42 protein-coding genes (1 of these 42 only partly in view) are annotated in these 57671 nt (G+C 43.6%); 1 reads left to right on the forward strand and 41 read right to left on the reverse strand.

Annotation, left to right across the window (positions count from 1 at the left end; genetic code table 11):
- Positions 1 to 85: 85 nt before the first annotated feature.
- Positions 86 to 1135 (reverse strand): N-acetyl-gamma-glutamyl-phosphate reductase, encoded by a 1050-nt coding sequence (gene argC / locus C161_RS00405; RefSeq protein ID WP_036667729.1) that lies wholly within the window; start codon positions 1133 to 1135, stop codon positions 86 to 88.
- A gap of 331 nt (positions 1136 to 1466) precedes the next feature.
- Here argC and cls point away from each other — a divergent pair, with 331 nt between their 5' ends.
- A complete protein-coding gene (gene cls, locus C161_RS00410; protein WP_036667730.1) occupies positions 1467 to 2915 on the forward strand; it encodes a cardiolipin synthase in 1449 nt (482 codons plus the stop codon).
- Positions 2916 to 3047: 132 nt separating this feature from the next.
- Here cls and C161_RS00415 read toward each other — a convergent pair whose 3' ends face one another.
- The 40 genes from C161_RS00415 to C161_RS00605 all read right to left on the reverse strand — a co-directional run.
- Positions 3048 to 3956 (reverse strand): YitT family protein, encoded by a 909-nt coding sequence (locus C161_RS00415; RefSeq protein WP_036667731.1) that lies wholly within the window; start codon positions 3954 to 3956, stop codon positions 3048 to 3050.
- Positions 3957 to 4088: 132 nt separating this feature from the next.
- A protein-coding gene (gene prfB, locus C161_RS00420) for a peptide chain release factor 2 (RefSeq protein ID WP_101313559.1) occupies positions 4089 to 5202 on the reverse strand; the annotation gives its coding sequence in 2 pieces (ribosomal slippage) (positions 4089 to 5129 and positions 5131 to 5202; 1113 coding nt in all).
- A 242-nt stretch (positions 5203 to 5444) separates the two neighbouring features.
- Positions 5445 to 7949 carry a preprotein translocase subunit SecA gene (gene secA / locus C161_RS00425; protein WP_036667733.1) on the reverse strand — a complete coding sequence of 835 codons (2505 nt, stop codon included), beginning with the start codon at positions 7947 to 7949 and terminating at the stop codon, positions 5445 to 5447.
- 788 nt (positions 7950 to 8737) lie between these two features.
- On the reverse strand, positions 8738 to 9301 hold the full coding sequence (gene hpf, locus C161_RS00430) for a ribosome hibernation-promoting factor, HPF/YfiA family (protein WP_036667734.1): 564 nt from the start codon (positions 9299 to 9301) through the stop codon (positions 8738 to 8740).
- A 421-nt stretch (positions 9302 to 9722) separates the two neighbouring features.
- A complete protein-coding gene (locus C161_RS00435; protein ID WP_017691992.1) occupies positions 9723 to 9920 on the reverse strand; it encodes a cold shock domain-containing protein in 198 nt (65 codons plus the stop codon).
- 682 nt (positions 9921 to 10602) lie between these two features.
- Positions 10603 to 10767 carry an IS3 family transposase gene (locus C161_RS32245; protein ID WP_156946069.1) on the reverse strand — a complete coding sequence of 55 codons (165 nt, stop codon included), beginning with the start codon at positions 10765 to 10767 and terminating at the stop codon, positions 10603 to 10605.
- 425 nt (positions 10768 to 11192) lie between these two features.
- The gene (locus tag C161_RS00440) at positions 11193 to 12755 is read right to left on the reverse strand and encodes a DUF2920 family protein (RefSeq protein ID WP_036667735.1); all 1563 of its coding nucleotides are present in this window, start codon (positions 12753 to 12755) and stop codon (positions 11193 to 11195) included.
- An 898-nt stretch (positions 12756 to 13653) separates the two neighbouring features.
- Positions 13654 to 13989 (reverse strand): hypothetical protein, encoded by a 336-nt coding sequence (locus C161_RS00445; protein ID WP_036667736.1) that lies wholly within the window; start codon positions 13987 to 13989, stop codon positions 13654 to 13656.
- Entirely contained in the window at positions 13982 to 14377 is a 396-nt protein-coding gene (gene fliS, locus C161_RS00450; protein ID WP_036667737.1) for a flagellar export chaperone FliS, read from the reverse strand. The genes C161_RS00445 and fliS overlap by 8 nt, the downstream gene beginning before the upstream one ends.
- 33 nt (positions 14378 to 14410) lie before the next feature.
- Positions 14411 to 15967 carry a flagellar filament capping protein FliD gene (gene fliD / locus C161_RS00455; RefSeq protein WP_036667738.1) on the reverse strand — a complete coding sequence of 519 codons (1557 nt, stop codon included), beginning with the start codon at positions 15965 to 15967 and terminating at the stop codon, positions 14411 to 14413.
- Between the two features lie 38 nt (positions 15968 to 16005).
- The gene (locus tag C161_RS00460) at positions 16006 to 16392 is read right to left on the reverse strand and encodes a flagellar protein FlaG (RefSeq protein WP_036667739.1); all 387 of its coding nucleotides are present in this window, start codon (positions 16390 to 16392) and stop codon (positions 16006 to 16008) included.
- A 307-nt stretch (positions 16393 to 16699) separates the two neighbouring features.
- Positions 16700 to 17881, reverse strand: a complete 1182-nt coding sequence (gene pseC / locus C161_RS00465; protein WP_036667741.1) for a UDP-4-amino-4,6-dideoxy-N-acetyl-beta-L-altrosamine transaminase — start codon at positions 17879 to 17881, stop codon at positions 16700 to 16702.
- A gap of 51 nt (positions 17882 to 17932) precedes the next feature.
- Positions 17933 to 18880, reverse strand: coding sequence for a dTDP-glucose 4,6-dehydratase (locus C161_RS00470; protein ID WP_036667742.1), 948 nt, complete (start codon positions 18878 to 18880; stop codon positions 17933 to 17935).
- Between the two features lie 68 nt (positions 18881 to 18948).
- Positions 18949 to 19671 (reverse strand): cytidylyltransferase domain-containing protein, encoded by a 723-nt coding sequence (locus C161_RS00475; RefSeq protein ID WP_036667743.1) that lies wholly within the window; start codon positions 19669 to 19671, stop codon positions 18949 to 18951.
- A 22-nt stretch (positions 19672 to 19693) separates the two neighbouring features.
- Positions 19694 to 20731: a pseudaminic acid synthase gene (gene pseI, locus C161_RS00480; protein WP_036667947.1), complete on the reverse strand. Its 1038-nt coding sequence runs from the start codon at positions 20729 to 20731 to the stop codon at positions 19694 to 19696.
- Positions 20732 to 20801: 70 nt separating this feature from the next.
- On the reverse strand, positions 20802 to 22316 hold the full coding sequence (gene pseG / locus C161_RS00485; RefSeq protein ID WP_051449515.1) for a UDP-2,4-diacetamido-2,4,6-trideoxy-beta-L-altropyranose hydrolase: 1515 nt from the start codon (positions 22314 to 22316) through the stop codon (positions 20802 to 20804).
- 30 nt (positions 22317 to 22346) lie between these two features.
- A complete protein-coding gene (locus C161_RS00490; protein ID WP_036667744.1) occupies positions 22347 to 23360 on the reverse strand; it encodes an SDR family NAD(P)-dependent oxidoreductase in 1014 nt (337 codons plus the stop codon).
- Positions 23361 to 23384: 24 nt separating this feature from the next.
- On the reverse strand, positions 23385 to 25193 hold the full coding sequence (locus C161_RS00495) for a motility associated factor glycosyltransferase family protein (RefSeq protein ID WP_036667745.1): 1809 nt from the start codon (positions 25191 to 25193) through the stop codon (positions 23385 to 23387).
- Positions 25194 to 25333: 140 nt separating this feature from the next.
- On the reverse strand, positions 25334 to 27010 hold the full coding sequence (locus C161_RS00500) for a flagellin N-terminal helical domain-containing protein (RefSeq protein ID WP_036667746.1): 1677 nt from the start codon (positions 27008 to 27010) through the stop codon (positions 25334 to 25336).
- A 144-nt stretch (positions 27011 to 27154) separates the two neighbouring features.
- On the reverse strand, positions 27155 to 27400 hold the full coding sequence (gene csrA / locus C161_RS00505) for a carbon storage regulator CsrA (protein ID WP_036667747.1): 246 nt from the start codon (positions 27398 to 27400) through the stop codon (positions 27155 to 27157).
- A gap of 1 nt (position 27401) precedes the next feature.
- Positions 27402 to 27884 (reverse strand): flagellar assembly protein FliW, encoded by a 483-nt coding sequence (fliW, locus tag C161_RS00510; RefSeq protein ID WP_235193700.1) that lies wholly within the window; start codon positions 27882 to 27884, stop codon positions 27402 to 27404.
- 51 nt (positions 27885 to 27935) lie between these two features.
- On the reverse strand, positions 27936 to 28505 hold the full coding sequence (locus tag C161_RS00515; protein WP_036667748.1) for a DUF6470 family protein: 570 nt from the start codon (positions 28503 to 28505) through the stop codon (positions 27936 to 27938).
- A 19-nt stretch (positions 28506 to 28524) separates the two neighbouring features.
- Positions 28525 to 29445 carry a flagellar hook-associated protein FlgL gene (gene flgL / locus C161_RS00520; protein WP_036667750.1) on the reverse strand — a complete coding sequence of 307 codons (921 nt, stop codon included), beginning with the start codon at positions 29443 to 29445 and terminating at the stop codon, positions 28525 to 28527.
- A 22-nt stretch (positions 29446 to 29467) separates the two neighbouring features.
- A complete protein-coding gene (flgK, locus tag C161_RS00525; RefSeq protein WP_036667751.1) occupies positions 29468 to 31021 on the reverse strand; it encodes a flagellar hook-associated protein FlgK in 1554 nt (517 codons plus the stop codon).
- A 19-nt stretch (positions 31022 to 31040) separates the two neighbouring features.
- The gene (locus C161_RS00530; RefSeq protein ID WP_036667752.1) at positions 31041 to 31544 is read right to left on the reverse strand and encodes a flagellar protein FlgN; all 504 of its coding nucleotides are present in this window, start codon (positions 31542 to 31544) and stop codon (positions 31041 to 31043) included.
- Positions 31545 to 31555: 11 nt separating this feature from the next.
- Positions 31556 to 31840: a flagellar biosynthesis anti-sigma factor FlgM gene (flgM, locus tag C161_RS00535; RefSeq protein WP_036612484.1), complete on the reverse strand. Its 285-nt coding sequence runs from the start codon at positions 31838 to 31840 to the stop codon at positions 31556 to 31558.
- Between the two features lie 173 nt (positions 31841 to 32013).
- Complete coding sequence (locus C161_RS00540; protein WP_036667753.1) at positions 32014 to 32421, reverse strand: TIGR03826 family flagellar region protein; 408 nt, start codon at positions 32419 to 32421, stop codon at positions 32014 to 32016.
- 149 nt (positions 32422 to 32570) lie between these two features.
- On the reverse strand, positions 32571 to 37988 hold the full coding sequence (locus C161_RS00545; protein WP_235193701.1) for a fibronectin type III domain-containing protein: 5418 nt from the start codon (positions 37986 to 37988) through the stop codon (positions 32571 to 32573).
- A gap of 294 nt (positions 37989 to 38282) precedes the next feature.
- The gene (locus tag C161_RS00550; protein WP_051449516.1) at positions 38283 to 39179 is read right to left on the reverse strand and encodes a ComF family protein; all 897 of its coding nucleotides are present in this window, start codon (positions 39177 to 39179) and stop codon (positions 38283 to 38285) included.
- Between the two features lie 65 nt (positions 39180 to 39244).
- Positions 39245 to 41134: a helicase-related protein gene (locus C161_RS00555; protein ID WP_036667755.1), complete on the reverse strand. Its 1890-nt coding sequence runs from the start codon at positions 41132 to 41134 to the stop codon at positions 39245 to 39247.
- Between the two features lie 454 nt (positions 41135 to 41588).
- Entirely contained in the window at positions 41589 to 41966 is a 378-nt protein-coding gene (locus C161_RS00560; protein ID WP_036612497.1) for a hypothetical protein, read from the reverse strand.
- A gap of 357 nt (positions 41967 to 42323) precedes the next feature.
- The gene (locus C161_RS00565) at positions 42324 to 43046 is read right to left on the reverse strand and encodes a response regulator transcription factor (protein WP_026081439.1); all 723 of its coding nucleotides are present in this window, start codon (positions 43044 to 43046) and stop codon (positions 42324 to 42326) included.
- Positions 43047 to 43053: 7 nt separating this feature from the next.
- Entirely contained in the window at positions 43054 to 44214 is a 1161-nt protein-coding gene (locus tag C161_RS00570) for a sensor histidine kinase (RefSeq protein ID WP_036612500.1), read from the reverse strand.
- A 47-nt stretch (positions 44215 to 44261) separates the two neighbouring features.
- Entirely contained in the window at positions 44262 to 46985 is a 2724-nt protein-coding gene (locus C161_RS00575; RefSeq protein WP_051449517.1) for a stalk domain-containing protein, read from the reverse strand.
- Between the two features lie 231 nt (positions 46986 to 47216).
- Entirely contained in the window at positions 47217 to 48443 is a 1227-nt protein-coding gene (locus C161_RS00580) for a stalk domain-containing protein (protein ID WP_036667756.1), read from the reverse strand.
- 117 nt (positions 48444 to 48560) lie between these two features.
- The gene (locus C161_RS31280) at positions 48561 to 52349 is read right to left on the reverse strand and encodes an S-layer homology domain-containing protein (protein WP_051449518.1); all 3789 of its coding nucleotides are present in this window, start codon (positions 52347 to 52349) and stop codon (positions 48561 to 48563) included.
- Between the two features lie 209 nt (positions 52350 to 52558).
- Positions 52559 to 53761, reverse strand: coding sequence for a methionine adenosyltransferase (gene metK, locus C161_RS00590; protein WP_036612510.1), 1203 nt, complete (start codon positions 53759 to 53761; stop codon positions 52559 to 52561).
- Between the two features lie 255 nt (positions 53762 to 54016).
- Positions 54017 to 54289, reverse strand: a complete 273-nt coding sequence (locus tag C161_RS00595; protein ID WP_017691962.1) for an alpha/beta-type small acid-soluble spore protein — start codon at positions 54287 to 54289, stop codon at positions 54017 to 54019.
- A 148-nt stretch (positions 54290 to 54437) separates the two neighbouring features.
- The gene (locus C161_RS00600) at positions 54438 to 55031 is read right to left on the reverse strand and encodes a hypothetical protein (protein ID WP_036667757.1); all 594 of its coding nucleotides are present in this window, start codon (positions 55029 to 55031) and stop codon (positions 54438 to 54440) included.
- A 135-nt stretch (positions 55032 to 55166) separates the two neighbouring features.
- Positions 55167 to 57671, reverse strand: partial view of a hypothetical protein gene (locus C161_RS00605; RefSeq protein ID WP_036667758.1) — the 3' portion only. Its footprint extends 144 nt past the window's final position; only the last 2505 of its 2649 coding nucleotides appear in the window; its start codon lies beyond the right edge, outside the window; it ends in the stop codon at positions 55167 to 55169.

Genomic DNA, 57671 nt, shown 5'->3' on the forward strand with positions numbered 1-57671 from the left:
CTTAACCTGATCCGTTCTCCCTAGAAGACTCTGAGAGAGCACTCTTACACCGAATGTCCCAGTGCTCCTCCTGAATTCCAATTCCTTATGGATATACCGGTGTCATGTTCAGCCCGAGGTTCTCCTCCCATCCCATCATCAGGTTCATATTTTGAATCGCTTGCCCGGAAGCACCCTTCACCAGGTTGTCGATGACCGAAATAATCGTTAAACGCCCTGTGCGAGAATCCACCGCAAATCCGATATCACAATAGTTGGATCCGTACACTTCTTTGGTAGAAGGCCAGATGCCCGGTTCACGTACACGTACGAAAGGTCGGTTCTCATAATATTTGCGGTACAAATCCACGATCTCCCGGTCGCTGTGTTCCCCAACGAGGTTTGCATACATCGTACTCATAATTCCACGTGTCATTGGCACCAGATGTGTTGTAAAGGTAACCGTTACAGGCGTTCCCGTTATACTGCCAAGCACTTGTTCGATCTCGGGAATATGTTGATGTTTATTCAGTTTGTAGGCTTTGAGATTCTCATTCATCTCTGCATAATGATTTGTCAGACTTGTTCCACGTCCCGCTCCGGATACGCCTGATTTGGCATCAATTATAATAGTAGAAGGATCAATCCAGCCTGCCTCTACAGCAGGGATCAGTCCAAGAAGTGTAGCCGTTGGATAACAACCTGGGTTGGATATAAAATTCTGTCCCTTCACTTCTTCGCCATACACCTCAGCCATGCCGTATACCGCTTGTTCCAGCAAATCAGCTGAAGGCGCCGGATGTTTGTACCACTCTTCGTACACTGTTCCATCCTTGAGTCTGAAATCGCCAGACAGATCAATGACCTTAAGGCCTGCTGCCAGAAGGCTTGGTACGAGCTTTGCACTTACGCCGGACGGGGTCGCTGTGAATACCAGATCCGCACGACTCGCAATTTCAGCCGGATCTACACCGTCGAGTGGCCTGTGAATCACGTCCGTCAAATGCGGAAATCCATCTGCGATGGACTCACCACTGCTCGATGATGAGATCACCGATGTGATTTCAACCTGCGGATGGTTCTGGAAAAAACGAATCAGCTCCACCCCGCCGTAGCCGGTGGAACCGACGATTGCTACTTTTAATTTGTTATTCACTCTCGCTCCCCCAATCTCGATGTATGCGCTACTTGTGCTATGTCCTTGCCTGAAGGATACTTGAACACAGCAATTCCGTCGCTTATATGCATATTTGTGTATTATTATACGACTCTGGTTATATAAATACAACACTCTATCATCAATTTCACATGGATTTCCATCCAATCCGAACATATCTTTTTTTAACATCCGGGACGAACAGGTATACATCTGTTAAAATACGTATTAGTAGGAAACATTACAATCAGGGTCTCATTCATAACTAACCTGCTAATCAAGGACATATGAATAGATTCATGATGGTCATTATGAGACGTGGGGGACTATAGTGCATATCGAAGCCATTTTACTTATTGTGCTCCTGGGCCTGAATATTATTTTTGCAGCAGCAGTCGTTTTCTTCGAACGGAAGGATGCCAGCGCTTCCTGGGCTTGGCTGCTTGTCTTGAACTTTATTCCGGTGTTTGGGTTTGTACTTTATCTTTTAACCGGTCAGAACCTGACCCGATATCGGCTTTTCCAGTGGAAAGAACGTAAGAAACTCGGGCTAGAGGAACGTATTGAAGCCCAGCTCACACAATTGCACGATAACCGCACGCCCTTCCGCAACCAAGCAACCGAGAGTAGCCAGGACATGATCTATATGAACCTGAAGCAGAACGGTGCTCTGGTGACGGAAGATAATGCGGTCGAGATCATTACGGACGGAACAGATAAATTCCAGCGGCTCTTGGACGATATCGAAGCGGCTCAGGATCACGTGCACGTGCAATACTACATTTATAGAAGCGACCGTCTGGGCAAAAGAATTCGGGATGCACTCATCCGCAAAGCGCGGGAAGGCATCAAAGTTCGTTTGCTGTATGACGCGCTCGGATCACGGCGGGTATCAAAACGCTTTTTCAAAGAATTGCGCGAAGCAGGCGGTTTGGTTGAAGTCTTTTTCCCCTCCAAATTCAGTCTGATCAACTTGCGTATGAACTACCGGAACCACCGGAAGATTGTCATCATCGATGGTAACCTTGGGTACACGGGCGGATTTAACGTTGGAGATGAGTATCTTGGCTTGAACTCGAAATTCGGTTACTGGCGTGACACACATCTGCGTATTCAAGGGAACGCCGTTCATGCGCTGCAGACCCGTTTCCTCTTGGATTGGAATGAAGCGTCCAAGCAACACGACACACCTTATGTTCCGGCGCATTTCCCTCATATCGAGGGTACAGGAAAGATTGCCATGCAGATTGTCTCCAGTGGACCGGATGCAGAGACTGAACATATTAAGAACAGTTATCTCAAGATGATTAACGGGGCCAAACAATCGATTCTGATTCAAACGCCTTATTTTATCCCGGATGCCAGTGTATTCGAAGCTATTCGTCTCGCGTGTCTGTCCGGCATTGATGTTCGCATTATGATTCCAAATAAGCCCGACCACGCCTTTGTATATTGGGCTACGCTATCTTATATTGGTGAGTTGCTAAAAGTGGGCGCCAAAGTATTTATATATGATAATGGCTTCATTCATGCCAAAACACTTATCATTGACAGTTTGGTTGCATCCGTGGGAACCGCCAATATTGACTACCGCAGTTTCCGGTTGAACTTTGAGGTTAATGCTTTTATGTACGATGAAACGATTGCGACAGCACTTGTACAAACCTTTGAGCACGACCTGCATGTATCGCGGGAAATGACGCTCGATGAATACCAAAAACGCAGTTTCATTATCCGCTTCAAAGAAGCCATTTCCCGTCTGCTATCTCCGATTTTGTAGCGGTCAATATTTATAGTAGAAAGCAGGCACATCCTCTACCTCTATTTCGGTGAAGGATATGCCTGCTTTTTTCTTGTCTTGAAATTCCAAACTTATGAGCCTACGCGGCTCAATCACTAGTTTTCAACCCGTTCACACATGTTCTCCCCGCTTAAAACCTTCGCCAAGCACTTCGTGCGCATTACTGATAATGACAAAAGCTCCCGGGTCCACAGACCGGATCAATGCCTTGAGTCTTGGCACTTCATTTTGCCCAACCACGACCATCAGTACGGTTCGTTGGTCGTCGGTGTAACCGCCTTTTGCCTCCAGCTTTGTTAATCCACGATCCAAGTCATCCAGAATCACTTTGCTAATCGCTTCGGTCTGGTTGGAGATAATATAAGCCACCTTGGAAAAGCCTAGGCCCATCTCAACGGCATCGATCACTTTACCGGTAACATACAACCCAATTAGTGCATAGAGAGACTGTTCCAATGACAATACAAAAGCAGCCATAATAATAACCGTAGCATCCATAATTACGACACAAAGAGAATAACTCAGTCCGCTGTATTTCTGTACGATTCTGGCAAGAATGCTCATGCCACCTGTTGATCCTCTACCTCGGTATACAATTCCAATCCCTAAACCAACGCCAATCCCACCATACAGTGAACCAAGTAGCGGATTCGTTGTTGGAATGGCCCAATCCTTCGTGAGATAGACTAACAGTGGCAGGACAATACTGCCCAGTACTGAACGAATTCCATACTGCTTACCAATAAGCAGGAAACCCGCAATCAAAAGTGGGATATTAATTGCCCATTGGGTATATGCCGGCTCCCAATTAAGCCACTCCTTGCCCAGGATCGATAACCCGGACACCCCGCCCGAAGCAATCTGATTCGGTAATAAAAATAAATTAAAGGCCACGGCAATTAAAAACGAACCTAAAATGATAGATACCGTATCCACGACGTTTCTCCATGGACCATTGAGTGGAATGAGGCTAGTTATCCTCTTTTTGCGGTTATTATGAAATTGTGATCGTTGTTGCATGTTCTCGTGCTCTCCTTTTATGTGACTGATCAGTTGTTCGCTCATTTTTTCTATCCTATAAAATTATTCAAAAAAAAGCTCCCGTATACACCAGCATACGCCTACACGTATGGGTCCATACAGGAACTTATATTAATCGGTTTCTACTTTAATCTGGCTACGCAAATAACCATCGATGAATGCATCGAGGTCGCCGTCCATTACTGCCCCTGTATTTCCAGTCTCTACGCTTGTACGGTGATCCTTTACCATACTATAGGGATGGAACACATAGGAGCGAATCTGGCTACCCCATGAAATATCCGACTGATCTCCTCGGATTTCATCCAGCTGTTGTTTTTGCTCTTCAATTTTACGCTCATACAATTTCGAACGAAGCATCTTCATCGCCCGCTCACGGTTCTTGATCTGTGAACGTTCATTCTGACATGTTACAACTACACCTGTCGGAAGGTGGGTAATCCGCACGGCTGAGTCGGTGGTATTGATATGCTGTCCACCCGCGCCACTCGCACGGTAGGTATCAATCTTGAGATCCTCTGTTCGAATGTCCAATTCAATCGTATCATCAATCTCAGGAACCACATCACATGATACGAAGGACGTATGTCTACGGCCCGATGAGTCAAAAGGAGAGATCCGCACCAGTCGGTGTACACCCTTCTCGGCTTTCAGATAACCATAAGCATTGTGCCCCTTGATCGATAGCGTGACGCTCTTGATCCCCGCCTCATCTCCTGGCAGATAATCCAGAACCTCAACCTTGAAGCCACGCTTCTCGGACCAACGTGTGTACATCCGGAGTAACATCTGTCCCCAGTCCTGTGACTCGGTACCACCTGCCCCCGGATGAAGCTCTAGAATGGCATCCATCTTATCATACGGCTGGTTCAGGAGCAGCTGAAGTTCGAACTCTGCCACCTTGCTCACGATCGCTGTGACGCTTCTACCGATCTCTGCAGCGAGGTCCTCGTCGCCTTCCTCGTCAGCCAGTTCTACCATCATCACCGCATCATCATAATCCTGTTGGAGTTTGGTGTATTGATCCACAGATCCCTTCACCGCATTTAGCTCAGCGATTACGGATTGCGCCTTGTCACTGTCGTCCCAGAAATCGGGGGCAGACATCTTCACTTCGAAGTTGCCAATCATCTCTTGCTTCAGATCTAAGTCAAAGAGACCCCCTAAGGTTGGTTAGTTTCTTGCCTATTTCACGCAGGTCATGCTTCACGTTTGGATCGATCATGTGCAATTCCTCTTTTCATTAAGATAAGCTCCCCGCATCCAGGGCATTCCTCCAGATCAAGTAAGTGATGCGCCACCCTGGTGTTGAGACTACTGTTATATCAGTATATCTCTTCCCCGTGATCATGGTCATATTATTATAACTATGCACCATTAATCGGTTTTGCATCCTTCACTTCATCCTATGGAATACCCGGCTGCAAGGAGCCATTCATGTCATTCGTGTATAAATGAACCCTTTAACTACTCTTGACCGTGGCAGTGTTTGAACTTCTTACCACTACCGCATGGGCATGGATCGTTACGTCCGATTTGGTCAGAAACCTTCACTGGACGTTTCTCAGCAGGCTCACCGCTTGTCGAGATCTGACTTTCCTCAACAACCGCTTGACGCTCCTGATTGCTCTCGATCTGTGCTCTCATCACATATGTCGCTACTTCTTCCTGAATCGAAGCGATCATCTGATGGAACATCTCAAAGCCTTCGAACTGGTACTCACGCAGTGGATCTGTACCGCCGTAGGCACGAAGGTGGATACCTTGACGCAATTGATCCATTGCATCAATATGATCCATCCACTTGCTGTCTACTGCACGGAGCACAACCACTTTCTCGAACTCACGAACCATCTCTTCGCCAATTCGCTCTTCACGTGCATTGTACTTGTTCTGAACTTTCGTGAACAGGAACTCGATGATCTCTTCTGCTTCCTTACCCCACAGATCATCTTTAGTTATGGAACCATCGTCCAGCAATTTGCTGTTCATGTAATCAGCAACTTCCTGAAGCTCCCAGTTTTCCGGGATATCGTCACTACAATGTGCTTCAACGATACGTTCAATGGAAGGCTTGATCATATCCATAACGATCTGTTTGATATTTTCGGACTCCAGTACCTCGCGGCGCTGTTTATATATAATTTCACGTTGTTGGTTCATTACATCATCATATTGGAGAACGACTTTACGCACGTCAAAGTTGTTACCTTCAACACGCTTCTGCGCTGATTCTACTGCACGGGTAATCATCCGGCTCTCGATCGGTTGGTCTTCTTCAAAACCAAGACGCTCCATCATGTTCAATACATTGTCTGCACCGAAACGTCTCATCAATTCATCACCCAGTGACAGGTAGAATTGTGTTGAACCCGGGTCACCTTGACGTCCCGCACGGCCACGTAGCTGATTATCAATCCGGCGTGATTCGTGACGCTCTGTACCGATGATATGAAGGCCGCCTACTTCAGCTACACCATCACCCAAGATAATATCTGTACCCCGTCCTGCCATGTTGGTTGCAATCGTTACTGCACCCGCTTGACCAGCTCCTGAGATGATCTCTGCTTCTTCCGCGTGGTACTTGGCGTTCAGTACCTGGTGTTTGACACCACGGCGTTTAAGCATGTCAGACAGGCGTTCAGAGTTCTCAATGGACACTGTACCTACCAGAATCGGTTGATTCTTACTGTGGCGTGCCACGATCTCTTCTACAACGGCATTGAACTTGCCATCGATGCTCTTATACACGACATCTGCCATGTCATCGCGTTTATTCGGACGGTTGGTTGGAATTTGCAGTACTTCGAGACCGTAGATTTTTTTGAACTCTTCTTCCTCGGTTTTCGCTGTACCCGTCATACCCGCAAGTTTACGGTACATCCGGAAATAGTTCTGGAAGGTAATCGTAGCAAGCGTCATGCTCTCATTTTGTACTTCAATGCCTTCTTTGGCTTCAATCGCTTGGTGCAATCCATCACTGTAACGACGTCCAGACATCAGACGACCTGTGAATTCATCGACGATCATGACTTCCTCATCACTGACAACATAATCCACGTCACGACGCATGATTGCATTAGCTTTCAAGCCCTGTACAATGTGATGGTTGAGAGTTACATTGGCATGATCATACAAGTTCTCGATACCAAATGCTTTCTCTGCTTTTGCCACGCCCGCCTCAGTCAACGCTACGGATTTCACCTTAATGTCTACCGTAAAGTCTTCTTCCGGCACCAAACGTTTCACAAAACGATCTGCTGCATAGTACATATCCGTCGACTTCTGAGCTTGTCCAGAGATAATGAGTGGCGTACGCGCCTCATCGACCAAGATGGAGTCTACTTCATCAATGATACAGAAGAACAATGGACGTTGTACCATTTGCTCTTTGTAAAGCACCATGTTGTCACGCAGATAGTCAAAACCAAACTCATTGTTCGTTCCGTACGTAATATCACATGCATATGCATGTTGTTTCAACGCATGGTCCATACCGCTGAGGTTAACCCCAACCGTCATGCCCATGAATTCATAGATTTGTCCCATTTCTTGGCTATCCCGCTGTGCCAAATAGTCATTGACTGTGACCACGTGTACACCTTTGGACATCAACGCGTTCAGATATACCGGAAGTGTTCCTACCAGCGTTTTACCTTCACCCGTTTTCATCTCGGAAATACGGCCTTCATGCAGAGCGATACCGCCCAGCATCTGTACATCGTAGTGACGTTTGCCCAGCACACGGCGTGATGCCTCACGTACGGTTGCAAATGCCTCTGGAAGAAGCTCATCTGTTGTTTCTCCCTTTTCAATACGAGCACGGTATTCGTCCGTTTTACCTTTCAGTTGTTCATCAGACAACGCCTGAAATTGTGGTTCCAGTTTATTGATCACATCGACCGTCTTCATCAGACGTTTAACATCACGTTCATTCATGTCGCCGAAGATCTTTTTGACAAGTCCTAGCATGGTATACCCCTTTCGTGCAAAACAGAATAGACCCCCTGTTGCCGCCACGCGACACCATCGGATGGATATTGCATCCACTTGCCCGGGGGTGACAAACAATATAAAAAGTAATATGGATGAATCAACTCCAGGCTTGCCAAGGGTTCTCATGAAGCTGATTCGGTATTCAAACGGATTCGGTTATTAAAAAGTAGCCGAAGCCCGAGCCTTGCGAATCATGTTCATGGTGCTGTGCCTGTCATTGATTATGATTAGCGATCATTCGTTGACAATTCCTCATCAGGACAATGATTCTCTTTGCATAAATTGTAACAGTTTGTAAGAGCCGCCGCAACACGCCACGGCACACTTCTTTGAACTTCTGAGACATATCAAACTGAGTTTAAGTGCAAAAAATCATAGTCGTTAGCGGAAGCGTCCGATTGTCATGTTTCGTTTTGCAGGATAGACAGCTCTGTCAACGAATTTTGATGGTAAATTTGGATGGAAATCTCAATATCCAGTTCTCGAATGTAGGTATACGAATATTTTCGTAAGCATCGGAATCTGGTGATAAACTTTTACAGTTTGTGCTTCTTCTTACTATCTATTAGACGCAGCAGCATAGGGAATAGTTTCACCATTTTATTTCCAAAGATCATTTCCCAGCTTCTCTACGCACAAAAGAGCCCCATCCCCTAAGGGATGGAAGCTCTTGTTAAGTCTAATTCAGGAAAACTACAGTCCCTGTCTTCATTATTATTAGATATTCATACGCAAATCCGATCCGATGATCCTGTACGTTAAGATTAACCTTGTTCGATCAATCCGTACTTACCATCGTTCCGTTTGTAAACAACACTAACTTCTTCACTGTCAATGTTGGAGAATACGAAGAAATTGTGACCAACCATGTTCATTTGGAGGATGGCCTCTTCCACGTCCATTGGTTTCAACATAAAGCGTTTCGTCCGTACGACTTCAAAATCATCGTCATCCGTATCCGTATCCAGTTCAGCAGTAGCTACAGTACCTGTTGGATCTTCAACGAAGAGTGTTTTCAGGCTACCTTCCTGGCGGAACTTACGGTTAATTTTTGTTTTGTGTTTGCGGATCTGACGTTCCAGCTTGTCCACCACGGAGTCAATGGATGCGTACATATCGTCGCTCTCATCCTCGGCGCGGAGCACAATGCCTTTCAAAGGGATCGTCACCTCTACCGTATGCAAACCTCTCGTCGTGCTCAATGTAACAGCACCGTCAGAGTTAAGGGGTGCATCGAAATACTTCTCGAGTCTACTCAACTTTTTGTCGACATAATCCTTCAAAGCATCAGTAACCTCGATTTGTTGACCTCGAATACTTAAATTCATAGGGCACTCCTCCTTTTTCCTTTGCCACTTCATTATAACACGAATGTAAGCGCCATGTAAAAACTCCCGGTGACCGAATAATGACATCTGTTCAAGCCACATCTGCCAACGTAGGCATAACGCCATATTTCGCGATATTTCATCATATTCAGCCATAATCGAATATTTACTTGGTATGAATTATTAGGCGCTTGATGATGTAATTAACCCATTTTGAGCTTGCTCAATCTAATATGTAAAATGAACTTCAATCTATCTCTTGAATCTATTAAATTCAATAGAAAAATGTTCCTCGGATGATTCTCAAATCTCTAATCTATTGAAACAAAAAAAGACCCCGGAAAGTACCGGAGTCTGATGCTAGCGATAATTCAATTTGGTAACCATCTAACCATATATGTAGGTCGGATTGTCCGGATGATTATAATTTGATTACGTTAGCTGCTTGCGGTCCACGTGCGCCTTCGACGATGTCGAATTCTACGGATTGACCTTCTTCCAAAGTCTTGAATCCTTCGGTTTGAATTGCGGAGAAATGTACGAATACGTCGCCGCCATCTTCAGTCTCAATGAAACCGTAACCTTTTTCTGCGTTGAACCATTTTACTTTACCTTGCATGCACTAACATTCCCTTCGTCATCAAATGAAGTGAAGCTTTCGGCCTTAACCTCTGCCCACAATTCAGATAATACCATCCAAAGTTATCCATTGTCAATTGGAAAAGTAAATGTTTTCTTGGAATTTTTTGTAGATTAATTGGGGTTTGTGTTGAAAGGTGATGGAATAGAATTGTTATTTTAGATACTCTCTCGCTTTTACTAAAAATGGTAGTGCACTGATCGAATAATTTCTCTCCAAAATTTTGGTATTCATTTCTCCGACTAGCTCACAGAAAATCTTCCGGCCACTTTTTTTCCAATAAATTCAAGAATGTTCAATAGTTTGTTTTTGGAAAAACTACTGTTTGAATCATGCCTGACTCTCCACAACAGTTCAGGATTACCTGAAAAAACGTTTGACCCAAACCACTATAAAATATAGATAAGTCTGACAACGAACACGACTCTAACATGCACAATGGAATGATTTGAATACCATTTTCATCTAGCCCGAAATGAATCATTATATGCTTTCCATGATGTTGCATAAGTGTGTTGCTCGTTGTTACGTGTATTAGGGCGTGTCATCAAACCCAGGCAAGTCACACCATAATGGAAGCCAGAGTCGAAAAACTTAAATGTACAGCCAATTTATCGTAGCGAGTTGCTCATACCCATGTCAAGTAGACAGATGAAAAAAGCTATGCTGCAAGTGCGCGCTGTTTGAGTTTGGCTTGAAAGTGTCGGCAGTTGTAATTGTACATGTATTCTTCCACGGCTTGTCGAATCTCTGCTTCTGAATTACACTGGTGAAGGTACAGCTTCTCTCTCTTGAGAAGCGAATCGTAGTTCTCCCACTGGCTCAACGATTCTCCTTTACTAGATTTGGATACCGCTTTTTTTAAAAATAATCCACCTGTGCTTGAAGATAAACTCGTTCTTCCTCTACGCTGCCAAAGTTTTACGTGGGCGTCCCTTCAATGAATTCGGGGCACTGCTTTTTCGCTCAACGAACGCTTCCCCGTTTTTTCCACTTACATACCCACGCCTTCAATTGTGAACAGGCTCGAATTACCTCGTGCTCAGCAACCACCTTGTAACTTGAAGAACCTTCGACAAATGATATAACTGCATTCCATTTGAATTCTTCGGTATACGCCTGTCTTTTTCGCCATAAAAATATCCCCTCCAAGTGTCACTTGAACCCTCATCATATCATGAAGTTTTTTTAAAATATCTACTTAGAGGGGATAATACCAAGTCGTAGTGTTCAGACTCTCTAAGGGGCTAACTAGATATATGGACTGAGAGTGCTGTCCATCTCTTTCTTCCACGACAAAAAACAAGGCCTCACCTGTTGTACTAAATGACTTTCGAATAAAACCCATTCTTCATTATTAAAGTACTCAGCGACTTTCAAAAGAGAATTTTTGAACTCTTCATTAACTGAGATTAAATTATTTTCACTTAAGAATTTAGAAAACTTACTCATTTGTAAATTTATCGCCGTATGTGCTTTTAGTATATCCAATATAACTCTAAAAATATTATTGTAGTCACCATCTGATATTGTAGCAACAATATAGTCTAAACCTTCTTCTATTGAATCACAAATATCTAATAATTGAGACATTACGTGAAAAGAATTAATCAAATTATAATCTGTTTTTATGTTATCTGTTATGGTGACGTTCATTGTATAGTCATTTTTGAAATTAAAAATATAATTTTTGTTACCGCAATTAAACAAATTGGTTTTATTATCCAAGAATTCGTTTTTACTAGTTTCTTTAACCAATCCATATTCCCTCTCCTGATCAGCAACATGATCAAATAGTTTTCGTAGAGAGGCATTCATTGCGTGTCCATATGTTTTATATAATTCACCATCAATATCACTCTTACCCACTCGTTTGTAGTAAGTAGAATTGTAATTCATTAAAAGAGTAGCCAGTTTATCTTTATCTTCCACCGAGGCAATGTGGTCCTCTTGGCAATGAAAAATATAATATCTTGTATTTGATTTAACCCTATGCTCTCTGATTAACAAATTACGAATCTGCTTGTGAGAGTCCCCAAAATAGTAGGGTGAAGTTTCATCCATAATTGTCCATGGGTTATTATAGGAAAAAGGTATCGTATACATCTTGTTATCGACATTTACATTAACATCGAAATCACTTTCTAATATTTCTCTACCCACAATATATTTCATTACAGAACGTGAAAAGCCTGAGTTGTCAATTATGACTGAGAAAGTATTTGGTGCAAATTTCCCGCATAACATAGCTATATAACCGCCGTAAGAAGAGCCATAGGCGATTATTTTTTTCTTATTTACTACAGGGTAATTTTTGAGAACTTCACCAAGTACAGTTAGATAATCCAACGCAGGTAAGAATCCAAAAGACTGATACTCTTGACGTCCAGTGAGCTTTAAAGCTTGACATTGAGGATCTAACTTGGAGATTCCTTTGCTTGCAAGCAGCTTACCCACTTCTATATAGAACTCGTTTTCTGAGGAAATATTATCCCAGTAGGAATAAGGAATGCCATATACTTTTTCCATATTACGAAAAAAATAGTCATCCAATTTCATCTCAGATCCACGGTAAATACCAAAATAATTCAAAGAAACTACAATACAATTATACTTTTCAGCAAGATAAGAATTCAATTTTTCTGATTGATAAATTGAATTGGCAAGCCCGCCAAAACCTGGAATGGTCAATATTACCCCAGTTTCTTCAGTTACACCGACACTTGGCAGCGTGATATAATAATCAAGTTCTTCTCTTACAAAACCTAATTCAATATCTTCATGAGGTTTAATTTTATATTTCAATGTCCCCAAAGTATATCCCCCAATTCTATATTGTTAACGCACTAAGTATTAATTAATTGACATTATCGTAATTATCGGAAAATCAATTCCCTTTGTTTAATTTGCTTCTATTGGATCGGATCCCCTTAAGTCTGGATACATACTCTCTTAATCTCAAACTTCCATAGCTTTTCAAATTCCAATTGAACCGCGTCAATTGGAATGGACTGAATCAGGTTCTTTTTGTAGAACTCAAAGGGATTTAGGTCCTTAATATTGGAATTCATTCTTCTTTCGTTGTAGAGGATCATGATTGCAGTAATAATCTCATACGCCACATCATTAGGTAGGAAAGTCTTAACGAGATAGACAATCCTCTTGAGGAATCCGTGCGAGCCGTCATATTAGGCGTTCGTGGTGGAATCCATTCATGTAGGATTTCAAGGCCCTCACAAGCTATTTCAAATTCATGAGAAAAAAATGTGATACATTATTTGAATGTACCACAGGCTCTGAAGTCACATTAAATAGCAGGCATTTCAACAGGGATTTCTGTAATGTGCGTGATCTTGGAATGGATTCTGATCCGTAAACAAGCCAGATTGCATAACCCTTTTCGATGTAGAAATCGGTTACTTCAAATTTGTCAACAAATGAGGTTTTTTCTTTTTTATTAAGTCACGAAAGATTGCAATCTCCCTAGCTACCTTTGCTTTATTGCCTGTTTCTATTGCCTCTTTTATGACCTGCAGCTTAAATTCTTTTGAATGTTTATTTCGTTTCAACTTCCTCATTCCCTTATTACTAATAGTGTACCGTATATACTCTCTTAGTGTCCAAGTTCTCTAGAGGGCTAAATAGTACAAACTATAAAAAGAAGAATGCAAAAGTACCCTTCAGGTAACTTACATTCTTCTATAGATATGTTCTAGTATCTTTTTGTATCTACAATGATGCTATCCACCGCATAAGATGCCTCATATGCATTTTTCTGTACTTTTGCCTGATTACGTTGAATGAGCCAGTCTTTGGCCTCGATCTTCAAACTATTCATCCGGATTAGAATCGCATGATCGTACTCCATAATTTTTTGAAGTCGAGCTTGTTGGGGCAATGTAGCCTGCCGATTTTCTTGTCCCAACATGGAATCAATAATAAATTGACGTTTGTTCACAAACCGCTCCAACTCATCCGAATCTACCTCTTCAAGCTGAAGCATGAGTTCTTGCGTCAGTTCCTCTAAGTCCGTAATCAGTTCATCCATTTATGGCTCCAGGCTCAGATGAGGACACCATTTTATTCACCTGAACCCAGGTCTCTTTCAGCTCTTTCAAATAACCCAGGGCTTCCTCAGCAGGCTCAGAAGTCTTCTTCGTATTAGCATCAATAAGAAGAAAATTAATATATTCGTACAAAGCATTAAGATTCTCTGCAATATCAGAAGACTGATCCAAGGTAACAGCTAATTCGCTAACAATGGTTTGTGCTTTGCCCAGGTTCAGACTGACCTTCTCATAATCCTTCGTACCCAAACCATCAAGCGCTGTCCGTACAAAACGAATAGCTCCATCATACAACATAATCAATAACTGACCTGGTGATGAGGTCTGAACAGACGACTTGCGATATTGATCATATGGAGACTTAATCATATTTACACCCTTTCAATCTTTAAATATTAATATTTATCTGGCGAAGAAACTGGAAAGGCTGGAGGCTTGGCTTTGGTACTTACTCATTGCAGTCTCCATCGCTGTGAACTGTTTATAGTACCGACTTTCCATATCTGAAAGCCGTCTTTCAAGTGCGGTGATCTCTTTGGTGTATCCTTTGAGCGTTTTACCCATTACACTTTCTTCTTTATAGATACTGTTAACGTCGCCACTAAATTTGGTCGTACCCGCACGCTCTGCGATTTTAGACATCGCTGTATCCATCTCTGAGTACAACTTGCCAAATATAGAGCTATCCGTACTTGCACCCGAACCTTGGAAGAGATCAGCCACCTGCTGGGGATTATTAATAATTGCTTTTTTAAACTTCTCTTCATCCAAGTAAATTTTACCATTTTCGAAATACTTACCACCCGTTATCCCGATATTGCTCAATTCTCCCATTTTCTCACCCATAATGTTTCTCATGGTGGAGGTCAAACCAGAGAGAATATCATCATTTTTAAGAAGACCACTTTTGGCTTTCTCTTCCCACAGCTTAACGTCACTTTCGGACATTGCACTGCGTTGTTCTTTCGTTAATGGCTGGAAGCTACGATATTTCTCTTCCCCCACCTTTGTGTTGAACAGGGCCAAAATCTTGTTGTAATCCTCAATGAAAGACTTCATCGTCTCTAGCGCTTTATCGGGATCACTCTGTGTCGTAATAGTGAAGGGTTTATCACCAGTAAGCGTAACAGTACCATCAGGGTTTGTCACAAAACTACTTGCCGTTGTTGCCTGTAAATTCATCGTAATGCCATTGTAAGTTATTATGTTACTTTTCGGTGCCGGATCAATTTTCACACCGTTTATCACGACTACAGCATCTTTGGCTGCAACATTAGTGATCGTTGCCGTGGCACCTTTTCCGAAGACATCCAACAAATAATCTCCTGCACTTGGCGGCTGAACATCAAGGATACCCGTGGAACCCAAGTCTTTAGCAGAAATGCTAAACTTGCCTGTCAGTTCATCAAAGCTTGCTTGCACATTCAGTTCTGTTTTACTGTTAATTTTGGCAATAACAGAAGAAACAGTATCCTTACCTGTAAAGGTCATTTCTACATTGTTAACCTTAATTTTATATTCTTTAGTTAAATCGCTATCGCCCAAACTTGCCGTTGGCTGCCCGAACTTAATGCCATTGGCGAGTTCAGCAAGAGACTGTCGTGAAGAATAGCCCAGTTCTTTCCCATCAGTTACTATTGTCTTGGCAGTAGCCAACTGCGCAACAGACACATCCATCTTAATTCCATTCGCAGTTGCACCCGCCTCGGCTTTAACTGCATCTGTATTGCCCGCCACTACGGCCTTTTGCGTATTCAATGCAGAAGAAAGTCTGTACGTTTGCTGAAGCTTCGTATTACGGAATTCATACATCTTACTATTCAGATCACGATAGCTATCACGTTGCCATTCCAATACCGTTTTCTTTTGATTTAATTTATCCAGTGGAGCCCTTTTCGCCGTCATGAGTTCTTTGACCATACTATCAATATCCATACCGGAAAAACCATTTACACGCATAAATTCACTCCTCACATGTTAAAATGTATATTCACCCTTTATACTTTCTCATCGATAAGAATGCCTGCAATTTCCATCATCTTCGCTACCAGATCCAACGTCTGCTCACGTGGAATTTCTCGAAGCACTTCTCCTGTTTCCTTGTTAAGTACTTTGACCATAATATCATGTGTTTTCTCATGTATGCTAATGTCTAATGTGGTCTCTGGCCCTTGCAAAGCCTTCACAGCACGGTCAATATTACGGATCAGTAATTCTTCGCCTAACGGGAGTTTCATGCCTTGTCTTTCCTTACTGTAGGCTTCTCTCGCCGTTCTGATATTTGATATCTCACTTCCCACTTGAGAAGCTTCTGCCTGGTTTGAAACTTCGACCGTAGAACTACTTGCAGATGTACCAGCAGATAATGAAAACTGAATGTTCATCCTTGCATGACCTCCAACTGTGTTCGCATTTATAGTATATATCGGTTAAAAGTGAGAAGATTTTAGATCGTTGAATAAAGTCATTATCAAACTGCACTTCAGACAACTCGCTTTTCCGCTTAGCTAGCATACTCAAAGATGCAATAAAGGCTTATGTATACACTTCATAAATCTCCTGTACACAGACTCATTCTATTACTAATCTAAATTGATAAAACCTACCCAACAATACTGTCATAAGTGCGAATTTCAGGACATTATCGTTGAGGAGGCTTTTTTCTAAACTGGTTTTATTAAGCATGACTTCTTAACTAAAGTCATGGATTACCTTACGTACAGCTCTTATAACATCCTGTACATCCTGATCTGTCATTCTTGGATACAAAGGAAGGGTAATTGCTGTTTTATAGTAACTCTCTGCATTAGGACATAAGCCAGATTCATAACCAAGCTTCTGATAATAAGGTTGCAGGTAAACGGGGATGTAATGCACATTTACTCCAATATTTAATTTTCGTAAAGCTTCAAAGAATTCTTTTCTAGTACCGTTAAGCACCTCTGGAAGCCATCGAGTAACATAAATATGCCAACTTGAATTACTATCTTTATGCTGGAAAGGTAGTACTAGTCCCTCAATTCCAGCCAATTCTTTATTATATTGTTTGGCAATTTCCCTTCTTCTCTTAACGAAGGAGTCAAGCTTATTCATTTGTGAAGCACCTAATGCAGCTTGGAGGTCGGTCATCCTGTAATTATAACCCAGTGAATGCATCTCATAGTACCACGGGCCTTCATTATTCAACATTTCTTCAGGATCCCTGGTAAACCCGTGATTTCGGAATAGCTGAAGCTGACGATAGTAGTTTTCATTGTTGGTAACAATAACCCCGCCTTCGCCTGTTGTCACATGCTTCACGGGGTGAAAGCTAAACATCGTCATGTCTGCCCATGAACCAACTTTTACTTCTTGATAAGATGCTCCTAACGAATGAGCGGCATCTTCTATAAGTACCAGACCGTGATCTTTGGCAATCATATTAAGACGATCGATTTCAACAGGTTGTCCTGAGAAATCAACAGCTATAATGGCTTTTGTTTTTTTTGTAATTAACATTTCAACTTGATTTGAGTCCAAATTGTAGGTGTCCATGTCAATATCAGCAAATACTGGAGTGCCACCTTGATACAATATACAATTGCTACTTGCTAAAAATGTAATCGGAGTGGTGATAACCTCATCTCCTTGAGCAATTCCTGCTGCAAAACATGCTCCATGCAGAGCGGCCGTACCGTTAGCAAAAGCAACAGCATACTTAGCTCCGACATAATTGGCCACTTTTGCTTCAAAATTTTGGATTGCAGGTCCCTGAGTTATGAAATCTCCACGAAGGACCCCAAGCACAGCCGAAATATCTTCTTCATCTAGCCACTGTTGTCCGTATGGCAGCATTGTAGTGCGTACATCATGAGAGAATTGATTCGCATCCATTTTGAGCAGGGCTCCTTTCTTACCATTAAGTAGACTTGATAAAACTGCCGACTACTGTAGCCCGCCCTGCTGAATCCAAGTCATAGTACGTTCAATACCTTCTTCTAACGTCACTTTTGGTGTCCAATCAAGCAAACGATTTGCTTTCTTGGAATTACATAATAATTTCTGAATCTCACTCTGCGGATGAATATGTTCTACATGATTAATATTTTTAGGATCTCCCGTAACTAGTACAGCCAACTCATTAATTGAAATGTCTTTCCCTAATCCTGCATTTACAATCTCTCCATTAACTGCATCCGAGAAACCGGCTGATACTACAAATCTTGCACAATCTTCTACATATAATAGGTCTCTGGTCTGCGTACCATCTCCATAAATACTTAATTTATCACCCTTTAAATGGTTATTGATGAAAATCGCTACTACCCCACCTTCTCCACCTGTTTTCTGATAAGGGCCATAAGTGTTAAACGGACGAATGACAACGGTAGGAAGACCATAAGCATGATAAAATGAAAGCACCATATTCTCTGCAGCTACTTTAGCACCTGCATACGGAGAAGCTGGTTTGGTTGGATGTTCTTCGTTAATACCCGTCTCATCAGTACAACGATCATATACCATGCATGTACTCATAAAGACTACTTTAGTATCATGTTTACGACACTGCTCCAATATATAAAAAGTTCCTATTGTGTCGTTATTAAACGTTGTACGTGGATCATCAATAGAATCCTGAACATTAATAGAAGCTCCTAAGTGATAACATAGCTGAAACTGATTTTTTTCAAACAATTCTTCAAGTCGTGTTTCATTCAAAATAGAATCATGAATAAATTCCATAAGACCTGGATGATTGATAAATTCTTTGATATTTTCTTCTCTTCCATTTGATAAATCATCAAGAATCCAAACCTGATGACCTTCATTTAACAATTGTTTAACTACCCAACGACCAATAAATCCGGCACCCCCGGTAAGTAAAACTTTCAATTTCTAGCCCCCCTTGTTTATAAATGATGTTTGAAACAAAACGATAAGCTATACAAATCTTCGACCTATCAGATGACAGGCTTTTGTTCAATATGAGAATTGTATCTGGTTACTTGTGGTGTTTTTAGCAGGTAATCAATAACCTCTGCAGTGCTAACATTTGTATTAATAAAGTTATCGGCAACCGCTTGGCATAACATATAATCTTCCGGAGTATCTAAAGTTATTCTTAAATGCGGATGCTTTAAATTTGGCGGAATTTTAAATGGTACATATGTGAAAGAACCCAGATTTTCATATGCATAATAAGTGACATGTTCCCGATGTCGGGCTTCTTTCCCTATAGAGTTCACCTCGTTCAAAGCTGAGAAAGAAATAATCTCAACCGCAATCCCCCGAGGTAAACCCGTTTCGCATACAAGAATATCGGAAGGAGATGCCATCATAACTTCAATCATCCTCGTTGCTAAATCAAAGTCCAGAAATGGGCAATCTGAAGTCACTCGAATAACATAGTCTGATGAATACTTTTTCGCACATTCGTGATACCGTGCTAATACATCTTCTTCCGAACCACGAAAACAATGTACATCATTTGATGAACACCATTTTTCAATCTCATCATCATGATCAAGTGTTGTCGTAGCAACAACAACCTGAGAAACATGTTTTATTTCCCTGCATCTTGAGACTACATACCCAAGAACATTCGATTCACCCAGTGGCATTAGTACCTTGCCCGGAAGACGTGTAGAGCCCATGCGAGCTTGGATTATAACAGTAAAATTCATTATGCACCCCGCTTGATATTTACTAGATGATATCCCATGTAATTGGTTTACCTTGGGGAATATCATCCACTGCCACTCTCCCAATCACCTGATCTAAATATTTTGGAGCTAGTCCGTAGCCCGGTCTTATTACTTTGACATGCTCCAGACTAATTTTTTCCCCACGTTTTATATCTTTTGAAGCGTAAATAGATCTTCTTAGGTTTCTAGAGCTTTTCTCGCCTTCAGTTGGCCCATATGATATCTTCCCTAACGCTTGCCATGCTTTTGCTGCTTCCTCTACCAACAACTTCATTTCCTCGGGTTCCATGGAAAAGGCCGAATCCACCCCGCCATCCGCCCTTGATAAAGTAAAATGTTTCTCAATTACCGTTGCGCCCATAGCAACACTTGCTACTGAAACTCCAATTCCCATCGTATGATCAGATAACCCCACATCACAATTAAATAGATTTTTCATATGTGGAATCGTTGCCAAATTTGAATTGGTGGGCTCCGCAGGATAAGTGCTTGTACATTTCAAAAGAACTAATTGCTCACAACCGTATTCTCTGGCTGTTCGTACAGCTTCATCAAGTTCGGCTATAGTAGCCATACCGGTAGACATAATGATAGGTTTACCTGTACTGGCAACTTTTTTAATGAGCGGGATATCTGTATTTTCAAACGATGCAATTTTATAAGCAGGGACATCCAAAGTTTCAAGGAAATCAACTGCAGTTTCGTCAAATGGTGAACTGAACGCAATAAGCCCCAATTCCTTGCATTTATTAAAAATTTCAGTATGCCACTCCCATGGAGTATACGCCTGCTTATATAAATTGTATAATGATTGCCCTTTCCATAGGCTGGCTTGATCATTAATCGTGAAGTCTTTTGAATTGACATCCAATGTCATTGTATCAGCCGTATAAGTTTGCAACTTAATTGCATCTACCCCAGTTTTAGCTGCAGCTTCTACTATTGCCAGTGCTCTATCCAAAGATTGATTATGGTTACCTGACATCTCTGCAATAATAAAAGGTGTATGACCTGTTCCAATCTCTCTACCGGCGATCATGAACTTATCCGGGGATTCACTCACTATTTCAACCTCCTGCTGTATGATGATGGTTTTTTACATTGTTTTCTTATTCAAGTCCCTCTATTTTCTTTCTCATTATTATAAAATCTTCATCCATATCCCATTCATCATATTCCGCTTTAATGAAGGTCTTGATAGAGGCATGATTTTGCTTTTTTATTACAGCTTGTAAAATTCTGATAGAACGATCCCAGTGTGATGCTGTGCGTTCAAGTTCTGTTAGAATTTCTTGAGCAAATCCCTTCCCTCTGTGCTCCTGTGCTACGTTAATACTAACTATTGCATGCAGATTTTCCTTGTCCAGTCTAACAACAGCAATTTTTTCAGACTTATTCCAAGCTACCATCAGTTTTCGTTCAGAATTCAATTTACTCTGTTCCAGCCACCTCAAATGGTCATTCAATGTTACCTCTTCAATCTGAGCCGAATTCATTCTTGCTTCTGTCTCATTACGGCATTCCCAGAGAAAAAATACATCGCCCTCTCCTACATCACGTAATTCAATACGCCTTGTATGTTCGGTTAACAGCTTCACTACTCTGGAAGCACCTTTACCATCAATAAGAGCCATGGCCTTGTTTCTCGCCTCTTTCAGCCACTCCCCATGGTTGATTGTCTGCATAAAAATTTGAGTAATATCTTGCTCTTGAACAGACTCACTCTGCCCTATATACTTGTCTATCCCCAACAACTGACCTTGTTGAGCTAGTTCCAGTTGGTTCTCTGCTACTGCTATGACCAAGCCGGGTAAGCCTAAACAATATCTTTCCCACGTCATTCCGCCTCCTGCACATATGGCTAAGTCAGAGGAGGACATAATTGCAGCAATTGAATCTGGCTGAATAAAAAGTTCCATATACTCACTCTTATTACGCGTCATCCATTGCTCTATTCGTAGATTCGGTTTTCCTAATACAATGTTCACTTGTATATTCTCGTTCATTATCGGCTGTAAAGCTTTGATCGTTTTTATCGTTTCATTCGTAGGATCAGTCCCGCCAAAACAAACGAATATATTATTTATTCCTCTTTCATCCTGAGGATTTAGTGTCTCTCTTTTTTCTATGAATTCGCCTCTTAACAGTGTATATTCCGGTCCCAGAAGTTGAATCGCTGAAGAAGGAATCAAACGATCGTAAGTGTCTCTTTTCGAAACATTTGAGCTGGTGTCCAGTAGAATATCACAGTCATGAGATCGGTCAGCTAGATCGTCAACAACCATGATATTAGCGAATACTTTGCGGAGATTTTGTTCAAACGTAATATCCAAGGAATAATGATCCACAATCAACCAATCTTCCTGTTCTACGTGGTATCCATTAATGATAAGTTGTACAACATGTTCTGACTCATGTTCTCCATCAATAAAGATAGGGGTATCTATAAGTAACAGATCGCAACCCTTTTCCCTAATAAGACGAGTAATAAGCGGGTTCGCTTCTTTACAAATAAAAATAACCTCATAATCATGCTTAATAAGCTCTTCACTTAATGCAAGACATCGCATAACATGTCCAATACCCAGCTGTTCTGATGCATCTGCACGAATAAAAAATTTCACTTGAGTAACATCCTTCGAGTAAATTTTTTACTATATCATTTTTTCTTTTAAAAACCACTCACTGAGCTCTTGTTTTTGTATTGTTTTATTACGATCGGGATACGGTTTCTCTAAGACTTTATTATAATTTTCTTTATAAAAATAATCAGTTTTACTATCTTGAGGAATGATATACATATCTTCAGTTTCATATGCTGTTTCAGCTTCATCGTCTGTCATTAATTCTTCAAAACGCTTTTCACCTGATCGGAGACCAATGACGTCTACCAGAACCTCGCCCTGAATTCCATACTTTTCTTTTGTATTCTCGATCACCACTTCTGCCAACTCTCCAACATTGATAAGAGGCATTTTGAGAACAAATACTTCTCCACCCATTGCCAAACCATTCGCCTTCAAGATTAAATTAATGGCCTGAGAAGGAGTCATCATATATCTCAGCATCGTCGGATCAGTCAGAGTAATTCTACGATTTTCCAGTATCTGTTTTCGGAACAATGGTATTACCGATCCTCTGGAACTCATAACATTTCCGAATCGGACAGAAGAGAATATGGTGGATTTTGCTCCCTTATGATGCTCAGTAGCAGAGATTAAACGTTCCGCTGTGAGTTTGGTAGCACCATAGGTATTCGTAGGTGATATCGCTTTATCGGTACTCACAAACAACACTTTTTTTATTTTTTTCTCGATTGAAGCTTGAATTACATTCTGAGTTCCGATAACATTGGTTTGTACAGCTTCAAAAGGGTTATATTCGCAGGCAGGCACGTGTTTCATTGCCGCACAGTGAAATACATAATCAACATCTTCCATGGCTCTACCGAGACGTTGTAAATCCCTAACATCACCAATTAAGAATCGCAATTTATTGGAGTGTTCTTGAAAATCAATTCCCATCTCAAATTGCTTATGTTCATCTCTACTGAAGATCCGAATGACCCTGGGATCTTCTTGTAATAACCTTTCGACTAACTGACGACCTATTGTACCTGTTCCGCCAGTAATCAATATATTCTTTCCTGAATAAAGTCCTTGTCCCAAGTTGTCCACGCCCTTAATTAGAACTTATAATTCTTCCACTGTTGCTTGTAATATAGCAGTGATCTCATTGAGTGTGTACACACCAACATTTAGGAAACCAAGATTGATTTTCTGTGCTTGTACGACATTATCAAAATTAACAACGCGTTCAATATCATATAAATTCCACACTGAATTAATCATTGCCGGCTGCAAGCAATGGCGTAATAACATATCATCTAGCACCAACTTGAAGAAAAACTCAGTATGATCAATGATTTTCAGAGCTTTTTTCAGCTCCGCTTCTGATGAATACGCACTAAGTTTTAAACGCTTAACTTGTTTCCGTTGTTTTTCAAATTGATTTCTAATATTTAGGAAGTAACCATATTGTTCCTTCATAGCTTGTTTTATCTTTTGTTGCTGAAGTGGATAGTTCGCAATACTCTTTAGCATTTCAGATACAGGTGAGATTTTAGATGTACAATAGGTTTGACCAACCTGAGCCATTGTCAGTTGTCGAGTTGAGGCAATTTTTGCCCCACCTTCAGTAGCATTAATAACATCTAGTTCCTTTGTTGCAATCTCTATCTCAAACCATATACGGAAAGTGTTCCAGATCTCTCTAGTAGGCACCATTCCACCATAATATCCTTCGGTTTCCAAAGATTCTCTCTCTTCCGGCACGCTATTCATGATACTCTTGTCATCATAAATGGTACCTCCAGCATGTGTATCCTCTGCTGAGTTACCATAGGCCAAATCTTGACCCAGTAAGATAATAGGTGATGCACCTAGATGCTCAGCAACTCCAAAGGCGACATGGGCACAAGATAGACCTATACCGATCGAGTTGTCTCCCTGGAGTTCAAGAACTTCTTCTAGCCACATAAACTCTCCAACTCTTTCACGCATTGGAATTATGAATTCACCTGGATATTCATCGAATATCTCGGGATAGAGTACAAGCGGACCAACAAGTGTTGACTCAACAGGATACGATTTATCTTTATAAAAGTATGTGTAAGTCTCTATTCCACGTTCAACAGAGCATATAAAGTCAGGAACAATACCTTCATCACAAAGACGTTGAGCAATGGTGTCCACAGCAATGATAATGACGTTATCTTTCAATTCATGTAGTTGGTTGATATTTTTATTTAAAGACGGTCCGGCAGCCACAACTACAGCTGGCACGTTACGCATTGTATTCTTAAGTAGTGATACATCTTTCGAACGAGTAAGATGCTTGAGGTTTTTCATATGTTGTCTAAATCCAATTAAACTATCCTCTACAGAGTTGCCATATAACATCGTTTTATAGTTTACGGACTCTTTAATTACTTTAACAACGGCCAAACTGGACTGAAGATCTTGTTCACGATACATATGAGTAAAATAAAATTTGATCGTTTTCACATAGAATATAGCATTGGTTAATAAATACTTATCTAAAAATAGAGGCAGATTACTTAATTTATCTGCGAATACAACTGCCCCTGGTCTTTGAAGAAAAGAAAGGTCTTTTTCTTGCAACGAGTAGCTAAACAAGGAAACATTAGGTTCTATGATGACTAGCAGAGATTCGTCGCCCATCAATTGAATAAGTTTTTCAATTTCTTCTACAGAGTAAATTCCCAGAACAAAAATCAGTTCCCTTTTTAATGGATTTGGTTGATTGGAATCATCGAATTCACTTTTTAAGGCGAATACCCGCTCTCCATTAACGAATATTTCATTCCCGCTGCTATCCACTTCAAAGGATGTTTGTTCTAACTCACTTTCATCTGGCATTCCAATCCAGTGGTCGGTGTTAGCTGATAGAATCTCAATATTCCGATCCATTAAATCCATTATTCTTGCTCCCTTATGCATAATTTTCTTTATAATCAGAGATTTACTACAGCACTAGTATAGCAAGAAAGCCCCACCAAGTGGGGCTTTCTTGAACTGATCAAAAATCTTCTTAAAACAGACTCCTGCTAAAGCTTTAATTATCTCAGCAATTGCAGTACGCCTTGTGGTGCTTGATTTGCTTGAGCCAACATTGCTTGAGCTGCTTGAGCCAAGATGTTATTCTTCGTTTGGCTCATCATTTCTTTCGCCATATCAACGTCACGGATACGGGATTCAGCAGCTGTCAGGTTCTCAGAAGCTGTTCCCAAGTTGTTGATTGTGTGCTCCAGACGGTTTTGTACAGCACCCAGCTTAGCGCGCTCGCTAGATACCAAGGAAGTTGCTTTATCCAGAACAGCAATTGCTTTGGAAGCATCTTCACGTGTAGAGATATTCAAAGCAGCTTCGCCTTTGATATCGTTGGAACCGTTAGTAACAGCGTTATCTTTTGTGAAACCAGCTTGTCCAGCGTTACCTGTGATACCCAGTGCAGCTGCACGAACGTCATTAATTTGTAAGGACATGGATTGACCTGTGTTTGCACCAATTTGGAACTTCGTGGAGAAGCCTACGCCTTGTGCGCCTGCGCCCACTACTTGTTCGATGTTACCAATTGTTGCAGCATTACTTAATCCCATACCTGCTGCAGGAGTGGTTCCCAGTTTAATATCTTTACCTGTTTCGGAAATGAACTGGATTTTGTTATCTTTGGACAAGGAAGCTGTAACTTTACTGTCCATGCCAGCTGATTGCAAAGATGCATTGATGTCTTTAATCAAACTATCCATTGCAGCTTTAGCTACATTCGCATCAGCATTGTTAGTATCATAAGTTTTTGGAGTTGTACCTTTGTTAAGATCAATAGTAACTTCACTTTCAGATCCAACAGTAAATTTAATCGTTGCACCTACAGCAAGAGAAACAGCAGCGCCTGTAAGTGAATTTCCACCCTGAAGTCCTGCACGTTCTACAGTTGATGGGTCACCTTTAACAGAAATCGATGTTGCTGCACTTGCACCCAATTTCGTACCACCAACAAACTCCAATTCACTTTTCGCACCAGAAGACTTAGCAGTGAACTCAAGTTTATCTCCTGCACCTATTTTGATGTCTACCAGGTCAGACAACTTCACACCACCAGATGTAACTCCTTCCAGTGCTGTTTTCAATGCTTTAGCATTATTAGCAACACTAGCACCAGTGGAACCAACAGTTACAGAAGAAAGCTTAAACGTTTTGTCATCAATTTTAATTGTTGTACCAGCAGAAAGTGTAATAGCTCCTGATGAGATTGCAGTGCTCATTGCTTTCTTAGCATTTGTAGCTTGTGTCAGCTTTTCGCTGTCGCTTGAACCGATGCCACCGTTAAGCAACTTTTGAGTATTGAACTCAGTTGTGTTACCGATACGGTTGATCTCGGAAGTCAGTTGGTTCATTTCGTCTTGCAGCGCTTGACGGTCGGAGTCTGTGTTCGTTCCGTTCGCGGATTGGTTAGCAATCTCGCGTTGACGTTGCAGGATGGAGTGAGTTTCGTTCAAAGCACCCTCAGCTGTTTGGATCAAAGAGATACCATCTTGAGCATTACGGGAAGCTTGGTCCAAACCACGGATTTGACCGCGCATTTTTTCGGAAATTGCCAGACCTGCAGCATCGTCACCAGCACGGTTAATGCGGAGACCGGAAGACAATTTTTCGATGTTTTTGTTAGTGTTACCTGTGTTAATGGACAATTGGCGGTGAGTGTTCAACGCCGGAATATTATGGTTGATAATCATTGAGTGTTTCCTCCCTGAAGATAAATTAGTTCCACATCCTTGTGGTAAACGCCGCGACATTAAGGTCGGCCGCCCTGCCGAAGCAGCGTCTAAATTATATATCGACGGGAGATGAGCAACTGTTTATAGCAAAATGGAATATTTTTAATCTTTTTTATTTTCTGTTTTTCTCAGTCGTTCCATGAATGCATCAATATTGGCCGCCAGAGGGGTCGCCGACTCTCTGTTTGCCTCTTGAATAGCTGCATAAATCTCTTGGCGAAAGATATCAATATGCTTTGGTGCAGATATCCCGATACGCACGGTATCTCCTTCAACTGCTAGAACCGTTACTTCGATGTGATCCTGAATAACTATAGACTCGCCCTTTTTTCGAGATAACACCAACATGTCACACCCCACCCTTCACGGATTTAACTTCTTCGTCTTCTGACCAGATCAGGTGGCGCGTCTCATAGATCGACTGATGGAGTATAACTTGCTTGCCTAGAAGCTTTTCCGGATTAAGCACAACAGGTGCCAGAAGGTTCATTGTTGATTTATTCGCTTGGGAATGAATCGTGACCAGAGAATACACTGAAACATGTTCTGCAATTTCCAATTCTTCCTTATCCATGTCACTTAACTCAAAGCTATAGTCCGTAACAAACGTAAACGGACTTACCAATAAGAATGACAGATCCTTTTCACGAACAGACTGCAAATAACTAAATGGTGTGTCTACCCATGGAATTACTGCGAATTTAGTCTCCTCTTCAAATCCAGGTAACCCTTTAGGAAATTGATATATGTCTTTCTCCTGAACCTCTACTTCTCCCCACATGCTTGTCTGAATATGAATAATAAACGCCTCCTTGGCAATGAATTTATACAAAAAGAGCCATAGAGGGCTGTTTCCGAGACCGTCTATAGCTCACATTATAACTTATAACTCCATATCTATGGCTGGTGGAGTGTATTGTACTGATGCGTACTGTTTTACGTAAATGTCCAACTTTCCTCTCTGATACTCAATCTCCGGCTTGTTCACGATGACGTTCAACTCAGAGACCGCCGGATCATATCTGATATCTGGAGGCCTTGTGTTGATACGAATATCCACGTTATCAAAAGAAGCAGGAGTTCTCGTCTCTGGAAAAGGTTGCGGCTTCCAATCGGTACCCACAATAGTCGCAATCGTATTGCCAGGTTTATGAATGGATGCCAACTGATTACCCTGCTCTACACGCGAAGCTATATTTTGCAAAAACTTCTGTTGAATTCCGGAATAGATACGTGCATTCATATCAATCATGTTGCCACCGTTATATGCAGAGAAAGCCTTACTTTGATCAACATTCAACTCAATTGGTTGACTTTGCACAGTTAGTTTTGCAGGTTTGGTATGAAGTTGAACCTCCGCCTTAGGTTGACGAATGGAGTACTGTCCGGGGTCAGCATCCATGTTTAATATAGATGGTGTAGTTCGAATCTGAACAACAGGAAGAGTGTTCATAACATAGCTCCTCCTTATATTATCTCAGGAAATCTACCAAAGATGGCGAGATGATTTTGGCACCTGCTGAAAGAGAAGCATTATAGATATTTTCTTGAATTTTAGATTGTAAAGATAGTTCTGCGTAATCCGCATCTTCCACCTTGGATTGCAGATCTGTCAAGTTAATACCGAGATCCTCCAAACGCCCCATCATCAGATCAACACGGTTGGTCTTTGCTCCTATTTCAGATCGAATTGACAACATCTTATCCATACGAGTATCAATATTATCTAGCTGATTGGAAAGCTCTTTCTGATTACCTTCAGTTAAAGCCTTCATAATCGTATTAACAATTACAAAGAGGTTATCTTCTTCTGTCTCTGTTCCAAACACTTCATTGCCACTAACATTAATAGGCAGCTGGACACTTTCGCCTACAATGAAATTAATTTTCCCCTTATCCGTCACCACAGAAGCCGCATTGGTTGTATCCAATGTCCCATCTGCATTGGCAGGAAAATCGTATGGTTTTATATCATAGGTTTCACCGTTAAATACATATTTGCCGTTAAGCTTACTATTTGAAATATCAATAAGCTGTTCCTTCAGTTGCTTAACTTCTTCATTGATACTATCAAGTGCTGATTGAGGATTCGTCCCCGTCGAAGCTTGTACCGTCAACTCACGCAGACGCTGGACGACATTCCCCCCCTGATTCATAACAGTATCGTTAAACTCAAGCCAAGACACCGCACTGTCTACGTTTTTCTGATACTGCTCATTAGATGAAAGTTCTGCCCGATAACGAAGGGAGTAAGTGATTCCTACCGGATCATCCGAAGGCTTGTTAATTTTACGGCCTGTTGCCAGTTGAGTCTGAGTATTGTTCATTTGCTGTGCATTCCGGTTCAGGTTCAAAAGCAACTGTGAACTAAGCATGTTATTTGTTATTCTCATGGTTGTTAGTCACTCCCTTCTATTATCTGCCTACCATGCCGGTAGAGTTAATCAATTTATCCAGAAGTTGATCATATGTGGTCATAAAACGCGCCGATGCACTGTATGCATGTTGAAACTTGATCATGTTCGCCATTTCTTCATCCAGTGATACACCACTCACTGATTGACGACGGGTATCCACTTGTTCCACTAGGAACTCCGAGTTGGATGTCTGACGTGCTGCTTCCTGGGATTGTACCCCCAGTTGTCCCACAATGGCACTGAATTGTGCACCGATCGTTGCATTACGTAAACCGTCCGCTGATTTCATTGGTGTATCTTTCAGATTCGCAAGCAGAATGGCAAGTGTATTGTTACCTTTGATTACAGTCTCTGTACCAGAAGCATCCGATGTACGAAGCGAAGTGGCAATCTTATTCGGATCAGCCAAAATTTCGGCATTCAATGAAATATTTCCAGCTGTAATGGCTGTTCCACCACCCGCTGCTGTAAAGAATGGGACTCCTCCAGAGTTAGTTCCATCCATGCTGTATCCAAGCTGATGCAGACCGTTCAGTCCTTTGACCGTAACCTTCAAGTCTGTAGCGAGTGTGCGTGCTGCACCTGTGTATGTAACACCATCCAGTACAGTATTGTCTGGCAATACCGAGCCAGCAGGAAGAGTAATTTCAATATCTCCGTTAGCAAGGGTATTAGCCAAGTCATCCATTTGTTTCTGGTAATCACTCACCAACGTGTCTCTGGACTTAATCATGCCGTGGACTTCACCATTAGTGAGCGTGCCTGCTGTATACGCGGCATTCAGAAAAGCAGGATCTACCGCCACTTGTACTGCCCCGCCTGTGACGAGTGCCTGTCCATTCATCTGAACCTGGTATCCTTGCGGAGAATCTGTAACGGTAACGTTCATGATTTTGGACAGCTTGTCTGTCATCAGATCACGTTGGTCACGCAAATCGTTGGCATTGTCTCCAAGAGACTCAATTTTCACGATGGCACTATTAAGGTTTGCAATGTTACCCAGGTAACCCTGGATCTCATTACTTTTCACAGCGATGTTACTATCCAAATCCTGACTAAGCGCATCCAATTGACGACTAATCTGATTCATCGCATCCGTAAGAGCCAGTGTTGTTTCCTTGACAATACGACGTGCTGTAACGTCCTCAGGGTTTTTACTCAGATCGGACCAGGATTTGTAGAAGTTATCCATAACAGTCCGAAATCCGGTGTTGGAAGGCTCGTTCACAATAGCTTCAAGTTTCTCAAGCGTGTCTCGTTGAATGGACCAACTCCCGAAGTTGGTGTTTTCATTACGATATTGGTCGTCCAGAAATTTCTCACGCACACGGGTAATAGAGTCGAACTCTACCCCTGTACCGAGCTGTCCTGGTGTTGTGCTGTGCAGAAATGCAAACGGCTCCATGGCAATGGATGCCTGCATGTTTACCTTTTGCCGCGAGTACCCTTCGGTGTTGGCATTGGCTACGTTATGACCTGTTGTGCTAAGAGCTGTCGTCTGTGTGAACAAACTGCGTTTAGCCGTTTCGATTGAATGAAATGTAGATGTCACCTGGTTTCCCCCTAATTAATCAGGCACGCGTGTCAAACAGACCGATTCGCCCTGGATTGCCGTTCTTATCAGCAGGATGCTGATATGTGGCATCCTGTTCTGGCCGAGAAGCAAAGATATCCATTGAAAGATCAATAAACATCAATGATTGCTCGATCAGCTTTTGATTCAGTTGATTGATTTCCTTTAATTCCTGCAGTGTTCCCGCCAACTTCTTCTGGACTTCAAGTAATCGCAGTTTGTCAGCCGGATCAAAAATCAGCTTCGAGATCTCCGTAATGTTCAGGTTCAGCATGGACTTGATACCACGCTCCTGAAGCAATTCGTGAACTGCGCTCTGCCGTTCAATCTCCAATGGCTCCTGTTGTTTCATGAAACGGGATTCTTTGTTCAGAACGGCAATGAGTTCATCCACATCGTTTTTGACAATGACCTGTCTCTTGACCTCGCTGAGTGCCAGCATATCGAGGTGACTTTGTTCCATTTGCTGCAAAACTGAAATTAATCTATCCAGTGCTGCCATTACGTGATCACCTATTCCTTATCAAAAGACTTAAAATACGGTAGCAGCTTGTCAGCAAGCTTGCTGCTGTCTACCTGATACGTTCCCGAACTAACCTGTTCCTTCAGTTCCTGTATCCGCTGTAAGCGTCCTGCATCCTGTGTACGACTTTGTTCCTCAAGCATCTTCATCGCCTCCGGAGAAATGGATACTTCGTCCTTACGGCGGCTCTTCTTGGCATCAGCCTGCTGATTGGATTCAACGTTCCTTTGATATGAATTGATTGCTCCAATTCTACTCGGTTCATTGATTTTCATATGAACTACACTTCCTTCCACGTTAGAATTTTACATTGATATACGTTTTTCTTACTTTATCTTTATGTTATCGAAATGATTAGGATAATAAAAAAAACCGATAATCTTTAATAAGTTTATCGGTACGTTTCAAAACATTTGTTATAGCAAGATCTGTATTTAAGACCTCGTTCCTATGAATCGCGTAGTTTGTCGACAGCATTGTAGGTTCGTCCGCCTACATTGTTGTTATCCTTCTGACCTACTTCACGAGCTGCACTAGCTAAGTCTTTCGTCAAGCGCTGACGACAAGAGTCACACATATGACCTTCACGAATCAATGTTCCGCATACTTCACAAGGATACATCATATTCGGGGCATTTTCGATGGAAATCCGTCCCTCACGGATGAACTTGGTAATGGTTTTGATTGAAACTTCTGTTGCATCAGATAGTTCCTGAATATTGGTGCCTTTGTTTTCGCGCAAATAATCTACACAGATCTGATATTCCTGTTCCATTTCTTTAATACAATTCGAGCATACATCTCGAAAATTCAACGCATATAATTTACCACAGCGAGGACAATTACCTAGATTCATCGCTAAAACGCCCCTCTCAAACTTCCATTTCCGAATAGATAATAACTATAGATTACCTTATTTTCTCCGATGAAGCCATAGTCTATTTACAAAGCAAAAAAGGGGAACAGGATGCACATATATGCAAACCCATTCCCCCTTATACATTACTAATTCAATGTTCTAATACTTAGTACAGAAGACCATACACTTGAGTTCTGATCGTTGAATGCCCGAATACGATATTTATGCGAACTCGACGGTAACAGATCAGAATGAATAAACGTTGCATCACTGACAGTCGCCACAATTTGCCCATCGGCTTCAATTTCGAAAGACGAAGCTCCCCCAACCGCGTCCCAAGTCAGAAAAACGTTTGTTTTGTCCGAAGTTCCCTTCAGCACAGGTGTAGTTAATTGAGTCATTCCCGCTATAATCTCACTCCAAGCTCCCACACCAGAAGCATTTTTGGCACGAATTCGGAAGGTATGCTCCGTATTTGGTGCAAGTCCGCTCTTCGTATAAGCAACTCCACTCACGGCAACCACCGTACCATCAATCTCCAGATCATACCCGGTAGCTCCAGTTACAGCACTCCATCTCAGCGCAATAGCCACTGTGGTTGCAGAGTTAATACTCAAGCCTGAGACACTTGCAGGTAACGTAGTTTGGGACAATATTGCTGTCCATGCACTCACATTAGTGTCGGTCAGGGCACGAATACGATATTTATGAATCGTTCCACCAAGTACTCCATTATGGACATACAAGAGATCACTTACAGTAGCAACCACTATGCCATCTGCCTCAATCTCATATTTTGTTGCACCAACAACTTCATTCCATGTCAGCGTAACTGCGGTTTCTTCAGGTACAGCTTTCAGCGTTGTTGGTACATTTAATTGGGTCGAGGCGGTTACAATCTCACTCCAGCTACCAATGCCGGCAGCATTTTTCGCACGAATGCGGAAGGTATGCTCTGTATTGGCTAGAAGTGCTGTTTTGGTATAAGCCAGAGCCGTTACAGCGACTATTTTACCGTCAATTTCCAGATCATATCCTGTTGCTCCCGTAACTGCATTCCACTTCATAGCAATGGCTACTGTTGTTGCAGAATTCATACTCAATCCGGTCACACTGCCTGGTATAGTGCTTTGATTCAAGACCGTAGACCAAGCGCTGCTGTTCTTATCCGTTAATGCACGCACACGATAGGTGTGCGATGTTCCTGCAAGCAAATTACTATGAACATATGAGGGATCGGTTACTGTAGAAACAATTGTTCCATCTGCCTCAATTTCATATTTAGTTGCATCTTTAATATCAAGCCAATTCAAAGCAATAGCTGTTTCCTCTGATGTTGCTTTCAGAGCAGGTGTGTTTAACTGGGTTGTAACATCTGTTACATCTCCCCAAGCTCCAGCCCCAGCAGTATTTTTGGAACGAATACGGAATGTATGATCCGTATTGGCGATAAGTCCCGTTTTGGTGTAAACCACTCCACTAACAGGTACCACCGTGCCATCAATTTCAAGGTCATATCCCGTCGCTCCTGAGACTGCGTTCCACTTCAGAGCAACAGCTGTGTTCGTTACACTTGTTACCGTTAGCCCGGTCACAGAACCAGGCAACGTATTTTGTGTCAAGACCGCAGTCCAAGCTCCAACATTGGTTTCGGTCAGAGCGCGTACGCGGTATTTATGTGCTGTTCCAGCTATCAGATTATTGTGAGTATAAGTAGGCACCTTAACAGTACCCACTAAGACTCCGTCCGCTTCAATCTCATATTTGGTTGCATCTTTAACTTCAGGCCATGTCAAGGTGACCGCTTGTTCCTCAGAAGAAGCCTTTAGCACAGGTGTGTTAAGTAAAGTTGTGCCATCTACAATCTCACTCCATATACTTGCACCTGCTGTATTTTTAGAACGAATACGGAACGTGTGATCCGTATTTGTCACAAGCCCACTCTTCGTATAAGCTACTCCCGTTACTGGTACAACTGTACCATCGATCTCAAGATCATATCCTGTTGCTCCCGTTACTGCCGTCCATTTTAAGGCAATGGCTACATTGGTAACAGAGCTAATACTTAAACCAGTAACCGAAGCAGGTATCGTATTTTGCGTCAGCACCGCAGTCCAGGCACCTGTATTAGAGTCCGTCAGTGCACGTACACGATATTTATGCGCCGTTCCTGGAAGCAAACTAGTGTGCACATGTTTCGGTTCGCTAATTGTACCAGTAACGACTCCATCTGCTTCAATCTCATACTTGGTTGCATCTGCTACATCAGCCCATGTCAATGTAATCGCAGTCTCTTCCGAGGAAGCTTTTAAAACAGGGGTATTCAATAACGTTGTACCACTTACCTCATCACTCCATGCTCCGGCACCTGCCACATTTTTGGAGCGAACGCGGAACGTATGATTCGTATTGGCTGCAAGACCTGTCTTGTTGTAGGTTAATCCACTTACAGCTACTACCGTGCCATCAATTTCAAGCTCATAACCTGTTGCTCCGGTTACAGCATTCCATTTCAAAGCCATTGTTGTGTTCGTTACAGAGGTAATACCCAGTCCAGTAACTGAACCTGGTAGTGTATTTTGATTTAAGACAGCAGTCCAAGCCCCGTTGTTTGTATCTGTCAGTGCTCGTACACGATACTTATGCGCTGTTCCTGGCTGAAGACTTGAATGTACATACTTCGGCTCATTAACTGTTGCAACAATTGAGCCATCTGCTTCAATCTCATACTTGATCGCATCTGATACATCTGCCCATGTTACTGTAATAGCAGTCTCTTCCGAGGAAGCTTTTAAAACAGGGGTATTTAACAATGTCGTACCATCAATGAGATCACTCCATGCTCCGGCACCTGCCGTATTTTTAGAGCGAACCCGGAACGTATGATTCGTATTGGCTGTAAGACCTGTCTTGTTGTATGTTAATCCACTTACAGGTACTACCGTGCCATCAATCTCCAAGTCGTAGCCCGTTGCTCCAATTACGGCATTCCACTTAAGCGCGATAGCGACATTGGTTGCAGAGGTTACACTCAATCCTGTGACTGAACCCGGTAAAGTATTCTGAGTGAGAAGTGCAGTCCAAGGGCTAACGTTCATCTCCGTCAGGGCTCGTACACGATACTTATGCGTTGTTCCTGGAGTCAAACTCTCGTGCGTATAGACTGGCGTCGTAACCGTAGCTACAACAATACCATCTGCCTCCACTTCATATTTGGTTGCATCTGTAACATCTGCCCAAGTTACTGTAATTGCATCTTCTTGGGAAGATGCTTTCAGAACAGGCGTATTGAGTTGAGTCGTGCCACTTACTACCTCACTCCACACACCCACACCTGCCGTATTCTTGGAACGGATACGGAACGTATGGTCCGTATTCGCTGCAAGACCACTCTTCGTAAATGTTAAACCAGTAACTGAAACTACCACTCCATCAATCTCCAAGTCATATCCAGAGCTACCGGTCACTGCACTCCATTTCAATGAAATTGCAGCATTCGTTGTGGATGCTATATTGAGACCTGATACTATTGCAGGCAATGTACTCTGTGTCAGGACAGCTGTCCAAGCACTTGTGTTATTGTCAGTAGCTACACGAACACGATATTTATGAGAAGTACCTGGTAATATATTTTCGTGTGTGTAGTTTGATTCACTTACATTCGCAACAATTACACCATCTGCTTCAACTTCATATGCAGTAGCATCTGGTATGGATGTCCACGTCAATGTGATTGCTGTTTCCTCAGAGGATGCCTTCAATACAGGCAGATTAAATTGCGTACGACCTGTTACTATTTCGCTCCAGGCTCCTGCACCTGCAACGTTCTTCGAACGAATACGGAAAGTGTGCTCCGTGTTTCCGGCGAGTCCACTCTTCGTATAACTTGTAGCTGCCAAAGAAATCGGAGTGCCGTCAATTTCCAGATCGTAGCCTGTAGCACCGGTAACCGCATTCCATTTTACCGTAATGGCTACATTGGTGACTGCACTCACATTCAATCCACCGACAGAGCCAGGCAAGGTATTTTGCGTTACTACTGGTGTCCAAGCACTTGTATTGGTCTCATTGATTGCCCGCACACGATATTTATGCGCTGTGCCTGGTGCCAAATTGGTGTGGTTAAAGATTGGGTCTTCTAAACCTGAAGAAACAACTCCATCTGCTTCAATCTCATACGAAGTTGCACCTTCAATTGGAGCCCATACAAGCACAACTTCCTCTGCCGTGGCATTAGACTGAACTACAGGTGTGCTCAATTGAGTGGTGCCCGTTACTGGATCACTCCAACTTCCTACCCCACCTGAATTTTTGGATCTGATTCTGAAGGTATATTCTGTATTGGCTGCAAGTCCAGTCTTGTTGTATGTTGTTCCTGTTACCGCAACAACCGCCCCATTGATCTCCAGATCATATCCTGTGGCCCCCTTAACAGCAGTCCAGGATACAGACAATTTATTCAATGTAGCATCTGTAATTTTCAAACCATCTGCACGGTTAGGTACTGTTAATTGACTTAGTGGTTTACTCCATGAACTCTCATTGTCAGTTGAGAATGCTTTCAGCACATAGGTATGTGTTGAATTGGCCTCCAAATCGTCATGCTCATATGAGTTCACATTGCCCAATTCAATAGGTTCTCCTCCGTCAATTCGCAATTGATATCGATCTGCAAATTCAACCGATTTCCAATTCAATGTATTCTTTCCCTCTTCGCCTTTTACGGTTAAGATCGGTTTTTCAAGCAAAGTTCTCAGCGAGTATGGAACACTCCACTCACCTACACCTCTTTGATTAATACCACGTACTCTGTAAGTATAGTTCGTATTATTTTTATAAGGGCTACTTGTATAGTTCAGACCATAAAATGGACCTTTAGTTACTCCATTTTCTTCAATCTCATACTGAACTGCTTGTTGTGCAGCTGACCAGTTAAGGTTGATCGTCGCATCATTCGCAGTGGCTACCAGGCCAGTTGGAATAGCAGGAACCGTAGTAATTGGCTCCTTTGTTCCCGACTCCTTAACAAAGCTGAATGATTCTGCCTTGCGTGTGTAATATGGATTAAGGTTGGATACAAAATCTACCACAGCACCTGTATCCGCACTAATCACCAAACTCAGTTGAGAGGCTTCATAACTTTGTACATATCTGGGTGTTTCCATACCAAATTCATCGACTCTGGAAATGTCCCAAACACCTACATTCGTACCTGATTGTCTATATTCCATGGTACTGTAATATTCCCACACCTCGGAAAAGTCAACGATAAATGCGTTAGTTACTTGCCCAGTATAGGTAGAAGTATATTTACCAAAGGTAACATTGGTCATATCTTCAACAGTTCCTCTAATAGACTGACTTCTTGAGAAGGAATACCCTGTTGCTGAAAAGCTGTATGATCTGCCCCAACCCAAATCAACCGGTTTCTGATTCACCATCAGATTTCCATTCTGTTCTGATAATACAAAACGATAATCATTACTGGATGCAATAATTCTATTACTCGTTGCGGCATCTGCCCGGTTCCCCCCGTACACGCCAAACTGTCCGAATACCAGCATGAATACTAGTAGACGGACGGTCCATAAGTAAAATCCATTTTTTCTTTTTCCTGCGACCACTTTTGTTCTCCCCTTCAACAGATATGTTGTGCCACTCCCTATGCTGTCACCTGTGGTGAACGGCAAAACTATCTATTCTGCGCGAGAAAACCAATTCCTCTTTTTTACATGTAAAAAATTTCTTATTACGCTTTCATTTATAATTTCATCAAACAACTATATTTCAAACGGAATAAATGGAATGGAGACACGCATTAACGTACCAATGATTAATAAAGGAACATATTTTCCTGTCTAGGATCTTGCCAGTGTCAGCGTGTAAATCTCGACCGGAATCTCCATGTGGAAGCCAGCATTAAGAATAACCCGGCCACAAGCGTCCAAGGTGCTGCCTGTTGTATAGATATCATCAATCAGCAGTAACTGTATGGGTTTGGCATGCGATATGCCCATATGTGTTGGCAGATGAGATCCCTTGTATAACTCTTCAATTAACTTCGTGCCATCCGGGTTGATGGAAAAAGCGTTCTTCATCGTTTCAATACGCTCACCGCGTGATTTGAAGCTTTGTTTGGTGGTGTTGATCTGGCGCTGCAACAGATCCACGATGGGTAGGCGGCAGGCGGTGGCGAGCCCAGCAGCCAGCCGCTCCGCCTGATTGAAGCCACGTTCGGCAAGCCGCTCGCTGCTCACCGGGACATAGGTGACCGCGTCAGGCCGCCATTGTGGCTTCATTTGTTGAGCATGTGTGGCGGAATGAGCCACGGGGGCTGGGGGTTCTTTTGCCAAAGCAGAATTCTGCTCCTCTCTCATCGCTTGAAAGGCTTGAATCAACAGCGCGGTTAGGAGCGGCGCGTATCTTTCGTGGCCTCGAAATTTGTACATTCCAATCCATTCTCTCATAAGAGCGTTGTATTGTACGGCGCTGCGGTTGGCGATAAAAGAACGGTTTTGCATATGTGGACGAGCACAGTCCGGGCACCCAACATCCCGACCACAACGCAGACAGCGGATAGAACGAATCCATGGAATCTGTTTCACACAACGTGGGCATATGCCTGGATAGGTAGAAGACAGAATCGCTCGAGTCCCACATGTCAGACAAGTCGCTCCCGGCGGGGCGAGCAGGTGATGAAGACGCTGGGTCAGTTGCTGTGCATGATCGGTTATGTTGCTGAGCCAGTTGAACATAGGGGGCATACCTCCAGTCTCGGGAATGTATTGTGAAATGCGGATACGAACTGGGCAGATGACAATTATGTCTTGGATGGTGGATGCAGGTAACCTTTGCGACGAGCGATGGTGTTCATTTTCCGAATCTGGGCAACGGCCTTCACCTGTGAACGTGTCCGACGAGATGATGCAAAAACCACTCTACCCGCCGGGTCATCCATGGAACGCCCTGCTCTACCCGCCATCTGGACCAGAGAAGCTTCATCAAAGAGACCATTGTCTGCATCCAATATAAAAACATCACTGCGCGGAATGGTCACGCCACGCTCCAGAATTGTTGTCGTTACGAGCAAACGAATTTTACGTTCACGAAAGGCTATAACTTTGCTAGCGCGGTCAGGGTCCTGAGATGAAGTTCCTTCGATATAGATTCCGGGAAAGGTACGACGCATTAGATTCACAAACGCCTCAATCTGGGCAATGCGTGTTACAAAGACAAATACCTGAGCGTCACGCTTCAATGAAATTTGGATGTTAGTCCTCAAGGCAGAAGGAAGATTTCGTTTCTTAATACATTCAGCAACGGTAACCATTTTGATCAATCTTGGCACGGGCAAAGGATGGCGGTGGAAACGTACTGGAACTTTGGCATGGGTTAGTTTCCCCTGTGCCGCTTCCCTCTGGAGCCGAGCAGGCGGTGTAGCAGACAGATAGACGAAATTCCCCTCCGGTTTACAGGAGGATGCCGCCGCGTGAGCGAGCATGGGATCGTTGTGATAAGGAAAAGCATCCAGTTCATCGATAATGACGAGATCGAATCCCTGGTAAAAACGCATCAGTTGATGTGTGGTCGCAAGCGTGAGCTGAGCGTCTTTCCAACGTTCGTCACTGCCTCCGTAAAGGGTAGCGAGCGAGGTGTCCGGAAAAGCTTTGGCCAGACGCGGGGCTAGCTCCAGCACCACGTCCCTGCGCGGCGTAGCGACCAGTGCTCGTCCACCACGATCCAATGTATGTTGGAGCAGTGGGAATATCATCTCGGTCTTGCCGGCCCCGGTCACGGCCCACAGCAAAAACCGCCCCGGCCCATCCCCTGCGGGCGGCCGGGCCAAAAACGCAAGCGCCGCGGCTGCTGCCGCGCTCTGCGCTGCGCTTAGCCCCCACCGGGCGAGCCCGCCGCCGGTGGGAGCCAAGGCCGTGCCACGCGGTGCTTCGCCGCGTCGTGGCACGGCCCCTTGCGCTGCACTGCGTAGCAGCAGCGCACAAGCACGGCTGCGCCCCAGCGCGAGGCAAGCCTCGCAGTAGGCGCACGCCGCCAGGCCGCAGGCAGCGCAGGGCACGCGCTGCCTGGCCCCGCTGCCACAACGGTGGCAGCGGGGCGCGCTCCGCGCGCGTCCAAGCCACGCGTGCTGACGGCGCGTGGCAGGCCCTTCGAGGGCGGCTGTGATACTCAGCCGCCCATGCAAGCGCGCGAGCTGCGCAGCCGCGCGCCACTCCCTTGGCGGCTGGGCGGTGTCCGCCAGCAACGCCTCCGCCTCGGCCGCCAGTAGTTGGCGGCCGCTGATCCGCTCAGCCAGCAGGGCCGCGTCCCGCTCCAGCTGAGCCCACTGCACGGCGGGATACGGCTCTGGCATCCCGCCTACCAACGCACCACGCGCAGCGGCACTCCCCGCTTTGCCTGCTATACCTTTTCTGGCCTCTGTTTCCCCTGAGGCCAGTTCATACATATCCAGCTTCCGTGCAAGGTAGCTCTGCCATTCGTGCTGGCCCCACTGATCCATACCTCGCTCCATCTCAAAATGTTCAACCAACCAGGATGCCTGACTTAACGGTAACGCCTTGTCTAACAGCAACCAGCGCAGCACATGTCGCCCACTTCCTCCCTCCAGCCACCAAGCCACATCCACTCGAATGTCGAGGGACAAGATCATACTCCACCCTTCCCCTACACGGCACACATATAAGGCAACCTTCATTTACTCTCCTCCTCCATCACACTTTCTCCCGAACGCAAAAAAAGCACATGCCAACCCGGCTGTTCGCCGGAGCATGTGCTTCATGTCCATATTCCATCTTCTTATGATTAATCTACTTATCACTATACCAATTGAATCTCTACATCACAAGGTTAGTCACACAACATGATCCATCATACTATTCTGCTAATAACCAGAATCTTTCTAAAAATGGCGAAACTTTTTCCAATCTGAATCGTCTATACTTTTAAATTAAGAGTTCTGACTTCGAAAAGTTTATTTTAATACTCATGAACTCGTCAAAACCCAGACAATAACCATAGATTGCATAAAAACCCATTTTTAATTTAAAAGCAGACTTGGCTACAATTACAAAAAAAGACTACAGCTTCTGCTGTAATCTTTTCACTGTAGATCTGCGAAATGTTAATCCCATTTCCGTTCACACCCTGATTTATTGCTCTGACTCACGCAAATCAATCAGGCGAAACGTGTGATCGGTCTGTGCTACCCGTTCAATATCGGCAGGGACAGCAGGCAGATAAGATGTCTCCATGCCTTGCCTTTGCATAAGCTTTTCAATAATCGTAATCGTTTCCGCTTCTGTACGATCAGCAACAACGGTTAATCTGAAGCTCTTACCACGGTATAATAATTCCCGGCAAAGTTCTCTTACAATGCCTTCGATCCGCCCTGCCTGATTGGAAGGGATGAGCAGGATCTGCTCGAAACCTTCAGACTCCGGACGGGAAAGATGGCGCTGGTGCATGGCATGAACGGCCATTGCCGCCAGGAAGTATATGAGCAGAATCATAGTCAGATGAGCAACCATGGCAACTGCACCTCCTCGGAAGGTCATGCTCACCCATGGCGAACATCCCTGTATACAACAAGTATATGCTGTACTTCCTGAAGGGTTACACTTGCATTTCCTATCACTCATATTCCACGCTGATCGACACCGGACGAAGAAAGACAGGCCAGGTCATTCATTCACACCTAAGCTTGAACATATGTTCCGCACGACCTTGCACTTTGCTCATTTGCAGTGATAAAGTCCATTAACCCGCAGACCAATCCAACATTCTGGAAAGGGCGCGAGTGAACACCAATCTATACTTCGTCTAGGTTGAATCAACCAATGGACTGACTTACCGTAAGAATACTGCTTTACGAAAAATATAAGGTATTAGAGCGTAACCCAACCATATTTGATCGAATTGATAACAGCTTGCGTACGGTCGTCCACTTCCATCTTCTGCAGAATACTGCTGACATGGTTTTTTACTGTTTTTTCACTGATGAACAGGAATTCACCAATCATTTTATTGCTCTTACCTTCTGCCATCAAGCGAAGCACTTCAGCCTCACGACGTGTGAGCGGGTTATTGTCGCCAGCGACAAATTTAACACCTGCTTCCTTCGAAGCTCCTTCACTCATTGCCCCTGTTTCATTAAGATACGTCATACGACGTAGCTGCATGATCAGTTTGCCTGTTACTTTCGGATGTATGAACGCATGTCCTTCATGCACGGAACGAATCGCATTGATCAGAGACTCGGCCTCCATATCCTTCAGCAAATATCCGTTAGCCCCTTTACGAAGCGTCTCAAACACATAACTTTCATCATCATGAATGGACAAGATAATTACTTTGACATCAGGGAACAGCTCACGCAATTTCTCCGTGGCCTCAACCCCGTTTTCGATTGGCATGTTGATATCCATCAAAACGATATCAGGTTTATCCTGATTGCAGAATTCGAGCACTTGAATACCATCGCCGCATTCCCCGATGACCTCAATGTCGTCCTCCATATTTAAAATGCGTTTCAGTCCCTCACGGAACAGCTGATGATCATCAGCCAAAAGAACTTTAATCGATGCTTTACCAGTATCACGGTTTTCCATCATCCTGCTACTCCTTTCCCTTATCCACGTTTGTCGGGATATGAATCACTATTTTGGTTCCTTGATTTTCTCCGGATTCAATCTCTATTCTTCCTTCTAACAGTTCAACCCGTTCTCTCATCCCAATCAGACCGAAGTGGGTATGATCCTTGCTTTTCTTCGCAAGAAGCTCCGGTTTGAACCCAAGCCCATTGTCCTGAACGACAATTTTGACGAGCTGAGCCTGGTATGTAATTTCCACTACAACATATGTGGGATAAGCATGCTTTGCAGCATTCGACAGACCTTCCTGCACGAGGCGGTAGATTGCAGCCTCCATGGCTGAAGATAAACGATGTTCCTTACCTCTTGTTTCAAAAAGCGACCGGATTTTCGTTTTTACCTCAAAATCCTGCACATACTTCCGAAGCGTTGGAATCAGTCCCAGATCATCCAGTGCCATAGGACGCAGATTGAAAATAACTTTTCTCATTTCTTCAAGACTGGAACGAACCTGGCCTTTCAAATCTACTATTTCGGCCTGGACCATCTTAAAATCCTGCTTAATGAGCATTCTTTCTACAATTTCCGTCCTAAGCACTAGATTGGCGAGCATCTGGGCAGGCCCGTCATGAATTTCACGAGCAATACGTTTCCGCTCTTCTTCCTGGGCCAAAATTATTTTCAAACCAATCATTTGTCGATTTTTGGCATTTTCAATGATCCGGGTCACTTGACCTAGTTCACCTGACAGGTATTCGAGTACAACACCCATCTGCGAACCGATGGTCTCGGCACGCTCCACAGAAGCTTCCACATTTTTGGCACGCTTCTGTAGGTCATCCCGACGGGCCTTCAGATACATTTCCTTCTCACGATAAATCATCAGATCCAGCTGCAGCTGTGTTGCTTTCTCATATGCCTGCTTGATATCATGCTCGGAATAACGGACAAAGTCGCGGCTAACCTCAGTCAGCCGGATCCGGGAACGGCGGTAGTTCAGCTCCAACTGATCTACTTTCTCGATCGTTTCCGCCGTCTCCTTCAACACCGACTTCAACTCCTCGTTGAGTGTTTTTAGCTCATCGCGAGTCGAGTCCATGATTTCGAACATTTGATATTTGCTGTTTTCCATGACTTGTATGGCGTTTTTAATGACGCGGTCTATGGCATCGGCTTGTAAATCCACGTTTGTTCGACTCCATTTCTATCGTTTCCGGTATATATCATACCATATCACGATGAGATGGTAACGGTCTTCGTTTTCTGTTCCCATTTTACAGTGAGACCAAGTTGCTCGGAAACGAGTCTGAGCGGGACTAAAGTCCTACCACCCATTACGTATGGTGCAACAGTTGCGCTCTGTCTTTTACCATTCAGAATGAATTCTTTCTGCCCTACAACCAGATCAATCAGCTTGCCACCACGTAATACCGTGATTCGCTGATTTTTGCTATCCCAGCTTGCCTGACCACCAAAAGCGTCCAAAACATGTTTGATTGGCACATACGTTGTACCATTTTTCAGGACCGGTGCTGCATCAATCACTTTTTTCGTTCCGTTCACCGTCATCGATTTCTGTCCAAGCACAAGCGAAGCTATTCCCGTAGGCAATCCGACTTCACTGGACTTGGAAGGCATCGTGAATGCGATGTTGTCAAAAGCAACCGTACCTGATTTCGCACGCTCATCCTGACCTTCCTCTACGTTCACCACATAGACCCGCTTCAGCTTCGCCGGATAGGAGATGTTCAGTCCGTTCAGGTCCACACTCAGCTTCTTCCACCCGTTCCAGTCAATTGCCTTGGCGAGATCGGCATATACCGTTTTGCCATTGGCATCCGTAAATTCGGCACGTAACCAGTTCAGGCTTTTATCTCCCATAACATCCATTGACATCGATGTAGCTGCAGCAGATACCTCTCTACCGGTAGAGCCATTCAGTTGTGCATAAGCGTACATTTTGCCTGTTCCAGCAGTCATATCATAACCGAGTTGCAGTACATTGGAGCCGGCTTTTTCACCAGTTCCTGCTGTGACTGTTGCCGTACCAGTTACACCCGCTGCGTTCGTCGTGAAGTTAATCGGATAATTCACGTTTTCGAAGTTCTCCCAGATCGTTTCACTTGCAGAAGCCGAGAGTACTACGACTGTGCTGTAACCATCATAACGACCAATCGCATATCCTACTTGTGCACCAGAATTAACGGAAGATACGGTTAATTGGTCAGCAGTAACTTTACCTTTGAACCCGATAAATTCCCATGTCAGCGAGTCTGCCGGAACCGTAACACTTTGTCCGCTCTTCGTTGTTGCCGTTACAGGAATGGACATCGTTGTGCCTGCTTGGAGCGAACCGAGACCCGATCCTGCTGTCAGGGAAGCCAATTCACTTCCACCCATTACCGATACTTTAATAGAAGATGAAGCTCCATTGCTCGTTGCCGTCAGCGTTGCTGTGCCTGGCTTCACGCCTTTGATCGTGCCGTTGCTGACACTCACGATGCCGTTGTTGCTGGACTTCCAGGACATGCTGATATCGCCTGTTGCGATCGGGTTGTAGTAGGTGTCATATCCTTTGGCTGTGTACTTGCCCTCTTGCCCCACCAGCAACGTTTGGCTGCCACTCACGGCAAAGCCCTTCAGTTTACCTACAGGAGCCGTAGAGAACACACCTAGCGTGTTTACAACCTGACGTTGCTCGGTGCCATACTCTGTGTTGAACGTCAGACCAGCGGTTTGCTCACCCAACGGACGGGTTACCATGGTTGTGGAGCCGCCTCCGTCCAGGTTCATGCCTTTCCAGACACCCACACTTGTCATAAAGGATTGCAGTTCCGTCAGCGACATCCCGCTGCTGTTACTGTTTTTCTCCGCTGCAATGATATAGACATACCGACCATCCTGAGAGTATCCTACTGCCGTTCTTGCACGAATGCCACCGATGCCGGAAGATGCGATATCACGGGAAAAGGAAGCTGCCTTTCCACCGTTCACCAAAATGGTATGACCGCCAATCATCATCTCCAGGTTACTCGGATCAACCGATTGCCCGGTTGTTTTGGCTTTTAGCTTGTAATCCGCATCCAAGGTTTGCCCAACGGATAGATGGCTCATGATCCATGTCGCCGCTGTTCCATGCGCACGCAAAATGTACCCATCCTTCGGCACCGTCATGTTTAGCGCTTTTTTATCCGAGATTTGGGTAACTACTCCGTTCTGCACGAGTACCTCTGTCGGCGTTGTGGAAGGGTCATTTGGACGTTTGGTGGATGTCCATGCAGGTGTATAAATATACATCGAGTTGGCATGACTATATTTCACCGCGCCCGACTCTACCGTATAATCCTCTTTATTTATCCCACGCAAAGCAAAAGTTGAACCATCCTGCGCCTTCACTGTTCCGTCAAAAGAATACTCATCGATCATCGGTTTGCCATCCTTGGTCACCGTGAGGGCATACATGCCTGACAGTTCGGAAGGTGTGGAGACCAGAACGCCATCGGAGACCTGTCCACCAATTGGCGAGAGTTCCCCGGATACATTGAAGTAATCGCCATTTACAGCAGCTACTGCACCATTTTCCTTGGCCATGGCACCTGTGCTCTGTTTACTGTTCAGATTACCGCCCTTGCCTGTCATTACATCCAGCTTCACATACGGGTTCTGCAGATCCACCTGGACTACATCCGCCAGTACGTTGACCTTGGAACCGGAACGTGTTGTTGTATATCTGTATTTCATGAGCTTCGCACCCGAAGTCAGAATTTCTTCACTCAACTTGCTTGTATTTGTAGATGCTGCATCGGCCACCGATTGCCACGAAGTGCCTGACCACATCTGCCCACCTGCGCTCATCACCGGTGCAATCCAGATCACACCCGCCAGCGTCACAATCGCCCATTTCTTCACCTTACTGCCCTTAACGTCTTCCAGCTGTTTCTCATGTTTCCCCAGCATGTCTGAAACGTCTCTCCCATCTTGTATATCAATCTTAGACATCACGAACACTGCCAAGTAGGCAGCCGATAGCGAGATCTCTAGTATACTCTTCTATTAATAGACTGCTTTTTGTGGAAAAAGTTACGCCCCCAGCTAACTTTGAGGGGATTCTTGGCAAAAAGAAACCCATGTATGCAATTAGCTACTCATACATGGGAATTTATCTGTATACTGATATTCGTTATATTTTCAATTTAACTCTGGGAAATGAATTTCGGGTAACATTCGGTTGGGGTCCTCTTCGTTCTCACTAATGTCATGATCATAACTATAATTCCAGTGCCCATTGGCGTAATCGAGGTAGATCAGCGCCTCATATATAGAATGGTTCTGCTCTATGTTCTCTGAGATGTAGCTCCATTCCAAGGTTGCATGAACAACAGCTTGGTTCTCCCCAAGAAACACGACTCGTTCATTAGACATATGATACGTAGTGTCTCCATACTCAAAGGAAGCTCTTGTAATGTGCTCCCATGTTCTCCATTCATCAACTGCATTTGCGTTCATTCGTTCAATATCAAATGGCGAAGTATATTTATACGTTAAATCAAAGTCTTTCTGATTAAACGCTCTATAATATTGCCTGAGGTCAGATAGGACATTTTGTTGCTTCTCATTAAAATTCTCTTTTATCGTATGTACAGATTTATCGATATCTTCTGGAAGCGTAGTATTACTGGAAAGATATCGATCCTGAAGTATTTTCCACCGATTGTTCTCCTTTATAATTCGAAACACGACCTCATGTTGGTCATTTATTACCTGATTATTATGGATATATGTAACATACAATAATGCCTGGTTCGCAGATTCGTATGTAATGCTTGTTATATCTATACTGTAAATTCGATCAGGGATTTCGCTCACTTGGGGTGCAGTCTTACTATCCGTCAGATAGGATCTCTGCATATGATCTGAAGCAAGTAATTTCACAGTGAAAGCTCTATCATATGTTGTTATCAAATCAAGTATCTCTTTCTCTTGACCATACCCATACTCTACCATCCAAGCCGTGTTCGACTTTTGATCATACTTAACCGAGTGCTTGGTTAACCAGGCGGCATAACGGATAGGCAAATAGAATTTCCCATCAATTTGAATACCCGGCCTTTGTAATTCGTAATAATCTCCCAATCCACTAATGTAACCATCATCCGGTAGGAAGATAAATTTTGATTTCCCGATCTTGACTGAAATCTCTCGATCTACCACTGAGTAATCCGCTTGGTACCCCATTAGTTGAATAAACTCTCGAAATGGAACATACACCGTTCCTGATTTTGTCATCAGTTTGATGTCTGTAGGCTTTTCATTAACGTACAGTTGTATGGATTCTTTATTATTTTGAGCATAAGCCAGTGAAGGTATAGATATTAATCCCAGAATGAGGACAAATACTAGCATTTTTTTAAGCAAATTTACACCCTCTATCCATGAAATTTATGACTTTATAATATAAAAAAGCGAAACCAACCAGTTGAACTTATTCCCCTGATCGATTTCGCTTCACTAAGATAAAAGAGCTAATTACTATTATAGATATCCTAACTTGTCCAAAACCCGTTTCAACATCACTGCTGCCTGAGCGCGAGTCGCGTTCCCTTGGGGTTCGAATGTTCTCGCTGTCATGCCTTGAATAATTCCCTCCTGCACCGCTTTGGCAACAGAATCCTTGGACTGGATTTTGTTGCTGTCCTTGAACTTGGAAAGAGTGGTGGCAGCCGAAGATTGAAGAGAAACTGTTTTCCCACCGTAGTTCATCGCACGTACCATCATAAGTGCCATCTGCTCACGCGTAATGGGGCGATCCGGCTTAAAGGTACCATCGGTATTTCCTGTAATGATTCCCGCTTCAGCTGCAGCACCGATATAGGCACTTGTCACACTACCACTGCGAACGTCTTGGAAACGACTTGCTGCGGTAGGTTCTCCATTTAGTCCAAGACCTCTAGCAACCAATTCAGCAAATTCCGCACGTGTAATGTTCTCATTTGGTCGGTAGAAGGAACCAGCCGGTGTGCTAATAATCCATTTGGCTGAGAGTTCCTTAATGACCTCACTAGCCCAGTGTGACGCCGTATCCGGATAACTAACGATGTTGTTAACAGGGACTACCGACTGATTGCCATTCAGCTGTCCTCGGACAACCACACCACCTGTCGTATTTTTAAAGGAACTAGGTACATTGGATAACCTAAACGTAACTGGATCGATATACGTAAATCCGGATGTTACACTTGGGGTATTGGCAGCCAATTGCATGGCCAGTTGGCTTTTGATATTCTGATCCACACGTTGATCGCTTGTTCCGTTACCGGCATACAAATATACGTCCGTATAGTTGCCAAGCTTCTGTGCTCCTGCACCTGCAATCAAGCCTTCCATCGTCCCCGATGAAGACACTGGTACCGTCTCTAACTGAACGTATAAGGATGGAACTGCTGCTCCTGTCGTTGTACTTGTGTTTGACGTTCCTACACTCCGACTCATAGCCGCCATATCTAAATTAGACAGTGGCATCGTCCAGAGAAGATCGCCATATTTCACACCAATAGTACCTGTTCGATAACTTGCAGCAATCTGAGTCAGTGCATTGAATGGGAATCCAACATACGCAGCCGATTCACTGTCCGGAATCTCGAATACCACCGGCTGAGTCAATTTCCCGTTTGCTCCAGCGTATTCAAAGGACTGAATCAACTTGGTTGCATCCACGTTGAATTGACGAGTCGGGCGATTATAGTGGGACATCGCAGATACAGCAGAAGCCGTAGTGTTATTCATCACAAGTAAAGACTGACCATAGCTCGTTGCATCCAATTCCGACAACCAGGAAGGACGGTTTCCCGACTGATTATTGTTCGAACTATTATTCGTCTGTTGTAACGTAAGTGGACCAAATGCTGTTATCGTGACATTCGACGCATCCCGTAACGGCACTGCCCCAGGTACATAACTCACCGTTCCCGTCTGAGTAGCTGTCGATGTTACTGCTGAAGTATCCACTTTCAACGTCACCACAGAGCCAGAAGCTGAAGCAGACAATACAGTTGTGGTTGAATTACCAATCACTACACTGAACTGAGATGCTGTTAGTGCAGCCTGGGACTGGATTGAATCACGGAAATTAATCTGAACCGTGTCTCCCTGAAGCGTAGCCGACAGGATTTTGCCATTTCCATATGTGTACGTTACTGGAGTCAGATTGAGATATCCTGCTGGGTTATTGTTCAGATCCGTTAATCGCAATGCTCCAGGTACATATGATAACGATATATTTTGTGTATCCTTCACCGCTGAAGCCAGCGTTAACGTAACCAGATCATTTTCGATCTCAGAATCATTAACGAAGACTGGCTTACCATCGACCAGAACAGAATATTGGCTGTTGAGCGGTTTATTCGTCGTGTTCAGTGGTTCATTGTAACGCATCCATAACTTGTTACCACTCACCTCAGCACTCTTAAACTCAGGTGGTTTGGTATCAATTGAATTGCGGACATAGAAGCCGCTGAATCCAGCAAGAGCCTGTCCACGTGTATCTTTTACAGGCCATGAACCTGGCGTGTATGCGACCCGCACGACTTCACCATCCGTAATGGATCGACTAAGATTCAACGTCACCACAGAGCTGCCATTGATCGATATGCTATTGATGCCTACAGCATATTGATCCGCAGTTACACTGAATTGTCTTGCTGCATCACTTGAAGTGATATATACCGTCTCAGGGTAGTACAACGTAATAGTACTGTAATACACGTTACCTTCTCGTGGCTTGGACATGACAGAATCTAAACCGTTCTCCACATCTCTTGCGCCAAAAGCAGCCGCAGCATTGGAAGATTGATCTGTAAGACGATTACCTGTAGTACCGGGTGTATATGAAATCCGCACAACTTGTCCTACCGCTACACCCGTATCCAAGACAACATATACACTGTCACCTGAGATATAAGTGGAGCTAACATTCCTCTTTTCACCATTTACAGTTACAGCATAAGTACTACTCAGCGAATTAGTGCTGTACAGCCACTCATCATAAGTCAGGCGAATGGTGTTATTGCTATGCATCTTAGCATTTTTCAACACAGGTGCAGTTGTATCTGCACTTAATGTTTTAAAGGCCCATGATGTAGACCCATTAAGACCTGTAAATGTATTTCCTGCTTTATCACGAAACGTATTGGCTGGAATATCTACCACGTAATTTGTGTTGCTATCCAATGCGTTCGTAGGTGTAATAAGCAATTGTCTATTGTTTGCACTATTAATGACTGTCTTAGATGCAACGGTTGCTCCATTTGATTTTTTGAGCGTTACATTCTGAATGTAATTCGGATCAAGTTCTTTGTTGAACGTAACTGTTAAATTTCCCGTTAATGGTGCATTGGTAGTACCGTTTGCGGGAGATACAGTAGATACCATAAGGGACGTCGGATCGGATATGACATTGAATCCCCAAACATTCCCACTAATTGCACTGATATCATTCTCATTTCTATCCCTCAAAAAACCTTCTGGCATTACGATGTAATATGTAGTGTTGTTGTTCCAGTTATTCGTGGGAACGATCGTAATCGTATTTGTTCCAAAACCTGTAATTCGAGGTGTTCCTGCGTTTACTGGAATCTGCTCAAATACAGTACCACCAACTCTTCCCTGATAAATAATGAGATTCCCTCTACCTGCGGTTACCGGCTTATCGAAAGTCATCACTACCTTAGTTGAAGGAGATACCATTGCTGCGTTATCAGGAATTCTACTCACAAGGGAAGTTGAGCCTAGTCCCAGAGTGCTGAAGGTCCACTCTTTGTTAGTCAGTCCCGGAAATGGAGTATTGTCCGCGTAAACAAATGATTTATTATCTATCTCTACGTAGTATGTTGCTCCCGGTAGAACCTTGTCCTTGCCTAGTGTAATAGTCACTCGTAGGCCACTATCTAGCGCAGGCGTACTGTCTCCCGCATCCGGTGTCGTTGGGTCTGTAATCGGTGGTGTGGGATCAATTACAACTTGGTCACTGGATACCAGCACCGAACCCATCGTTGTATTATCATCCAAACGCTTAATCAAGATTGAACTTTGTGTACCCGGTGCCTTCTGAACAGATTTATCAAAATCAATAACGAATGGTACTGAACTATCCACATTCGTTCCTTTCACGGCAGGAACAGTGTTCGTTATTCCATTTGCACTTAATTCATTGGCCGCATATGCTCCCTGCTCGACTCCACTCCAACCCGTAAGCCAACCTTGAGCCGTCAGCATAACAATTAAGATTCCGAGCATGCCTTTTCTTGCAATTCTCTTCAATTCCACTGATCTTCCCCCTTATCTGCATTTCTTCTCCTGTCTGATGTACAGACCTCATTATGTATTTCGGTTAGAGAAGGGATTTCATTTAGTTATTTGGGGATTTATTCCATAATTTTTCCTTTGTCCATGACAAGGCAGTTAAATCGATGGAAGCACAAAAAAGCCCTTAATTCCTTAACGGAATCAAGGGCTTCATTACTATTACACCTAAATTACAGACCTGCTTGAGTTTTCAAAAGGTCTACTTTATCCACTTGTTCCCAAGGTACATCCAGATCTGTACGGCCGAAGTGACCATAAGCAGCCGTTTGTTTGTAGATTGGGCGACGCAGATCCAGCATACGAATAATGCCAGCCGGACGAAGATCAAAGTTGTTACGCACAAGCTCAACCAATTTCTCTTCGCTGACTTTGCCAGTTCCGTATGTATCCACGTTGATCGATACCGGGTTGGCTACACCAATCGCGTAAGCGAGCTGGATTTCAACTTTGTCTGCAAGACCTGCAGCTACAAGGTTTTTCGCTACGTAACGTGCCGCATATGCTGCGGAGCGGTCCACTTTTGTCGGATCTTTACCAGAGAACGCACCACCGCCATGACGTGCATAACCGCCGTAAGTATCTACGATGATTTTACGTCCAGTAAGGCCTGCATCTCCCTGAGGTCCGCCAATAACGAAGCGTCCTGTTGGGTTGATGAAATATTTAGTCTGCTCATCCAGCAATCCAGCTGGAACAACAGGCAAGATTACATGTTCTTTGATGTCTTTTTGGATCTGCTCCAGCGTAGTCTCCTCAGCGTGCTGAGTAGACACAACGATTGTATCCACACGTACCGGTTTGTCACCGTCGTATTCAATCGTTACTTGAGTTTTACCATCCGGACGAAGATATTCCAATGTACCGTTCTTACGCACTTCCGCCAGACGGCGTGCGATACGGTGGGACAGAGCGATTGGCAAAGGCATGAGTTCTGGTGTTTCGTTCGTTGCAAAACCGAACATCAGACCTTGGTCACCTGCACCAATGTTTTCTGTTTCACGAGCGACTTGTTCCGGGTCACGGTTCTCAAGCGCTGCGTTAACGCCTTGAGCAATATCAGCAGACTGCTCATTCAAAGAAGTCAGAACTGCACAAGTGTTATAATCAAAACCGAACTTGGCACGTGTATAGCCAATATCCTTAATTGTATTACGAACGATGGACGGAATGTCCACGTATTCAGAAGCTGAACTGATTTCACCGATGACAAGCACTAAGCCTGTGGCTACGGAAACTTCGCAAGCTACGCGAGCATTGGGATCGTTCGCCAGGAACGCATCCAATACGGCGTCTGAGATCTGATCGCAGATTTTATCCGGATGTCCTTCAGTTACAGACTCCGATGTAAATAGATGCCGGCCTTTAACAGACATGAAGTTTCAACCTCCCATAACTAGTAGTATGGCGATTGCCCGAACAAAACATGACAGCGATTCGTTCACTGTACCCTCGAAGCTTTCCAAAATGGAATAAGGACGCAGGGTCCGCAGTACCGAAGATAAGGATTTTTCAGGTAATTGCCTCAAACGAAAATCAACCTTTCCCTAGTGGAAAAGGTTGCATACCTCAAGTGCCATCTTAACGTATTTGTCAAGACGTGTCAAACGAAATGGGGTAAGGAAAATGCCCTATAAGTGCTGTTCTGCCTGGCGAATTAGCCTTTTGGTGATCTCTCCACCAACCGATCCATTCTCGCGGGAAGTCAGATGTCCCCACCCCTTGTATTGCCCATAAGAGTGATCACTCACTTCACCCAGTTCAGATCCAAATTCTGTATCCGCACCAGCTAAACCTCTGCCACCATAACCCACATTGAGACCAAACTCTGCAGCAATCTCATACTTCATCTGATCCAGCATTTGACGACTTTCGGGTACCACTTTGCGATTGCTTCTAGCCATGGTTCCTGCACCTCCATTAATTGATTGTCAACAGTTATAGAGTGAGCAGGAACAAGGTTAGCTAGCCGTATTAATGTTTGTTATAACTGGGTAATCTGAGCAAATGAAGAGTATGACTAATGAATAATTCCTTTAACAGCTACAAATCCTATTTCAGAGTATATCCACCACGAACCATTACGGTTAGGCTATATTTGTTTCCTTCCAATACCGTGATCCCCCGTCCATCCCTTGGAAAAGAGAGCAGGTGATTGGTCGGCGCTGCCTGTCCATTCGTCAGATCAATCCCGTCCGTCAGATCAGCTACGCCATTCGTACCTTCACTGACGATCACAGCTTTGCCGCTACGTACAATGAACTCTGCGCCAGACTTGCCGATCAGCTGTTGACCCGGCTTTACGGTTACGATCTCAACGGCTTCAGAAGCGCCCGAGACCAGTGGAGGAAGGGATGTGTCTCCACCTGTGCTACCGGAGTTTCCAGTTCCTGTAGAGCCGGTGTTGTTACCATTTCCAGCATTGCTGTCTGTTCCCGTATTGGTACTACCTCCTCCAGTCGGGATCTTACCGCCCAAAGCCTGTTGGATCTGCTGATCTACATAACTCTTGGTTACAACCGGATCATCTGCTGTTCCTGGCTGGCTTGTACCTGCACCGATGGCTGTATTGCTGTATACCGACCCAACCCAGACGCCAACACCAATGGCGAGCGCAGCGAGGGATACTTTCATATAAGGTTTCATGTGAATCATTTTCCTCCTCTGGTAATCTATTAACTTTAACTATAGAGAAAAAATAGACATGCGACAAGCAAAACCTCGCTTCCGTAGATGTGGAAGCGAGGTCTTAGCTTTAAAATATCTTAATTTGCGTACAAATTACCGATTATTATTGGGATTATTAGAACCCTCTTCCGGGAACTCCGGGATGATCGGTTCTTCTTTAGGCAGTTTGGATACATCGTAACTATAGCCTTGTTCTGCAAGACGAATTCGTTGACCTTCGAAAACATCATACAAGGCTACGCGATATGAGCCACCACGTATTTTATCAAATACCGTATCATCAATACTCCAGTTGAGCGTCTGATTAATACCTGTCTTCAGATCAGTTCCTGGTGTGAGCTCTTTATCAAACACTTTTCCTGACCCATCAGTTATAGACAGAATCAGCTTGTGTCCGTACTCTCCACTATCCACAGCTTCCTCCTGTGTTAAGGAGTAGATCATCTCGATCTGTACTGCCGTTCCACCTGTAAGGTAAGCTTTAATATTGCTGCCCGAGAATTTGAACGGATACAAGTCGATATCATTCAGAGAAGATAGAACAGATAATGATTTCGGCTGTACTTCAAATGACATGGCATTAACATAAGCCGTTGCATCACCTTCACCGGTTACAAATTTGTTGTCAGCAACCCCTTCACCTACAATCAGACGCATATCAGATAATGTTTTCACACTCTTCGGCACTTTGGCCCAGAACGTAACGATACTCTTCTGACCTGGTCCCGGTACACGGTTTGCCTGCTTAGCTGTTGCTTTGTAGTATTGACCATCTGCTGTTTTGTAGTATCCTACCAACTTCGCAAGGCCACTCTGACGTAGAGACTTATTCGTCATCTCGAATTCAGTGTATACAATATCGGACGAAGATCCCGGATACACATATGTTCTGCGTATGCCCAGCTCTGTTTCTTTATCTGCAGTTCCTTGAGTATAGGTTTTCCCTTCGCCTACATAAGAGAGGGGCTGAATTAAACCGGACGTACTAAGAGTAATCCAATCGTTCTTTTCTTCCTCACTTACTTTCTCCTGCAAAGTTAATTCCAGACGGCTCATATTGAGTTCAGATGGAATCTTCGTCAGGAGATAAGCTTCGGTGACCATACCAGAACCTAGTAACTTGCCGCCTTCTGCACGAATCAGCTTCGTATCTCCATCAATACGTGCAGAATCGATTGTGAACATCGCTTCCAGTTCTGGCAATTGAACTGTTTTGGCCGATGCATTACGGATGGTGACCTTGGCAGCAATAATATCACTGTCTGTCCATGGAAGCCGTTGTAAGGAGCCAACAGATACCCCGAATGTACCTTTACTATTCTTAATTACCGTTTCTGTTGTAAGTCCATCTCCACTTGTTACGGATTCAGGAATAGCATAGATGCCAACCGGATAGGAGAACTCAAAGCCACTCGTGCCTCCGCCAGATGTTTCCCCTTCTTTGCTCTCATCTTTGGTTGTAGGTGTCATCGCATATAATTTGATTTTACTGGTATCCCCATTCCCTTGGATCGTAGAGTTCAGTTTGATCGTTTTAGTCGCACCTGGCTTCAACTTCAGATCATCTAGCGCTTTCGTCTCGATCGGATAGGAAGTACCATCTTCTGTACGGATCTCTAATGCGTATTTGGGAACCTTAACTTCTTTTTTCCCTTGGTTCTTAAGGACCCACTGCATCGTTAGATCAAACTCTTCATCCTCACCACGGACACGAGCAGATTCCAATAGAGTCGATACAGGTTGTCCATCAATCGAGATGATATTCGGTTGATTCGCTGCTACGTTTACATTGGTTTGACTAGCTTCGGGCAACTGTAGTGCAGCAACTGGCAGAGCTGTCTTCTCTTCACCTTGTTCTTCCACTAGCAGTAATTCGGACTTTTCCAGTTTCAACGCTGTAGGCAAAGAAGCCATTAAATTTAACGTTTTGTTGGCCTGTGCCTGAATACTGACACCTGTACTATCCTTATCCGGGGTCAACGGATAATTCGAACCGCCCGGCGTACGTAGAATCCACTTGATGTTTGGATTATCCAATAGCTTATAACTGATATTATTCAGGTTCACGCCAACTTTGACGTATTGCTTCTTATTCTCACCTGGATACACTTTAATACCAGAGACTTTAACCTTGACGGCTGAATCACTCAGACGAACCGTCTTTGTTTTACCTACAGGTGTAGTGATGCTATATGATGCGGGAACATTGAATTTCCCCAGCGTGCTTTCATAATTGGGTTTGCTGAAATCCCATTTTACAATCAGGAAGTTCAGATCACTTAATTTCACTTCACGTCCAACCTTCATGACATAAGTGAGATCCACCGTAGAACCCGGTGATACCGTCTTCTTCTCTTGATCCTTGGCGATCAGCTTTGGAGAGAAGCTTGTTCCGCCTTTTGTTTTCACTTTGCTCCAATAATCGAGCATCATCATCGGTGTGCTGTCATTATTTTTATACGTCAGTGTATACGTCACCGTATTCCCATCGTCTTGAGACAAGATATTGACGTCGGTTAGCTTCACGGTACTCCGTGCAGTTACTTTGACCGCAGGCACCTTAGCCAGTGTATGTACGACTTTGTTCGTGGTTGTTGT

The organism is Paenibacillus sp. FSL R5-192 (genome assembly GCF_000517845.1).
Taxonomy (GTDB): Bacteria; Bacillota; Bacilli; order Paenibacillales; family Paenibacillaceae; genus Paenibacillus; species Paenibacillus amylolyticus.

Coding starts and splice junctions, on each gene's coding strand:
- C161_RS00545 (WP_235193701.1), bottom strand. CDS start 37,988: ATGCTGGTATTCGGACAGTTTGGCGTGTACGGGGGGAACCGGGCAGAT.
- C161_RS00575 (WP_051449517.1), bottom strand. CDS start 46,985: ATGCTGGGGAAACATGAGAAACAGCTGGAAGACGTTAAGGGCAGTAAG.
- C161_RS00530 (WP_036667752.1), bottom strand. CDS start 31,544: ATGGCAGCACTGGATAGATTAATTTCAGTTTTGCAGCAAATGGAACAA.
- C161_RS00460 (WP_036667739.1), bottom strand. CDS start 16,392: ATGAACATTCAGTTTTCATTATCTGCTGGTACATCTGCAAGTAGTTCT.
- C161_RS00540 (WP_036667753.1), bottom strand. CDS start 32,421: ATGAATCTAGGTAATTGTCCTCGCTGTGGTAAATTATATGCGTTGAAT.
- C161_RS00550 (WP_051449516.1), bottom strand. CDS start 39,179: ATGTTCAACTGGCTCAGCAACATAACCGATCATGCACAGCAACTGACC.
- C161_RS00495 (WP_036667745.1), bottom strand. CDS start 25,193: ATGGATTTAATGGATCGGAATATTGAGATTCTATCAGCTAACACCGAC.
- flgM (WP_036612484.1), bottom strand. CDS start 31,840: ATGAAAATCAATGAACCGAGTAGAATTGGAGCAATCAATTCATATCAA.
- csrA (WP_036667747.1), bottom strand. CDS start 27,400: ATGTTGGTGTTATCTCGAAAAAAGGGCGAGTCTATAGTTATTCAGGAT.
- C161_RS00515 (WP_036667748.1), bottom strand. CDS start 28,505: ATGAACACTCTTCCTGTTGTTCAGATTCGAACTACACCATCTATATTA.
- C161_RS00415 (WP_036667731.1), bottom strand. CDS start 3,956: ATGCAACAACGATCACAATTTCATAATAACCGCAAAAAGAGGATAACT.
- C161_RS00445 (WP_036667736.1), bottom strand. CDS start 13,989: ATGGATGAACTGATTACGGACTTAGAGGAACTGACGCAAGAACTCATG.
- metK (WP_036612510.1), bottom strand. CDS start 53,761: ATGTCTGTTAAAGGCCGGCATCTATTTACATCGGAGTCTGTAACTGAA.
- C161_RS00500 (WP_036667746.1), bottom strand. CDS start 27,010: ATGATTATCAACCATAATATTCCGGCGTTGAACACTCACCGCCAATTG.
- fliD (WP_036667738.1), bottom strand. CDS start 15,967: ATGCGTGTAAATGGTTTTTCCGGTATGGATATTGATAGTATGGTCAAA.
- C161_RS00475 (WP_036667743.1), bottom strand. CDS start 19,671: ATGAATTTTACTGTTATAATCCAAGCTCGCATGGGCTCTACACGTCTT.
- fliS (WP_036667737.1), bottom strand. CDS start 14,377: ATGATTAAGTCTCCATATGATCAATATCGCAAGTCGTCTGTTCAGACC.
- flgL (WP_036667750.1), bottom strand. CDS start 29,445: ATGAGAATAACAAATAACATGCTTAGTTCACAGTTGCTTTTGAACCTG.
- pseC (WP_036667741.1), bottom strand. CDS start 17,881: ATGGATGCGAATCAATTCTCTCATGATGTACGCACTACAATGCTGCCA.
- secA (WP_036667733.1), bottom strand. CDS start 7,949: ATGCTAGGACTTGTCAAAAAGATCTTCGGCGACATGAATGAACGTGAT.
- C161_RS00595 (WP_017691962.1), bottom strand. CDS start 54,289: ATGGCTAGAAGCAATCGCAAAGTGGTACCCGAAAGTCGTCAAATGCTG.
- pseI (WP_036667947.1), bottom strand. CDS start 20,731: ATGATCGCCGGTAGAGAGATTGGAACAGGTCATACACCTTTTATTATT.
- C161_RS00600 (WP_036667757.1), bottom strand. CDS start 55,031: ATGAAACCTTATATGAAAGTATCCCTCGCTGCGCTCGCCATTGGTGTT.
- C161_RS00560 (WP_036612497.1), bottom strand. CDS start 41,966: ATGGTTGCTCATCTGACTATGATTCTGCTCATATACTTCCTGGCGGCA.
- C161_RS00565 (WP_026081439.1), bottom strand. CDS start 43,046: ATGGAAAACCGTGATACTGGTAAAGCATCGATTAAAGTTCTTTTGGCT.
- hpf (WP_036667734.1), bottom strand. CDS start 9,301: ATGAATTTAAGTATTCGAGGTCAACAAATCGAGGTTACTGATGCTTTG.
- C161_RS00435 (WP_017691992.1), bottom strand. CDS start 9,920: ATGCAAGGTAAAGTAAAATGGTTCAACGCAGAAAAAGGTTACGGTTTC.
- C161_RS00555 (WP_036667755.1), bottom strand. CDS start 41,134: ATGAAGGTTGCCTTATATGTGTGCCGTGTAGGGGAAGGGTGGAGTATG.